The organism is Alphaproteobacteria bacterium SS10, from assembly GCA_019192455.1.
GTDB lineage: Bacteria > Pseudomonadota > Alphaproteobacteria > TMED2 > TMED2 > TMED2.
In genome coordinates, this window is sequence record JAHCML010000004.1 from 56,458 (window position 1) to 113,412 (window position 56,955).

At 57.6% G+C, this 56,955-nt stretch carries 61 protein-coding genes and 1 pseudogene (1 of these 62 only partly in view); 49 read left to right on the forward strand and 13 right to left on the reverse strand.

Annotated elements, in window-relative coordinates; genetic code table 11:
- Positions 1-152: 152 nt before the first annotated feature.
- The 4 genes from rplJ (at position 153) to rpoC (ending at position 10,566) form a co-directional block, all read left to right on the forward strand.
- Entirely contained in the window at positions 153-671 is a 519-nt protein-coding gene (gene rplJ, locus KI792_07830) for a 50S ribosomal protein L10 (protein MBV6632924.1), read from the forward strand.
- A 53-nt stretch (positions 672-724) separates the two neighbouring features.
- Positions 725-1,105: a 50S ribosomal protein L7/L12 gene (gene rplL, locus KI792_07835; protein ID MBV6632925.1), complete on the forward strand. Its 381-nt coding sequence runs from the start codon at positions 725-727 to the stop codon at positions 1,103-1,105.
- Positions 1,106-1,931: 826 nt separating this feature from the next.
- Positions 1,932-6,128, forward strand: coding sequence for a DNA-directed RNA polymerase subunit beta (rpoB, locus tag KI792_07840; GenBank protein ID MBV6632926.1), 4,197 nt, complete (start codon positions 1,932-1,934; stop codon positions 6,126-6,128).
- A gap of 94 nt (positions 6,129-6,222) precedes the next feature.
- The gene (gene rpoC, locus KI792_07845) at positions 6,223-10,566 is read left to right on the forward strand and encodes a DNA-directed RNA polymerase subunit beta' (GenBank protein ID MBV6632927.1); all 4,344 of its coding nucleotides are present in this window, start codon (positions 6,223-6,225) and stop codon (positions 10,564-10,566) included.
- 54 nt (positions 10,567-10,620) lie between these two features.
- On the opposite strand, the gene KI792_07850 is transcribed toward rpoC, so the two are convergent.
- Positions 10,621-12,246 carry an AMP-binding protein gene (locus KI792_07850; GenBank protein ID MBV6632928.1) on the reverse strand — a complete coding sequence of 542 codons (1,626 nt, stop codon included), beginning with the start codon at positions 12,244-12,246 and terminating at the stop codon, positions 10,621-10,623.
- A gap of 455 nt (positions 12,247-12,701) precedes the next feature.
- Between KI792_07850 and rpsL the strand changes: the two genes are divergently transcribed.
- The 39 genes and pseudogenes from rpsL to KI792_08045 all read left to right on the forward strand — a co-directional run bounded on the left by rpsL (position 12,702) and on the right by KI792_08045 (position 43,318).
- Positions 12,702-13,073 (forward strand): 30S ribosomal protein S12, encoded by a 372-nt coding sequence (rpsL, locus tag KI792_07855; protein ID MBV6632929.1) that lies wholly within the window; start codon positions 12,702-12,704, stop codon positions 13,071-13,073.
- 15 nt (positions 13,074-13,088) lie between these two features.
- Entirely contained in the window at positions 13,089-13,559 is a 471-nt protein-coding gene (rpsG, locus tag KI792_07860) for a 30S ribosomal protein S7 (protein MBV6632930.1), read from the forward strand.
- 139 nt (positions 13,560-13,698) lie between these two features.
- Positions 13,699-15,783, forward strand: coding sequence for an elongation factor G (gene fusA / locus KI792_07865; protein ID MBV6632931.1), 2,085 nt, complete (start codon positions 13,699-13,701; stop codon positions 15,781-15,783).
- Between the two features lie 220 nt (positions 15,784-16,003).
- A complete protein-coding gene (gene tuf / locus KI792_07870) occupies positions 16,004-17,194 on the forward strand; it encodes an elongation factor Tu (GenBank protein MBV6632932.1) in 1,191 nt (396 codons plus the stop codon).
- 278 nt (positions 17,195-17,472) lie between these two features.
- The gene (gene rpsJ, locus KI792_07875) at positions 17,473-17,781 is read left to right on the forward strand and encodes a 30S ribosomal protein S10 (GenBank protein ID MBV6632933.1); all 309 of its coding nucleotides are present in this window, start codon (positions 17,473-17,475) and stop codon (positions 17,779-17,781) included.
- Between the two features lie 59 nt (positions 17,782-17,840).
- A complete protein-coding gene (rplC, locus tag KI792_07880) occupies positions 17,841-18,698 on the forward strand; it encodes a 50S ribosomal protein L3 (GenBank protein ID MBV6632934.1) in 858 nt (285 codons plus the stop codon).
- Between the two features lie 5 nt (positions 18,699-18,703).
- Complete coding sequence (gene rplD, locus KI792_07885) at positions 18,704-19,324, forward strand: 50S ribosomal protein L4 (GenBank protein MBV6632935.1); 621 nt, start codon at positions 18,704-18,706, stop codon at positions 19,322-19,324.
- Entirely contained in the window at positions 19,321-19,650 is a 330-nt protein-coding gene (locus tag KI792_07890) for a 50S ribosomal protein L23 (GenBank protein ID MBV6632936.1), read from the forward strand. Before rplD ends, KI792_07890 begins: the two co-directional genes overlap by 4 nt.
- A 14-nt stretch (positions 19,651-19,664) precedes the next feature.
- Positions 19,665-20,495: a 50S ribosomal protein L2 gene (rplB, locus tag KI792_07895; protein MBV6632937.1), complete on the forward strand. Its 831-nt coding sequence runs from the start codon at positions 19,665-19,667 to the stop codon at positions 20,493-20,495.
- Positions 20,496-20,521: 26 nt separating this feature from the next.
- Complete coding sequence (gene rpsS / locus KI792_07900; protein ID MBV6632938.1) at positions 20,522-20,800, forward strand: 30S ribosomal protein S19; 279 nt, start codon at positions 20,522-20,524, stop codon at positions 20,798-20,800.
- 5 nt (positions 20,801-20,805) lie between these two features.
- Positions 20,806-21,189, forward strand: a complete 384-nt coding sequence (gene rplV, locus KI792_07905) for a 50S ribosomal protein L22 (protein ID MBV6632939.1) — start codon at positions 20,806-20,808, stop codon at positions 21,187-21,189.
- A 2-nt stretch (positions 21,190-21,191) separates the two neighbouring features.
- Entirely contained in the window at positions 21,192-21,893 is a 702-nt protein-coding gene (gene rpsC, locus KI792_07910) for a 30S ribosomal protein S3 (protein ID MBV6632940.1), read from the forward strand.
- 74 nt (positions 21,894-21,967) lie between these two features.
- Positions 21,968-22,387 (forward strand): 50S ribosomal protein L16, encoded by a 420-nt coding sequence (rplP, locus tag KI792_07915; protein ID MBV6632941.1) that lies wholly within the window; start codon positions 21,968-21,970, stop codon positions 22,385-22,387.
- A 3-nt stretch (positions 22,388-22,390) separates the two neighbouring features.
- A pseudogene (rpmC, locus tag KI792_07920) lies at positions 22,391-22,582 on the forward strand (50S ribosomal protein L29).
- A 391-nt stretch (positions 22,583-22,973) separates the two neighbouring features.
- Positions 22,974-23,222: a 30S ribosomal protein S17 gene (gene rpsQ / locus KI792_07925; protein MBV6632942.1), complete on the forward strand. Its 249-nt coding sequence runs from the start codon at positions 22,974-22,976 to the stop codon at positions 23,220-23,222.
- 84 nt (positions 23,223-23,306) lie between these two features.
- Positions 23,307-23,675 carry a 50S ribosomal protein L14 gene (rplN, locus tag KI792_07930; protein MBV6632943.1) on the forward strand — a complete coding sequence of 123 codons (369 nt, stop codon included), beginning with the start codon at positions 23,307-23,309 and terminating at the stop codon, positions 23,673-23,675.
- Positions 23,675-24,025, forward strand: coding sequence for a 50S ribosomal protein L24 (gene rplX, locus KI792_07935; GenBank protein MBV6632944.1), 351 nt, complete (start codon positions 23,675-23,677; stop codon positions 24,023-24,025). The genes rplN and rplX overlap by 1 nt, the downstream gene beginning before the upstream one ends.
- Before the next feature lie 14 nt (positions 24,026-24,039).
- A complete protein-coding gene (gene rplE, locus KI792_07940) occupies positions 24,040-24,579 on the forward strand; it encodes a 50S ribosomal protein L5 (protein MBV6632945.1) in 540 nt (179 codons plus the stop codon).
- Positions 24,580-24,593: 14 nt separating this feature from the next.
- Entirely contained in the window at positions 24,594-24,899 is a 306-nt protein-coding gene (gene rpsN / locus KI792_07945) for a 30S ribosomal protein S14 (GenBank protein ID MBV6632946.1), read from the forward strand.
- Positions 24,900-24,920: 21 nt separating this feature from the next.
- Positions 24,921-25,319 (forward strand): 30S ribosomal protein S8, encoded by a 399-nt coding sequence (gene rpsH, locus KI792_07950; GenBank protein MBV6632947.1) that lies wholly within the window; start codon positions 24,921-24,923, stop codon positions 25,317-25,319.
- Positions 25,320-25,356: 37 nt separating this feature from the next.
- The gene (rplF, locus tag KI792_07955) at positions 25,357-25,890 is read left to right on the forward strand and encodes a 50S ribosomal protein L6 (GenBank protein MBV6632948.1); all 534 of its coding nucleotides are present in this window, start codon (positions 25,357-25,359) and stop codon (positions 25,888-25,890) included.
- 12 nt (positions 25,891-25,902) lie between these two features.
- On the forward strand, positions 25,903-26,262 hold the full coding sequence (gene rplR, locus KI792_07960; protein ID MBV6632949.1) for a 50S ribosomal protein L18: 360 nt from the start codon (positions 25,903-25,905) through the stop codon (positions 26,260-26,262).
- Positions 26,263-26,279: 17 nt separating this feature from the next.
- Positions 26,280-26,924, forward strand: coding sequence for a 30S ribosomal protein S5 (gene rpsE, locus KI792_07965; GenBank protein ID MBV6632950.1), 645 nt, complete (start codon positions 26,280-26,282; stop codon positions 26,922-26,924).
- Positions 26,917-27,117 (forward strand): 50S ribosomal protein L30, encoded by a 201-nt coding sequence (gene rpmD / locus KI792_07970; protein MBV6632951.1) that lies wholly within the window; start codon positions 26,917-26,919, stop codon positions 27,115-27,117. Before rpsE ends, rpmD begins: the two co-directional genes overlap by 8 nt.
- Positions 27,118-27,183: 66 nt before the next feature.
- Positions 27,184-27,666 carry a 50S ribosomal protein L15 gene (rplO, locus tag KI792_07975; protein ID MBV6632952.1) on the forward strand — a complete coding sequence of 161 codons (483 nt, stop codon included), beginning with the start codon at positions 27,184-27,186 and terminating at the stop codon, positions 27,664-27,666.
- A gap of 208 nt (positions 27,667-27,874) precedes the next feature.
- Complete coding sequence (gene secY, locus KI792_07980; protein ID MBV6632953.1) at positions 27,875-29,221, forward strand: preprotein translocase subunit SecY; 1,347 nt, start codon at positions 27,875-27,877, stop codon at positions 29,219-29,221.
- Between the two features lie 5 nt (positions 29,222-29,226).
- Positions 29,227-29,841: an adenylate kinase gene (locus KI792_07985; GenBank protein MBV6632954.1), complete on the forward strand. Its 615-nt coding sequence runs from the start codon at positions 29,227-29,229 to the stop codon at positions 29,839-29,841.
- A gap of 375 nt (positions 29,842-30,216) precedes the next feature.
- Complete coding sequence (rpsM, locus tag KI792_07990; GenBank protein ID MBV6632955.1) at positions 30,217-30,585, forward strand: 30S ribosomal protein S13; 369 nt, start codon at positions 30,217-30,219, stop codon at positions 30,583-30,585.
- A 5-nt stretch (positions 30,586-30,590) separates the two neighbouring features.
- Positions 30,591-30,986 (forward strand): 30S ribosomal protein S11, encoded by a 396-nt coding sequence (rpsK, locus tag KI792_07995; GenBank protein ID MBV6632956.1) that lies wholly within the window; start codon positions 30,591-30,593, stop codon positions 30,984-30,986.
- A 238-nt stretch (positions 30,987-31,224) separates the two neighbouring features.
- The gene (locus KI792_08000; protein MBV6632957.1) at positions 31,225-32,241 is read left to right on the forward strand and encodes a DNA-directed RNA polymerase subunit alpha; all 1,017 of its coding nucleotides are present in this window, start codon (positions 31,225-31,227) and stop codon (positions 32,239-32,241) included.
- A 152-nt stretch (positions 32,242-32,393) separates the two neighbouring features.
- Positions 32,394-32,813 carry a 50S ribosomal protein L17 gene (gene rplQ, locus KI792_08005; protein MBV6632958.1) on the forward strand — a complete coding sequence of 140 codons (420 nt, stop codon included), beginning with the start codon at positions 32,394-32,396 and terminating at the stop codon, positions 32,811-32,813.
- A gap of 403 nt (positions 32,814-33,216) precedes the next feature.
- A complete protein-coding gene (locus KI792_08010; GenBank protein MBV6632959.1) occupies positions 33,217-34,662 on the forward strand; it encodes a Do family serine endopeptidase in 1,446 nt (481 codons plus the stop codon).
- Positions 34,659-35,993 carry a replication-associated recombination protein A gene (locus KI792_08015; protein ID MBV6632960.1) on the forward strand — a complete coding sequence of 445 codons (1,335 nt, stop codon included), beginning with the start codon at positions 34,659-34,661 and terminating at the stop codon, positions 35,991-35,993. The genes KI792_08010 and KI792_08015 overlap by 4 nt, the downstream gene beginning before the upstream one ends.
- 15 nt (positions 35,994-36,008) lie before the next feature.
- A complete protein-coding gene (gene crcB, locus KI792_08020; GenBank protein ID MBV6632961.1) occupies positions 36,009-36,401 on the forward strand; it encodes a fluoride efflux transporter CrcB in 393 nt (130 codons plus the stop codon).
- Positions 36,398-37,426 carry an RluA family pseudouridine synthase gene (locus tag KI792_08025; protein ID MBV6632962.1) on the forward strand — a complete coding sequence of 343 codons (1,029 nt, stop codon included), beginning with the start codon at positions 36,398-36,400 and terminating at the stop codon, positions 37,424-37,426. The genes crcB and KI792_08025 overlap by 4 nt, the downstream gene beginning before the upstream one ends.
- A gap of 234 nt (positions 37,427-37,660) precedes the next feature.
- Complete coding sequence (locus KI792_08030) at positions 37,661-39,580, forward strand: hypothetical protein (GenBank protein MBV6632963.1); 1,920 nt, start codon at positions 37,661-37,663, stop codon at positions 39,578-39,580.
- Between the two features lie 214 nt (positions 39,581-39,794).
- The gene (locus KI792_08035) at positions 39,795-40,508 is read left to right on the forward strand and encodes an HAD-IA family hydrolase (protein ID MBV6632964.1); all 714 of its coding nucleotides are present in this window, start codon (positions 39,795-39,797) and stop codon (positions 40,506-40,508) included.
- 7 nt (positions 40,509-40,515) lie between these two features.
- Positions 40,516-42,594 carry an AsmA family protein gene (locus tag KI792_08040; protein MBV6632965.1) on the forward strand — a complete coding sequence of 693 codons (2,079 nt, stop codon included), beginning with the start codon at positions 40,516-40,518 and terminating at the stop codon, positions 42,592-42,594.
- A gap of 25 nt (positions 42,595-42,619) precedes the next feature.
- On the forward strand, positions 42,620-43,318 hold the full coding sequence (locus tag KI792_08045; GenBank protein MBV6632966.1) for an ATPase: 699 nt from the start codon (positions 42,620-42,622) through the stop codon (positions 43,316-43,318).
- On the opposite strand, the gene KI792_08050 is transcribed toward KI792_08045, so the two are convergent.
- A complete protein-coding gene (locus KI792_08050) occupies positions 43,319-44,665 on the reverse strand; it encodes a TldD/PmbA family protein (protein ID MBV6632967.1) in 1,347 nt (448 codons plus the stop codon).
- 181 nt (positions 44,666-44,846) lie between these two features.
- On the opposite strand from KI792_08050, the gene KI792_08055 reads away from it, so the two are divergent.
- Positions 44,847-45,686 carry a hypothetical protein gene (locus KI792_08055; protein MBV6632968.1) on the forward strand — a complete coding sequence of 280 codons (840 nt, stop codon included), beginning with the start codon at positions 44,847-44,849 and terminating at the stop codon, positions 45,684-45,686.
- Positions 45,687-45,714: 28 nt separating this feature from the next.
- Positions 45,715-46,158: a VOC family protein gene (locus KI792_08060; protein MBV6632969.1), complete on the forward strand. Its 444-nt coding sequence runs from the start codon at positions 45,715-45,717 to the stop codon at positions 46,156-46,158.
- Here KI792_08060 and ubiA read toward each other — a convergent pair.
- Positions 46,155-47,108, reverse strand: coding sequence for a 4-hydroxybenzoate octaprenyltransferase (gene ubiA, locus KI792_08065; GenBank protein ID MBV6632970.1), 954 nt, complete (start codon positions 47,106-47,108; stop codon positions 46,155-46,157). The genes KI792_08060 and ubiA overlap by 4 nt on opposite strands.
- A 92-nt stretch (positions 47,109-47,200) precedes the next feature.
- Between ubiA and KI792_08070 the strand changes: the two genes are divergently transcribed.
- From KI792_08070 to KI792_08080, 3 genes are read left to right on the forward strand one after another with little or no spacing between them, the layout of a single operon-like run.
- Positions 47,201-47,935, forward strand: coding sequence for a 16S rRNA (uracil(1498)-N(3))-methyltransferase (locus KI792_08070; GenBank protein ID MBV6632971.1), 735 nt, complete (start codon positions 47,201-47,203; stop codon positions 47,933-47,935).
- Between the two features lie 21 nt (positions 47,936-47,956).
- The gene (locus KI792_08075) at positions 47,957-49,324 is read left to right on the forward strand and encodes a glutamate--cysteine ligase (GenBank protein ID MBV6632972.1); all 1,368 of its coding nucleotides are present in this window, start codon (positions 47,957-47,959) and stop codon (positions 49,322-49,324) included.
- Positions 49,324-49,575, forward strand: a complete 252-nt coding sequence (locus KI792_08080) for a hypothetical protein (protein MBV6632973.1) — start codon at positions 49,324-49,326, stop codon at positions 49,573-49,575. Before KI792_08075 ends, KI792_08080 begins: the two co-directional genes overlap by 1 nt.
- Positions 49,576-49,587: 12 nt before the next feature.
- Here KI792_08080 and KI792_08085 read toward each other — a convergent pair whose 3' ends face one another.
- From KI792_08085 to tldD, 10 genes are all read right to left on the reverse strand, one after another.
- Complete coding sequence (locus KI792_08085; protein MBV6632974.1) at positions 49,588-49,866, reverse strand: hypothetical protein; 279 nt, start codon at positions 49,864-49,866, stop codon at positions 49,588-49,590.
- A 47-nt stretch (positions 49,867-49,913) separates the two neighbouring features.
- Complete coding sequence (locus tag KI792_08090; protein MBV6632975.1) at positions 49,914-50,405, reverse strand: hypothetical protein; 492 nt, start codon at positions 50,403-50,405, stop codon at positions 49,914-49,916.
- Positions 50,406-50,482: 77 nt separating this feature from the next.
- Positions 50,483-50,938 carry a hypothetical protein gene (locus KI792_08095; GenBank protein MBV6632976.1) on the reverse strand — a complete coding sequence of 152 codons (456 nt, stop codon included), beginning with the start codon at positions 50,936-50,938 and terminating at the stop codon, positions 50,483-50,485.
- 153 nt (positions 50,939-51,091) lie between these two features.
- Positions 51,092-51,589, reverse strand: coding sequence for a hypothetical protein (locus KI792_08100; GenBank protein MBV6632977.1), 498 nt, complete (start codon positions 51,587-51,589; stop codon positions 51,092-51,094).
- Between the two features lie 110 nt (positions 51,590-51,699).
- The gene (locus tag KI792_08105; GenBank protein MBV6632978.1) at positions 51,700-52,200 is read right to left on the reverse strand and encodes a hypothetical protein; all 501 of its coding nucleotides are present in this window, start codon (positions 52,198-52,200) and stop codon (positions 51,700-51,702) included.
- A 160-nt stretch (positions 52,201-52,360) separates the two neighbouring features.
- Complete coding sequence (locus KI792_08110) at positions 52,361-52,861, reverse strand: hypothetical protein (protein ID MBV6632979.1); 501 nt, start codon at positions 52,859-52,861, stop codon at positions 52,361-52,363.
- Between the two features lie 137 nt (positions 52,862-52,998).
- A complete protein-coding gene (locus KI792_08115) occupies positions 52,999-53,388 on the reverse strand; it encodes a hypothetical protein (GenBank protein MBV6632980.1) in 390 nt (129 codons plus the stop codon).
- 196 nt (positions 53,389-53,584) lie between these two features.
- Positions 53,585-54,502 carry a hypothetical protein gene (locus KI792_08120; GenBank protein ID MBV6632981.1) on the reverse strand — a complete coding sequence of 306 codons (918 nt, stop codon included), beginning with the start codon at positions 54,500-54,502 and terminating at the stop codon, positions 53,585-53,587.
- 122 nt (positions 54,503-54,624) lie between these two features.
- Positions 54,625-55,074, reverse strand: a complete 450-nt coding sequence (locus tag KI792_08125; GenBank protein ID MBV6632982.1) for a hypothetical protein — start codon at positions 55,072-55,074, stop codon at positions 54,625-54,627.
- A 92-nt stretch (positions 55,075-55,166) separates the two neighbouring features.
- Positions 55,167-56,600, reverse strand: coding sequence for a metalloprotease TldD (tldD, locus tag KI792_08130; GenBank protein MBV6632983.1), 1,434 nt, complete (start codon positions 56,598-56,600; stop codon positions 55,167-55,169).
- 141 nt (positions 56,601-56,741) lie between these two features.
- Between tldD and KI792_08135 the strand changes: the two genes are divergently transcribed.
- On the forward strand, positions 56,742-56,955 hold the 5' end (the start) of the coding sequence (locus KI792_08135) for a DUF3422 family protein (GenBank protein ID MBV6632984.1). It continues 1,169 nt past the right edge of the window; only the first 214 of its 1,383 coding nucleotides appear in the window; the start codon lies at positions 56,742-56,744; its stop codon lies off the right edge, out of view.

A 56,955-nucleotide genomic window follows, 5' to 3' on the forward strand; every position in this document is an offset into this window, starting at 1 on the left:
GGGACAGATACGGCCCTCTTGGGTCTGACCGATTGGTTCGCCGATCGCGTTAGCCATTGGGGTTTGAACTGCCGGTTGGGCGGGTCCGGGCTTTGGCCTGGGTTTGACTGGCCGGTGCTTTCCACGGAGCAGGACAAGAGGAGACGAATTCCGTGCTTCGCAATGAAAAAGAGGCGCTTGTCGCTTCGCTGAACGAGACCTTCAAGTCGGCCTCCCTCGTGGTGGTCAGCCATTATTCTGGGCTGTCCGTCTCTGAGATGGAGAGCTTGCGCGCGAAGGTTCGTGAAGCGGATGCGGGGTTCAAGGTGACCAAGAACCGTCTCGCTAAAATTGCCATCGAAGGCACTGACTTCGGTGACATGGGCGAGCTGTTCAAAGGCCCGACCGCCATCACTTACTCGGCCGATCCAATTGCGGCCGCGAAGGTGACGACGGACTTCGCAAAAGACAACGAAAAGCTACAGATCGTTGGTGGGGCGTTTGGCTCCCAGATCCTTGACGCCAAAAGCGTTGAGGCCCTGGCCAAGCTGCCATCCCTCGACGAGCTGCGATCCAAACTGGTGGGTCTGCTGCAAGCTCCAGCTCAGCAGATTGTCACCGTCACGCAGGCGCCGGCCACCCAGTTGGCGCGTGTGTTCCAAGCCTATGCCGATCAGGGCGAAGCCGCGTAATCGCGTTGGCAGCCTGATCGAAAACAACTGCTAGATCTGAAGGAAATTGAACAATGACCGATCTAACTAAACTGGTTGAAGACCTTTCCAGCCTTTCCGTTCTGGAAGCTGCTGAGCTGTCCAAGCTTCTCGAAGAGAAGTGGGGCGTTTCTGCTGCTGCTGCTCCTGTTGCTGTTGCTGCCGTTGGTGGCGCTGGCGACGCCGGTGGCGCTGCTGAAGAGAAAACCGAATTCGACGTGATCCTGGCTTCTGCCGGCGACAAGAAAATCAACGTCATTAAAGAAGTCCGTGGCATCACCGGCCTGGGCCTCAAAGAAGCCAAAGACCTGGTCGAAGGCGCGCCAAAAGCCGTTAAGGAAGGCGTTGCTAAGGACGAGGCTGAAGAGCTGAAGAAGAAACTGGAAGAAGCCGGCGCTACCGTCGAGCTCAAGTAATCTCGTCACATCATAGTGATGGGGTGCGGCTGGCTGTCACGTGACAGCCAGCCGTTCTTCGTTTTGGGCCTAGCCCTATGAAGGCAGGCATGGGCTGGAACTGTTGATAAACCTGGGCTTTGCCGTCTTTTGCTCTTGACAATTTACGTTCACGCCCAACCTCCAAATTCATGCGCTGCACAAGAATCGTCAAAAAATACGTAAATCGGCGATTGTCAGTGTCGTATTTCATGCCTATAACAGCGATCTCTCAATATCCGGATGATTGCGTTGACGCGCCGAGGTGGCATGCCACACCCCAAGGAATTTTCGTCACGCCGCACTGTTAAGGCAGCGCGAGCGGGCATTCTGCTGTTTGCGACCACTGTCGCAACCGGCAGAAGCTGTCGAAAGCTTTTGACGGCAAAGCGAAGCAAGAAACGGCTCGCTTTAAAAATCGCCAGCAAGGCCGCCATGGGCGCCTGTGTGACGGCGACGTGCATGATGCGGCACCGGAAGGGATTGGCCGAGGCCAACTAAAATTGACTGACTAAACAGAGCGGGTCGGCCCTCGAGGCCGTGCCCGTTTTCGTGACTTTAAAAGAGACGACCGTGCGGCCTGACTTCAAGGGCCAAGCGGTGAAGGCAATAGCAAAGGCAGCAGGTTAAGGATCAGGAGACCGCCAACCCAACCATTCAAACCCTATCATCGTCGAATGATCAGCATCCTCCGTGAAGAGAATGCACCCCGCGTCAACGAGCGATCATCGACGAGTTATCGGTCTGAATTGATTGGTGAGACGGTACCTGGCCGAAACCAGCAGGGCGAAGCAGATAGGAAACGAGTATGTCGAAGCCGTTCACAGCCGTTAAGCGTGTGCGCAAGAACTTCGGGCGGATTACCGAAGTGACGGAGATGCCAAACCTGATTGAGGTGCAGCGCAGCTCCTATGACAAGTTTCTCCAGCCAAGTGAGGATGATCCCTCAGGTTTGGCCGAGGTGTTTAAATCGGTGTTCCCGATCCGTGATTTCTCGGATCGTGCGGAACTCGATTTCGTCTCTTATGAGCTGGAAGACCCGAAATATGACACTGAAGAGTGTCAGCAGCGTGGTCTGACCTACGCAGCACCTTTGAAGGTGACCCTGCGCCTCTCCGTCTTTGACGTTGATGAGGATAGCGGCCTGCGCTCGATCCGGGACATCAAAGAGCAAGACGTCTATATGGGCGACATGCCGCTGATGACCGATAACGGTACGTTCATCGTGAACGGCACCGAGCGGGTGATCGTTAGCCAGATGCACCGTAGCCCTGGCGTGTTCTTCGATCACGATAAGGGCAAGACCCACGCTTCCGGTAAATACCTCTTTGCTTCCCGCGTGATCCCTTACCGCGGTTCCTGGCTCGACTTTGAGTTCGATCCCAAGGACATGGTTTATGTGCGTATCGACCGTCGCCGGAAGCTGCCGGTGACCACCCTTCTTTACGCCCTCGACAGTGCGGAGACCGAAGAGTACCGCGCCGAGGTTGAGGCCAAGAAGGTCGATGGTGTCGACGCCGAAGTGGATCGCATGCTGATCAACGGCATGACCCGTGAGGAAATCCTCGCCAACTTCTACCAGCCAATGGTGGTGAGTAAGGGCAAGGATGGCTGGGTCGTCGATTTCAGCGCTGACGCTGTTAAGGCCCTTAAGCTCTCCGGCGACCTGCTGGACGGTAAGAGTGGAAAGGTCGTGCTTGAGGCTGGCAAGAAGCTGACCCCACGTACCCTGAAAAAGCTCGATGAGTCTGGCGTTAAGTCCATTCGCGTTGCTGAAGAGAACCTGGTCGGCATGTTCCTCGCCAATGACTTGGTGGACATGGCAACCGGTGAAGTCATCCAGGAAGCTGGTGACGAGATCGATGAGGACATGCTCGCTGTTCTAGCTGAGCGGAAGATCACCGATCTGAACCTCCTGCAGCTCGACCAGGTGTCTGTTGGCGCCTACATCCGCAACACCATGGCGATCGATAAGAACGCCACGCGTGAAGATGCGCTGATCGATATCTATCGCGTCATGCGCCCAGGTGAGCCGCCAACCTTGGAAAGCGCAGAGGCGCTGTTCCACGGCCTGTTCTTCGATCAAGAGCGCTACGACCTCTCGGCTGTTGGTCGGGTGAAGATGAATTCTCGCCTGGATCAAGAAACCGATGATCAGCTGCGTGTGCTGCGTAAGCAGGACATCCTTGAAATCCTTAAGATCCTAATGGAGCTGAAGGACGGCAAAGGCGAGATCGACGATATTGACCACCTCGGTAACCGCCGGGTCCGTTCGGTCGGTGAGTTGATGGAGAACCAGTATCGCGTTGGCCTGCTGCGTATGGAGCGTGCCATTCGTGAGCGGATGTCCTCTGTCGATATCGACACCGTCATGCCGCATGACCTGATCAATGCGAAGCCGGCTGCTGCTGCTGTGCGTGAGTTCTTTGGCTCATCCCAGCTCAGCCAATTTATGGACCAAACCAACCCGCTCTCTGAGATTACCCACAAGCGCCGTCTGTCAGCGCTTGGCCCGGGTGGTCTGACCCGTGAGCGTGCTGGCTTTGAGGTTCGTGACGTTCACACCACCCACTATGGTCGTATCTGCCCGATTGAGACCCCTGAAGGTCCAAACATTGGTCTAATCAACTCGCTCGCTACCTATGCTCGCGTGAACCGCTATGGCTTCATTGAGAGCCCATATCGGAAGGTCGAGAAGAGCAAGGTGACCGATGAGGTGGTTTACCTCTCCGCTATGGAAGAGGGCCGCTACACCATCGCTCAGGCGAACTCTGAGCTGGATGGCAAAGGTCAGTTCGTTGAAGAGCTGGTTGACTGTCGTCAGGCCGGTGACGGTGTCCCCGCGATGCCTGAACAGATCGACATGATCGACGTCTCGCCAAAGCAGCTTGTCTCGGTTGCGGCCGCACTCATCCCGTTCCTTGAGAACGATGATGCGAACCGCGCGCTGATGGGCTCGAACATGCAACGTCAGGCTGTGCCACTGCTGCAAGCAGATGCACCGCTGGTTGGTACCGGCATGGAAGCAACCGTGGCCCGCGATAGTGGCGCCTCCGTGGTTGCTCGCCGCACCGGTGTGGTTGACCAAGTCGATGGTAACCGGATCGTTGTCCGGGCCACCGAAGAGGATGACCCAACCGCACCAGTGGTCGACATCTACAAGCTGCGGAAGTTCCAACGCTCGAACCAGAACACCTGTATTACCCAGCGTCCGTTGATCAAAACCGGCGATTTGGTTCAGGCTGGTGAGATCATCGCTGATGGCCCATCGACCCAGTTCGGTGAGCTGGCGCTTGGCCGTAACGTGCTCTGCGCGTTCATGCCTTGGATGGGCTACAACTTTGAGGATTCCATCCTGATCTCTGAGCGGATCGTTCGTGATGACGTCTTCACCTCGATCCACATTGAAGAGTTCGAGGTCATGGCCCGCGATACCAAGCTGGGCCAAGAGGACATCACCCGCGACATCCCGAACACCGGTGAAGAAGCGCTGCGCAACCTTGATGAGGCTGGCATCGTCTATATCGGTGCCGAGATTGAGCCGGGCGATATCCTGGTCGGTAAGGTGACGCCAAAGGGTGAGAGCCCAATGACGCCGGAGGAGAAACTGCTCCGCGCCATCTTTGGTGAGAAAGCGTCCGACGTTAAGGATACCTCGCTAAAGGTGCCACCAGGTGTGACCGGTACGGTCGTTGAGGTTCGTGTCTTCTCACGCCGCGGCGTTGATAAGGACGAGCGGGCGCTGTCGATCGAGCAAGCTGAGATCGAGCGCCTCGCGAAGGACCGTGATGACGAGCGTCGCATCCTTGAGCGTAACTTCTATGGTCGCCTGCGCGAGCTGCTGATCGATCAGAAGTCCGCTTCTGGTCCGAAAGGCTTCAAAACCGGTGGCAAGATCACCCCAGAGGATCTGGATCAGTTCACCCCTGGCCAATGGCGCCAGATCACGGTGGCTGACGATAAGGCTATGGGTACGATTGAAGCGATCGGCGCCACCTTCGACAGTGCTATTGAAGCCCTGTTGAGCCGCTTCGAAGACAAGATCGAGAAGCTGCAACGTGGTGATGAGCTGCTGCCTGGTGTGATGAAGATGGTCAAAGTCTTCGTCGCGGTGAAGCGTAAGCTTCAGCCTGGTGACAAGATGGCTGGCCGCCACGGCAACAAGGGTGTGATTTCCAAGATCGTTCCGATTGAGGACATGCCTTACCTCGAAGACGGCACCCATGTGGACATCGTCCTGAACCCGCTGGGCGTGCCCTCGCGGATGAATGTGGGTCAGATTCTTGAAACCCATCTGGGCTGGGCAGCGGCATCGCTGGGCCAGCAGATCGGTAAAACCGTGAACCGGGTCCAGGCGCTGGCGCGCTCGGATCAAGACACGGCGCCGATGATGGAAGACCTCAAGACCAAGCTGAAAGACGTCTATGGCGACGCTCAGTACAAAGCTGAGGTTGAGCCCATGAACGAGCAGCAGCTGCTTGATCTTGGCAAGAACCTGACCGGCGGCGTGCCAATGGCAACGCCAGTCTTTGACGGTGCCCGTGAGGAAGAAATCAACGGCATGCTTGAGCTTGCTGGTCTGTCGACCTCGGGTCAGGTGACCCTGATCGACGGCCGGACGGGTGAGCCGTTCCACCGGATGGTGACCGTTGGCTACATCTACATGCTGAAGCTGCACCACTTGGTGGATGACAAAATCCACGCCCGTTCGATTGGCCCATACAGCCTCGTCACCCAGCAGCCGCTTGGTGGTAAGGCCCAGTTCGGTGGTCAGCGCTTCGGTGAGATGGAGTGTTGGGCGCTGCAGGCCTATGGCGCTGCTTACACGCTGCAGGAAATGCTGACCGTCAAATCGGATGACGTCTCTGGCCGTACCAAGGTCTATGAGTCGATCGTTCGCGGCGATGACAATTTCGAGGCTGGTATTCCAGAATCCTTCAACGTCCTCGTGAAGGAACTGAAATCCCTTGGCCTGAATGTGGATCTAACCCAAAGGGCGCTTTGATTAGCGCCCTTTAGGGAAATTGGACGACTGACCTTTTTATTCGACCGATCGGCAAACTCAGCCGCGGTTACGACAGATCATTAGGAGAGCTCCTATGAGTGATGTGGCACAGATTTTCGGACAGACGCCTACGGCGCCGAGCTTCGACCAGATCCGCATCTCAATCGCCAGCCCAGAGCAAATTCGCTCCTGGTCCTTCGGTGAGATCAAAAAGCCTGAGACGATTAACTACCGGACCTTTAAGCCAGAGCGGGATGGCCTGTTCTGTGCCCGTATCTTTGGTCCTATCAAGGATTACGAGTGCTTGTGCGGTAAGTATAAGCGCATGAAATATAAGGGCATTATCTGTGAGAAATGCGGTGTTGAGGTTACCTTGTCGAAGGTGCGTCGCGACCGCATGGGCCACATCGAGCTGGCCGCGCCAGTTGCCCATATCTGGTTCCTGAAGTCCCTGCCAAGCCGGATGGGCCTGATCGTCGACATGACGCTCAAGAACCTTGAGCGCGTGCTCTATTTTGAGAGCTATGTCGTTATTGAGCCTGGCCTGACCGATCTTGAGCCGCTGCAACTCCTCTCTGAAGAAGAGTATGTGCAGGCACAAGACGAGTACGGCGAAGAGAACTTCGAAGCCTCCATCGGTGCTGAAGCGGTCAAGAAGATCCTTGAGCGTATCGACCTTGAGGAAGAGCGCGAGATCGTCAAAGAAGACCTCCGCGAGACCGGTTCTGAAGCTAAGCGTAAGAAGCTGGTGAAGCGCCTGAAGCTTCTTGATGCCTTCATCGAGAGCGGTGCCCGCCCTGAGTGGATGATCCTGGAAGTTGTTCCTGTGATCCCGCCTGAGCTTCGTCCACTGGTGCCATTGGATGGTGGTCGTTTCGCGACCTCTGACCTGAACGATCTGTATCGTCGGGTGATTAACCGGAACAACCGTCTGAAGCGTCTGATTGAGCTTCGCGCACCTGACATTATCGTCCGGAACGAGAAGCGGATGCTTCAAGAGTCCGTCGATGCGCTGTTCGACAACGGCCGTCGTGGCCGGACCATTACCGGTGCGAACAAGCGTCCACTGAAATCCCTCTCAGACATGCTGAAGGGTAAGCAGGGTCGCTTCCGTCAGAACCTGCTCGGTAAGCGGGTCGACTATTCCGGTCGTTCCGTGATCGTTGTTGGTCCAGAACTCAAGCTGCACCAATGTGGTCTGCCGAAGAAGATGGCCCTCGAGCTGTTTAAGCCGTTCATCTACCACAAGCTGGAGATGTACGGCATGGCGTCCACGATTAAGGCCGCCAAGCGTATGGTCGAGAAGACCCGACCAGAGGTTTGGGACATCCTTGAAGAGGTGATCCGCGAGCACCCGGTTCTCTTGAACCGTGCGCCGACACTGCACCGCCTCGGCATTCAGGCGTTTGAGCCGACCCTCGTTGAGGGTAAGGCGATCCGTCTGCACCCGCTGGTTTGTACCGCGTTCAACGCTGACTTCGACGGTGACCAAATGGCGGTGCACGTACCGCTGTCACTGGAAGCCCAGTTGGAAGCGCGCGTCTTGATGATGTCCACCAACAACATCCTGTCGCCTGCCAACGGTAAGCCGATCATTGTGCCGTCCCAGGATATCGTCCTTGGTCTGTACTATGTGACCTGGGAGCGTGATGACATCCTCGGCGATAAGATCGAGGGGATTGACGATATCGCGAGCCTGGCCGCCGCTTACAAAAACGGCGACGTCATGCTGGTCGACACCTCCGGTGATCAGCCACGTGTGATCCAGGATAAGGTCGAAGATCCAGAAACTGAGCTGGCGAAGAAGCACATCGATGCTTACGCGGTGCCTTACTTCCGCGGCATTGGTGAGATTGAGCATGCGCTGCATGCCGGTGACATCACCGTCAACGCCCGGATCAAAACCCGTTACCGCACCAAAGATGCGGATGGTAACGAGGTGCTGATGAAGGTTGTGACGACCCCAGGCCGGATGATCCTTGCTGATCTTCTGCCACGTCACCACCAGGTTCCGTTCTCTCTCGTCAACCGACTGCTGACCAAGAAAGAGATCACCAACGTGATCGACACGGTCTATCGCCATGCGGGTCAGAAAGAGACGGTCATCTTCTGTGACCGCATGATGGCCCTCGGCTTTAACTATGCGTGTAAGGCCGGTATCTCCTTCGGTAAGGATGACATGGTCATCCCAGGTACCAAGGTGCCATTGCTGGATACCGCGCAAGATCAGGTCAAAGAGTTCGAGCAGCAGTATCAGGACGGTCTGATCACCCGCGGTGAGAAGTATAACAAGGTCGTCGACGTCTGGTCCGCAGCTACTGAGAAGGTTGCCGATGAGATGATGAAGGTTATGTCTGCCGGTCGTCCGGAAGAGGGCATCAACTCGGTCTTCATGATGGCGCATTCCGGTGCTCGTGGGTCACCAGCACAGATCCGCCAGCTGGCGGGTATGCGTGGTCTGATGGCTAAGCCTTCCGGTGAGATCATCGAGACGCCAATTACCTCGAACTTTAAAGAAGGTCTGACCGTGCTCGAGTACTTTAACTCGACCCACGGTGCCCGTAAGGGGCTGGCCGATACCGCGCTGAAGACGGCGAACTCGGGTTACCTGACCCGTCGTCTGGTCGATGTGGCCCAGGACGCCATTATCGTTGAGCATGATTGCGGCACGGCTGAAGGTCTGACCACCAAGGCAATCGTTGATGGCGGCGACGTCATCGTCGATCTGGCTGAGCGTATTCTGGGTCGTGTCACGGCCGAGAAAGTGGTCGATCCACTGAGCGATGAAGTCATCGTTGAAGCTGGTGAGCTGATCGATGAGAAGATGGCCGATGCAATTGAGACCGCTGGTGTCGATAGCGTCAAAATCCGCTCGGTTCTGACCTGTGAAACCAAAACTGGCGTTTGCGCCATGTGCTACGGCCGTGACTTGGCCCGCGGCACCATGGTCAACACCGGTGAGGCTGTCGGCGTTATCGCTGCACAGTCGATCGGTGAGCCTGGTACCCAGCTAACCATGCGGACCTTCCACATTGGTGGTGCGGCCCAGCGTGGTGCTGAGCAGAACTCGGTTGAGAGCACCGTCGATGGCTCGCTCAAAATTGAGAACCGCAACGTCGTTATGGACAGCCGCGATCTGCCGATCGTGATGGGCCGTAACACCGAGCTGGTGCTGCTCGACAGTGCTGGTCGTGAGCGTGCACGTCACCGTGTGCCTTACGGTACCAAGCTGTTGCTCGATGAGGGCGGCGCGATTGAAAAGGGCCAAAAACTGGCTGAGTGGGACCCCTACACCATCCCGGTTATCACCGAGAAGGCGGGTACCATTAAGTATCTGGACCTGGTCGATGGCGTGTCGATCCGTGAAGTGACTGATGAGGCGACCGGTATTGCCTCTAAGGTTGTCACCGATTGGCGCCAGCAGCCGAAAGGCTCTGACCTCAAGCCACGTCTGGCATTACTCGACGAGAAGGGTGAAGTCGTCAAACTGGCCAATGGCCTGGATGCGATGAACTACCTGTCGGTTGACGCCATTCTGTCGGTTGCCGATGGCATCGAGGTGAAAGCTGGTGACGTCATCGCGCGTATCCCGCTGGAAAGCTCCAAGACCCGGGATATTACCGGTGGTCTGCCACGGGTGGCTGAGCTGTTCGAGGCCCGTAAGCCGAAGGACTTCTCAATCGTCACTGGTATCGATGGCCGCGTTGAGTTCGGTAAGGACTACAAGAACAAGCGCCGGATCATCGTCACGCCTGAAGGTGAAGATGCAGAGCCACAGGAATATCTCATTCCGAAGGGTAAGCACCTGGCCGTGCGTGAGGGCGATTTCGTCTCTAAAGGCGACGCGCTTCTCGATGGTACGCCAGTGCCGCATGACATCCTGGCGGTGATGGGGGTTGAGGCTTTGGCCGACTACCTGATCAACGAGATCCAGGACGTCTACCGTCTGCAAGGTGTGAAGATTAACGATAAGCACATCGAGGTGATTGTTCGCCAGATGCTGCAGAAGATCGAAATCACCGAGCCTGGCGAAACCACCTTCCTGACCGGCGAGCAAGTGGACCGCTTCGAGTTTGAAGCGGAAAACGAGAAAGCCGCGAAAGAGGGCGCGCTTCTGGCCAAGGGTATCCCTGTCCTGCAGGGCATCACCAAAGCCAGCCTGCAAACCCGTTCCTTCATCTCCGCCGCGTCGTTCCAAGAGACGACCCGGGTGCTGACCGATGCCGCTGTGAACGGCAAGGTCGACACGCTGGAAGGCCTGAAAGAGAACGTGATTGTGGGTCGTCTGATTCCGGCCGGTACCGGTTCCGTGGTCAACCACATCAAGCGCATCGCCGCTGGTCGGGACAAAGAAATCCTGGCCAACCAGCCAGAGCCGGAGACCCCCGCTCTGCCAGAAGCCGGCGAAGGCGCAGAAGAGACAACCAACGTCGCTTAATTAGCTGCGACAGGTTAAGACAAAGAAGGCCGCTCCATCCGGGGCGGCCTTCTTTTATTGCCCGTTCAGTTGTTTGCGTAGTTCACGCCGCATGATCTTGCCGGTTGTGGTCATGGGCAGGGCCGTCATGAACTCAATCACCCGCGGGTATTCATAGGCTGCGAGGTTCTGCTTCACATGGCCAGCAATCTGATCCCGCAGCTCATCGCTTGGCTCAAAGCCTGGGTTCAGGACAATAAAGGCCGCCACAATCTCACCCCGGGTGTCGTCTGGCTGCCCGATTACGCCAGCCATCTGCACCGCCTCATGCTTGATCAGGCAGTCCTCAATCTCTGCCGGGCCGATCCGGTAGCCGCTGGAGGTAATGACATCATCATTGCGACCAATGAATTTGAAGCGGCCACTAGCGGTCAGCATTCCCCGATCGCCGGTTTTGAGCCAACGGCCCTCTGGCCCTTCAACAAATTTCTCAGCCGTGGCGTCTGGTTTGTTCAGATAGCCGATAAACATCACGGGGTCCGGGCTTAGGACCGCGATTTCCCCCTCCTGGCCGACGGGATTGCGGGTGCCCGTTTCTGGATCAATCACCGCAACCTCATGTCCCGGTACGGCAAAACCCATGACCCCAGGCTCCGCCGGGGCCAGGGCGGCGCAGGAGGAGACAATCATGTTGCATTCGGTCTGGCCGTAAAACTCATTGATCGTGCAGCCCAATGACTCGCGACCCCACTCAATCAGCTCAGAGCCTAAGTTTTCTCCGCCGCTGGCGACCGATCGCATGGTCACTCGCCGATCCTTGGCTTGGCGCATCAGCTTTAGCGCGGTGGGCGGCAGAAAGGCGTTCTTGATGCCAAAGCGTTCAATCAGGTCAAACGCAGCCTCGCCGGTGAATTTCTCAAATCGATGGGCGACGGTTGGAATGCCGTGATGAAGGGCGGGCATCAGCACATCAAGCAAACCGCCAATCCAGGCCCAATCGGCGGGGGTCCAGAACAGATCACCGGGGTGGGGTAGGAAGTCATGGCTCATCTCAACCCCTGGTAGATGACCCAATAGAACCCGATGAGCGTGGAGCGCGCCTTTGGGGCTGCCCGTGGTGCCTGAGGTGTAGATCAGAATGGCCGGATCATCGGCATTGGTTTGCTTGGTCTCAAAACTTGGAGCCTGATCGTGCAGCGCGGCTTGATAGTCGACCGAGCCATCTGCCGACCCATCGATGGTAATCACCTGCCGGAGCTTCGGCAGGTGATCCCTTAGCGCTGCTATCCTCGACGCGCCCTCAGCATCGGTGATGATTGCGGCGGCTTCAGAATCTTGGAGGCGGTGGAGCAGGGCTTCCGGCCCAAACAGTTTGAAAAGGGGCAGGGTGACCGAGCCGGTTTTCAGAATGGCGATATGGGCGATTGCGGTTTCCGCCCGCTGCGGCAATAGGACGGCGATCCGACCACCCGTTAACCCTTCTGCAGCCAGATAGTTTGCCAGGCGGTTTGATTGCTCGAATAAATGACCGTAGGTGATGTTTTGCGTCTTGCCGCCATTGCCGACATCTATAATCGCAAGACGACCCGGTTCGGCCTTGGCCCATCGATCGCAGATATCAGCCGCGATATTGAAGGTTGCTGGCACTGCCCATTGGAAGTGGCGGCGGGTTTCTTCAACTGTCGGGTATTTTTTGAGCATTGAGCGGCTGGTTGGGCTTTCATTTTGTTTCAATAAGCCGGGTTCAGCACGCCCGCGCAAGATTCTTGCCCCACACCGCTTGACCTGGGATAGGCGCATGCATAGTATCCGCGCCACGCTGACTGGGGGTTGGCCGTGGGCATGAGGTTTCGTGTTCAGACGCAGCCCCAGATTACGGACAATCCCAAGCAGTGCGGGCGGGCGACGCCGCGCGGTTTGACCGGTCTTTTGAGACCAGATCATCACCGCCAAATCACCCGTTGTAGATAGTCATCGACGAGATCCGACGCGGATCACTGGCCCATCCCAACATTTTTGGGACGCTAGGATGCGCGGTTGCGGGTCTTTGTTTTGTTGCAAGTTTCGTTGGGACGTGGCTTAAACCGCCGACCGAACGGGCAAAGTGCCTCGACGGTTATACGTTTTGACAGTTTTTCAGGAGCGAGCGTACGGCGATGCCGACGATCAACCAGCTGATCCGCAAAGGGCGGACCGACAAGCCACGGATTAACAAGGTGCCGGCCATGGAGGCCTGCCCCCAGAAACGTGGCGTCTGCACCCGCGTCTACACGACGACCCCGAAGAAGCCGAACTCGGCCCTGCGTAAGGTGGCACGTATCCGCCTGACCAATGGCTATGAAGTGACCGGCTACATTCCGGGTGAAGGCCACAACCTGCAAGAGCACTCCGTTGTGATGATCCGCGGCGGTCGTGTGAAGGATTTGCCTGGTGTGCGCTACCACATTATTCGCGGCACGCTTGACACCCAGGGTGTTAAAGACCGTCGCCAGCGTCGTTCCAAATACGGCGCTAAGCGTCCTAAGTAAGAAGGAAGTTAGAGGATGTCTCGTCGTCGCCGCGCGGAAAAACGCGAAGTCCTACCCGACGCCAAATTTGGTGATCAGGTCCTTAGCAAGTTCATGAACGTGCTGATGCTTGACGGTAAGAAGTCTGCATCTGAGCGCATTGTCTATGGTGCCCTCGATCTGATCGAGAGCCGCATGAAGACCGATCCGGTCGCTGCCTTCCATGAGGCGCTGGACAATGTGAAGCCATTCCTGGAAGTCCGCTCCCGCCGGGTTGGTGGTGCGACCTATCAGGTGCCAGTTGAGGTCCGCGCTGAGCGCGCCCAGGCTCTCGCTATTCGTTGGATCATTGGTGCTGCCCGCAACCGGTCAGAGAAAACCATGATCGATCGTCTGGCCGGTGAGTTCATGGATGCCGCCCAACAACGTGGCGCGGCCATCAAGAAACGTGAAGACACCCACCGGATGGCAGAAGCCAACAAGGCGTTCTCGCACTACCGCTGGTAATCAAGTTTGGCTAGGCCGGTTGCTTTGCATCCGGCCTGGTCCATATGAGAGGCCGTCACTGCTTGGCCCTCTCTCCCAAACAGAGCTGAATGTAGCCCTTCCAATCCGGTAGGGCTTTTCGTCGAGATGGAACGAAATCATGGCTGAAAACACCGCCGCCACACCGCTTAATATGTATCGCAATATCGGCATCATGGCGCACATCGATGCTGGTAAGACGACCACCACCGAACGGATCCTGTTCTACACGGGTAAGTCCTACAAGATTGGTGAAGTCCACGATGGTAACGCCACCATGGACTGGATGGAGCAGGAGCAAGAGCGCGGGATTACCATTACCTCCGCTGCGACCACTGCGTTCTGGAAAGATCACCGGATCAACATCATCGACACCCCCGGCCACGTTGACTTCACCATTGAGGTTGAGCGTTCCCTGCGGGTCCTCGATGGCGCGGTTGCTGTCTTCGACAGTGTCGCCGGCGTTGAGCCACAGTCCGAGACTGTTTGGCGCCAGGCTGACAAATACGGCGTTCCACGGATGTGTTTCGTGAACAAAATGGACCGTACCGGTGCCGACTTCTATCGCTGCGTCGATATGATGGTTGATCGCCTCGGTGCGACCCCGCTGGTTACCCAACTGCCAATCGGCTCCGAAGCTGACTTTGCTGGCGTCATCGACCTGGTTCGCAACGTTGCGATCATCTGGGACGGTGAAAACTTGGGTGCATCCTTCCACGACGAAGAGATCCCAGCCGACCTCAAAGAGAAAGCCGAAGAGTATCGCACCACCATGATCGAGCTTGCCGTTGAGCAAGACGAAGCTGCGATGGAAGCTTACCTCGAAGGTGAAGAGCCTTCTGAAGAGAAGCTGAAAGAGTGCATCCGTAAGGGCACCATCGCTGGTGAGTTCGTGCCAGTGCTTTGCGGTACCGCATTTAAGAACAAAGGCGTTCAGCCGCTGCTCGATAGCGTCATCGACTTCATGCCATCACCGCTCGACGTTGGTGACGTGAAAGGCGTTAAGGTCGACAGCGATGAGGCGGATAGCCGTCCATCTTCCGCTGACGCGCCATTCTCAGCGCTGGCGTTCAAGATCATGAACGACCCGTTCGTTGGTTCCCTGACCTTCGCGCGGATCTATTCCGGTAAGCTTGAGGCTGGTTCCTACGTGCTGAACACGGTTAAGGAGCAGAAAGAGCGCATCGGTCGGATGCTGCTTATGCACTCCAACAACCGGGAAGAGATCAAAGAGGCTGAAGCTGGCGATATCGTCGCCATCGTTGGTCTGAAAAACACCACCACGGGTGACACGCTTTGCGATAGCTCAGCGCCAATCATCCTGGAGCGTATGGAATTCCCAGATCCGGTTATCGAGATTGCGGTTGAGCCTAAGTCCAAGGCCGACCAGGAGAAGATGTCCACCGCCCTGCAGCGTCTGGCGGCTGAAGATCCATCCTTCCGCGTCTCTGTAGATCACGAGAGTGGCCAGACCATCATTAAGGGGATGGGCGAACTCCACCTTGAGATCATCGTCGACCGGATGAAGCGTGAATTTAAGGTCGATGCGAATATTGGTGCACCACAGGTGGCCTATCGCGAGACCCTGGGTAAGGTCACTGAAGTAGACTACACCCACAAGAAACAGTCCGGTGGTTCCGGTCAGTTTGCCCGCATCAAGCTCAACTTTATTCCTGGTGAGCGTGGCGCAGGTTACGAATTCTCCAGCAGCATTGTTGGTGGCTCGGTACCGAAGGAATACATCCCAGGCGTTGAGAAGGGCCTGGCATCCGCGAAGGAAAGTGGCGTGATCGCTGGCTTCCCCGTGGTCGATTTCTCAGTTGAGCTGATCGACGGTGCCTATCACGAGGTTGATAGCTCGGTCATGGCGTTCGAGATCGCGGCCAAGGCTGCCTTCCGTGAGGCCATTGCCAAGTCAAACCCGCAGCTGCTTGAGCCTGTGATGAAGGTCGAAGTTGTGACCCCTGAAGAGTACATGGGTGACATCATCGGTGACCTGAACAGCCGACGTGGCCAGGTGGCCAACATGGACCAGCGCGGCATTGCGCGCGTCGTTGAAGCCATGGTGCCTCTTGCAAATATGTTCGGATACGTTAATAACCTGCGCTCCATGAGCCAGGGCCGGGCGAACTACTCCATGCAGTTCGACCATTATGAGCCAGTGCCGCAAGCGATTGCGGATGAGGTGAAAGCCAAAATGGCCTGATTGCTTCCTGGCAATCGAAACAAGACATGGGGCCCATGCGAGTTGCAAAGGTTGCAATTCTCTTTCGGTCCCGTTATCTGAGGGCGCCCTCGGTTAAGTGGGTGCCCTCAACACTGCGGTTAAGTTGAATTTCCCAGTTGGGTAATCCGCGAAGCCGAAGTGCTGACATCAATTAGTTGACTATGAAGAGCGAGAGCTCGCGCCTGACGGAGAGTGTAAAATGGCGAAGGAAAAGTTTGAGCGTAATAAGCCGCATGCCAACATTGGCACCATCGGCCACGTTGACCACGGTAAAACCTCGCTGACCGCAGCGATCACCAAAGTGTTGGCTGAAGCTGGCGGCGCTGAGTTCCAGGATTATTCCTCGATCGATAAGGCTCCTGAAGAGCGCGCTCGTGGTATCACGATCTCTACTGCACACGTTGAGTATGAGACCGACAACCGCCACTATGCTCACGTTGACTGCCCAGGTCACGCTGACTACGTGAAGAACATGATCACCGGTGCTGCCCAGATGGATGGCGCTATCCTGGTTGTGTCTGCTGCTGACGGCCCAATGCCACAGACCCGTGAGCACATCCTGCTCGCTCGTCAGGTTGGTGTCCCAGCTATCGTTGTCTTCATGAACAAAGTTGACCAAGTCGACGACGAAGAGCTTCTCGAGCTCGTCGAAATGGAAATCCGTGAGCTGCTCAGCTCCTACGATTTCCCAGGCGACGATATTCCAATCGTTAAAGGTTCCGCTCTTGCTGCTCTCGAAGACAGCAACGACGAGATCGGCAAAAACGCGATCATGGAACTGATGGCTGAAGTTGATAAGTACATCCCACAGCCTGACCGTCCGAAGGATCGTCCGTTCCTGATGCCTATCGAGGACGTGTTCTCGATCTCAGGTCGCGGTACCGTTGTGACCGGCCGTGTTGAGCAGGGTGTTGTTAACGTTGGTGACGAAGTTGAGATCATCGGCATCCGCGACACCTCGAAAACCACCGTCACCGGTGTTGAAATGTTCCGTAAGCTGCTTGACAGCGGTGAAGCTGGCGACAATATTGGCGCGCTGCTTCGGGGTACCAAGCGTGAAGACGTCGAGCGTGGCCAGGTTCTGGCTCAGCCCGGTTCCATCACGCCGCACACCAGCTTCTCTTGTGAGGCCTACATCCTCACTAAAGAAGAAGGTGGTCGTCACACCCCGTTCTTCACTGATTACCGTCCGCAGTTCTACTTCCGGACCACTGACGTGACCGGTTCATGCAAACTGCCTGAAGGCACCGAGATGGTGATGCCAGGCGATAACGTGACCATGGAAGTCGAACTCATCGCACCAATCGCGATGGACGAAGGCCTACGTTTTGCTATCCGTGAAGGTGGCCGCACTGTCGGCGCCGGCGTGGTGGCGAAAATTAATAAGTAAGCTAATCAGCTTATTTAATGCGAAATGTGGGCGGTACTTTCGTGCCGCCCCATTACAACGCTCCGGTGCCTCGCTTTAACGTGTGGCCCGCCCCGGCGACAGGCCGGGACCCGTTACCCCGAGGGGTAGCGACTTAGCTGTCTTAAAGAAGATGGCGACTTTGTTGTTTGAACGCCGGCCGGTGGTGACTGCCGCCGGACGAGTTTTGAAGAGCCTGATCCAACTGTCTTTGCAAGGGTGCAAGGATAAGGGATCGGGGTAATTGAGGTTTTGTGACCATGCAGGCGCAGAGCATACGTATCCGACTGAAAGCGTTCGACCACCGTGTCCTCGATCAGTCGACCGGAGAGATCGTTAACACCGCAAAGCGCACCGGCGCTCAAGTGCGTGGTCCGATCCCGTTGCCGACCAAGATTGAGCGCTTCACCGTGCTGCGTAGCCCGCACATCGATAAGAAGTCGCGCGAGCAGTTCGAGATCCGCACCCATAAGCGGTTGCTCGATATCGTCGATCCGACCCCGCAGACCGTGGACGCGCTGATGAAGCTCGACCTGGCCGCTGGTGTCGATGTTGAGATTAAGCTGTAAGCACAGCGAGTAAGGATTGCCTGCCAATTGAACGGCGGGCGTGTTGAGAGGTTTGAACAATGAGTGCAGTAGCGTCCCGCACCGGTGTGATTGCCCGCAAGATGGGCATGACGCGTGTGTTCGCGGAAGACGGCACCCAGGTGCCAGTCACCGTGCTGAAGCTCGAGAACTGCCAGGTTGTGGCTGTCCGCTCTGAAGAGAAGGACGGTTACACCGCAGTCCAGCTTGGCGCCGGTGCCGCGAAAGTTAAACGCACCGCTAAAGCCCAGCGCGGCCACTTCGCAAAAGCGAAAGTCGAGCCAAAGCGTAAACTGGCTGAATTCCGGGTTGCCCCAGAGAACGTGCTCGAGCCAGGTGTTGAGATCACCGCCGATCACTATGTTGCTGGCCAATTCGTCGATGTTATCGGTCAGTCGATCGGTAAAGGTTTCGCCGGTGCCATGAAGCGTCACAACTTCGGTGGTCTGCGCGCGACCCACGGTGTTTCGATCTCTCACCGTTCACACGGTTCCACCGGTCAGTGCCAAGACCCAGGTAAGGTCTTCAAAGGCAAGAAGATGGCCGGTCACATGGGTGACGAGCGTGTCACTCAACAAAATCTTAAAGTTCATGCAGTCGACGTCGAAGAAGGCGTGATCCTGGTTCGCGGTGCCGTCCCTGGCGCCAAGCAGGGCTGGGTGCTGGTTCGTGACGCGGTCAAGAAGGCTCGTCCTGACGATGTGCCACTGCCTGCCGCGTTCCGTTCGGCTGATGAGCCAAAAGCTGAGGAAGAGGCCGCTGCTCCTGCTGAGGAAGCTGTGACCGAGGAAACCGCAGCTGAAGAGACCGCTGCAGAAGCAACCGCTGAAGCTCCAGCTGAAGAAGCGCCAGCCGCTGATGCAGCTGACGACGCTGGCAGCGATAAGAAAGAGGGTTGAGACCGATGAAGGTCGAAGTCAAAAGCCTGGCCAATAAGAAGGTCGGTGAGATCGAGCTGAGCGATGAGGTCTTTGGCCTCGAGCCCCGCGCTGATCTGATCGCCCGCGCCGTGAACTACCAGCTGGCTAACCGCCGCGCCGGTACGCACAAGGTTAAAGGTCGTTCGGAAGTTTCCGGCACCTCCAAGAAGCCTTGGCGCCAAAAAGGTACGGGTAATGCCCGTGCCGGTAGCCTGCGCGCTCCACAGTTCCGCGGTGGCGGTGTCGTGTTTGGCCCAACGCCACGCGATCACGGTTTCTCGCTGAACAAAAAAGTTCGCAAACTGGCCCTGAAAACCGCCCTGTCTACCAAGGCGAAAGAAGGCAAGCTTATCGTCATCGACGATGCTAAGGCTGACGGTCCTAAGACCAAGGCTCTGGTGTCTTCTTTGAGCGGCCTCGGCGTGACCTCAGCTGTCATCGTCGCCGGTCAAGAGCTGGACATGAACTTCGCACTGGCTTCCCGCAACATTCCAAATCTGGATGTGCTGCCAAGCCAAGGCGCCAATGTTTACGACATCATTCGTCGCGATACGCTGATCCTGACCAAGGATGCGGTTGCGCAACTCGAGGAGCGCCTGAAATGAGCCGCCACGGGGTAAACGCAAGCCAGGTTAAGGTGTCAAAGGAACGGATGTACGATCTCATCCGCTCCCCGCTGATCACCGAGAAAGCCTCGGTTATCGCTGAGAACAACCAAGTTGCCTTCCGCGTGCCGCTGGATGCCAGCAAGCCGGAGATCAAGGTCGCTATTGAGACCCTGTTCGACGTCAAGGTGACCGGCGTTAACACCATTGTCCAAAAGGGCAAGGTGAAGCGCTTCCGCGGCACCATGGGCAAACGCTCGGATGTCAAAAAAGCAATCGTGACGCTGGCTGAAGGTCAGTCAATCGACGTCACGACCGGTATTTGATGGTGGATTGAACCATGGCATTGAAACAGCATAACGCAACGACCCCAGGTCGCCGCCAGCTGGTCCTCGTGGACCGCAGCGATCTGTGGCGCGGTAAGCCAGAGAAGGGCCTGACCGAAGGTCTGACCAAATCTGGTGGTCGTAACAACCACGGCCGGACCACGGTGTTCCACCGCGGCGGTGGTCACAAGCGCCGTTATCGCATGGTCGATTTCAAGCGTCGGAAGTTTGACGTTCCAGCGACCGTTGAGCGTCTGGAATACGATCCAAACCGCAGCGCGTTTATCGCTCTCATCAAGTATGAAGATGGCGAGAAGTCATACATCCTGGCGCCACAGCGTCTGGCAGTTGGTGACACCGTAATCTCCGGCAGCCGTGTCGATGTCCGTCCGGGCAACGCCATGCCGCTGAAGAACATGCCGGTCGGTACCATCATCCACAACATCGAGCTGAAGCCCGGTGCTGGTGGCAAGATGGTTCGCTCCGCTGGCACCTTTGCCCAGCTGGTTGGCCGGGACACTGGTTACGCACAGATCAAGCTGACCTCTGGTGAGCTTCGTGTTGTGCGCGCTGAATGCATGGCCACGGTCGGTGCCGTTTCAAACTCCGATCATGGCAACCGCAACCTCGGTAAGGCTGGCCGCAAGCGTTGGTTGGGTGTTCGCCCAACGACCCGCGGTGTTGCCATGAACCCGGTTGATCACCCCCATGGTGGTGGTGAAGGCCGGACCTCTGGTGGCCGCCACCCTGTGACCCCATGGGGTAAGCCGACCAAAGGTAAGCGGACCCGTAAGAACAAAGCGACGGATAAGTACATCATCCGCCGCCGCAAATCCTCGCGATAAGCCAAGCGGATAGGAACTAAAAGCTCATGGCACGCTCAGTTTGGAAAGGGCCGTTTGTAGACGGCTACCTGTTGAAGAAGGCAGAGAAGGCTCGCGCCTCAGGCCGGAACGAGATCATTAAGACTTGGTCTCGCCGTTCGACCATTCTGCCGCAATTCGTTGGCCTGACCTTCGGTGTCTACAACGGCCAGAAGTTCATTCCGGTTTTGGTGTCGGATCAGATGATCGGCCACAAATTCGGTGAATTCGCGCCTAGCCGTACCTACTACGGCCACGGTGTCGATAAAAAAGGTAAGAGGGGCTAACCACCATGGGTAAGCCAGCAAACAAACCGCGTCAGGCGGAAAACGAAGCACGCGCTGTGGGCCGCATGTTCCGCGGCAGCCCGCAAAAGCTGAACCTGGTCGCCGCCATGATCCGTGGCAAGCCAGTCAACAAGGCGCTGCTCGACCTGGAATTCTCCACCCGTCGCATCTCTCAGGATGTGAAGAAGGTGCTGGAGAGTGCCATCGCCAACGCTGAGAACAACCACCAGTTAGACGTCGACCGTCTGATTGTGGCTGAGGCTTATGTCGGCAAAGCCATGGTGATGAAGCGTTTCCGCGCTCGCGCCCGTGGCCGGGTTGGCAAAATCCTAAAGCCATTTAGCAACGTCACGATCGTCGTCCGTGAGCAAGCCGAGGAGGCTGCGTAAAGATGGGCCAGAAAGTTAACCCAATCGGTCTCCGCCTCGGTATTAACCGGACCTGGGACAGCCGTTGGTTCTCCGACAATGACTACGGCAACCTGCTGCATAAGGATCTGAAACTTCGTAAGTTTCTGACCACCAAGCTGAAGCAGGCTGGCGTTAGCCGCATCATCATTGAGCGCGCTGCGAACAAAACCCGCGTTTCCATTCACACTGCCCGTCCAGGTGTTGTGATCGGTAAAAAGGGTGCTGATATCGATAAGCTGCGCCAGACCCTGTCTGACATGATTGGCGGCGAAGTCTCGCTGAACATCATTGAGATCCGGAAGCCGGAGCTAGACGCCACCCTGATCGCCGAGAATATCGCTGGTCAGCTCGAGCGTCGGGTTTCCTTCCGCCGCGCGATGAAGCGGGTTGTCCAGAACGCCATGCGCCTTGGCGCTGGTGGTATCCGGGTCAACTGCGCTGGTCGTCTTGGCGGTGCGGAAATCGCCCGGACCGAATGGTACCGCGAAGGCCGTGTGCCACTGCACACGCTCCGCGCTGACATTGATTACGGTGTCGCTGAGGCACTCACCACCTACGGGATCATCGGGATCAAGGTGTGGGTCTTCAAAGGCGAGATCATGGAACATGACCCCATGGCACAAGACAAGCGTCTGGCTGAACAACAGCCCGCTGGTCGGCCCCAAGGCGGTCAAGCTGGTTAACAATTAGATTTACTTCAGACCGCGGCCGTCACCATCGACGTTGATGGAACTGAGCGGTTGAGGAGTGAGGAACGATGCAAAGTCCAAAGCGAACAAAGTATCGCAAGCAGCATAAGGGCCGGATTCACGGTGTTGCCCAAGCGGGTACCAAACTGAATTTCGGTGCCTATGGCCTGAAGGCTCTTGAGCCGGAGCGTCTAACCGCGCGCCAGATCGAAGCTGCTCGTCGTGCGATTACCCGCCACATGAAGCGTCAAGGTCGCCTCTGGATCCGTGTATTCCCGGATATCCCTGTCTCGTCCAAGCCTGCAGAGGTCCGGATGGGTAGTGGTAAGGGTTCACCTGAATTCTGGGCTGTTCGCGTTAAGCCAGGCCGTGTGATCTTCGAACTGGACGGTATTCCTGAGGAAATCGCCCGTGGTGCGTTCGAGCTCGCTACCGCCAAACTGCCGATCAAGACGCGTTTTGTGACGCGTTCCGTGGAAGGAGCCTAAGTCGTGACCGCCGCGATCGATTACTTCAACAAGACCAACGATGAGTTGGCCGAAGAGCTGCTGAACCTGAAGAAAGAGCAATTCAATTTGCGCTTTCAGAAGTCCAGCGGACAACTCGACAACACTGCACGTGTTCGCCAAGTGCGCCGCGACATCGCCCGGGTGAAAACCATCCTTGGCGCCCGCGACGATGCTGGTAACGCGCTGCCACATGCCCTGCTGCCTCGCCCTGTTGATGACAAGGTGAAAGCCGAGCGTGCGGCGAAGAAAGCTAAGGCGGGCGAGAAGGCCGCTGAAGCTGCGAAGGCCGCTCCTAAGCCGAAGAAGGCTGCTGCTAAGAAGCCAGCTGCCAAGAAGGTTGAAGAGAAGGTCGAAGCAAAAGAGACCGAAGCTAAGAAGGCGCCAGCTAAGAAGGCACCGGCTAAGAAAGCAGCTCCAAAGACCGCTGCTGAGAAGCCAGCCGCCAAGAAGGCTGACACCGAAGAGAAGAAACCGGCCGCGAAGAAGGCTGCGCCTAAAAAGGCTGCACCTAAAAAGACCGCTGCCAAAAAAGCCGCTGCTGCGGATAGCCAGGAGTAATTGAGCGATGCCGCGTCGTGTTCTGCAAGGCAATGTGGTCTCCAACAAAGGTGACAAGACCGTCACCGTGTTGGTCGAGCGCAAGGTGAAGCACCCGATCTACAAAAAGTTCATCAAGCAGTCCAAGCGGTACGCCGCCCATGACGAGAAGAACGAGTATCAGGTCGGTCAGAAGGTGTTCATCGAAGAGTGCCGCCCGATCTCTAAGCGGAAGACCTGGAAGGTCGTCAGCTTGGTGGATGCGCAAGCCTCTTAAGTTTTAGTCGGTAGCGATATCGCTGCCATTTGGAAGTTGAAGTTGGTTACCCGGTAACGGGTCTCCTTTGATGGGATTTGAAAGATGATCCAACAAGAGACCAAATTGGATGTCGCAGACAACAGCGGCGCCCGGGCGGTTCAGTGCATTAAGGTGCTGGGCGGTTCGAAACGGAAATATGCCTCGGTCGGCGACGTTATCGTCGTGTCGGTCAAGGACGCTATTCCACGTGGTCGGGTTAAAAAGGGTGATGTGCACCGCGCTGTCGTGGTTCGCACCGCCAAAGAAATTCGACGCGCCGACGGTACTTCGATCCGTTTCGATCGGAATGCTGCCGTGTTGATCAATAAGTCGAACGAGCCGATTGGCACCCGTATCTTCGGGCCAGTCACGCGTGAACTGCGTGGCCGTGCGTTCATGAAAATTATCTCCCTGGCACCAGAGGTGTTGTGATGGGTAAGGCATTGAATAAGAGCCCAGGCGGCAGCGGTAAGCTGAAGCTGAAAAAGGGTGATGAAGTCGTCGTCCGTACTGGCCGCGACAAAGGTAAGAAGGGTGAGATCCTGAAAGTGATCCCCGCGGAAAACCGTGTGGTCGTTCAGGGTGTCAACATGGTGACCAAGCATCGCCGCCCGACCCCCACCGCTGCCGGTGGTATCGAGCGGATCGAAGCCCCGATCCATGCTTCCAATGTTGGTCTGGCTGACCCCAAGACCGGCGACGCAACCCGGGTGTCCTATAAGTTTTTGGAAGACGGCAAAAAAGTGCGCGTCGCCAAGGGCTCCGGCGAGCAGATTGATTGATGGTGGACGGAACAATGGCCCGTTTGAAACAAGAATATATCGATACGATTAAGCCAAAGCTCAAAGAGCAGTTTGGCTACACCAATGACTTCGCTGTGCCGGAGCTGGATAAGATCGTCATCAATATGGGTGTGGGTGAAGCGGTTGCTGACAGCCGCAAGCTGCAGAACGCCGTAGAAGAGCTGACCCTGATCGCTGGTCAAAAGCCAGTCGTGACCAAGGCGCGCAAATCTGAAGCTAGCTTCAAGATCCGCCAGGGTATGCCGATCGGTTGTAAAGTGACCCTGCGCCGTGAGCGTATGTACGAATTCATGGATCGTCTGGTGAACATCGCCATGCCACGTATCCGTGACTTCCGTGGCGTTAGCCCAAACAGCTTCGATGGTCGTGGCAACTACGCCATGGGCATTAAAGAACAGATCGTCTTCCCAGAGATCGAGTACGACAAGATCGACAAGGTCCGGGGCATGGACATCATCATTTGCACCACCGCGAATACGGATGATGAAGCGCGCGCGCTGCTCTCCGAATTCCACGTGCCGTTTGCCAAGTAAGGGGCGAAAACGAGATGGCCAAGAAAAGTTCAATCGCGAAGAACGAGCGTCGTCGCAAGCTGGTCGCTAAGACCGCTGCACGCCGTGAGCGTTTGAAAGAAATCGCCAGCAATAAAGAGCTTCCAGCAGAAGAGCGGTTCGCTGCTCGCCTGAAGCTTGCTGAGATGCCGCGCAACGGTAACCCAACCCGGGTCCGTAATCGGTGCGAGCTGACCGGCCGCCCACGCGCTTTCTATCGTAAATTTAAACTGTCGCGGATTGCGCTGCGTGAGCTTGGCTCACAAGGCAAAATCGCCGGCATGACCAAATCCAGTTGGTAAGAACCAGGGGCCTTTGAAACCATGTCAATGAGTGATCCACTGGGCGATCTGTTGACCCGCATCCGTAACGGTCAACAAGCACGCAAGAACACCATCACGGCGCCACTGTCGAAGCAACGTACCAACGTGCTCGACGTGCTGCAGCGTGAAGGCTACATCCGCGGTTACACGCAGGCCGAAGAGCGTAAAGGTCTCTCTACGCTCACCATCGAGTTGAAATACTTCGAAGGTCAGCCAGCGATCAAAGAGATTGCCCGCGTATCGAAGCCAGGCCGTCGCGTCTATTCGAAGATTAAGGATCTGCAACGGGTCTATAACGGCCTGGGCATTTCGATCCTATCGACCCCACGTGGTGTGATGTCGGACCAAGAAGCTCGCGCAGCCCATGTGGGCGGCGAAGTTATCTGCCGCGTCTACTAAGTCGGGTTTGGAATTCAGCAGAGCGAAAGCAAAGCAGATGTCACGTATTGGAAAACACCCTGTCGCCGTCCCAACTGGCGTTGACCTGAAGCTGGCCGGCAAAGTGCTGACCGCTAAAGGTAAGCTGGGCGAATTGGCGATGACCGTCGTTGATGACGTTGTGACCACGCTGGAAGATGGCAAAGTGACCATCACGCCAGCTAATGAATCACGTCAGGCACGGCAAATGTGGGCAACCACCCGCACCCTGATCAACAACATGGTCACCGGCGTGTCCGAAGGCTTCCAGATCAATCTGGAAATCGCGGGCGTTGGTTATCGTGCTGCCGTTCAGGGCAAGGATCTGGTCCTGCAACTCGGCTTCAGCCATGAAGTGCGCTATCCGATGCCCGATGGCATCAAGATCGCCACGCCACAGCCGACCCGTATTGAGATCACCGGTGCTGACAAACAGCGCATCGGTCAGGTCGCCGCGGAAATCCGCAGCTATCGTCCGCCAGAGCCTTACAAAGGCAAAGGCATCCGTTATGAACACGAGACCATCCTGCGTAAGGAAGGCAAGAAGAAGTAAGGAAGTAGTGCGATGAGCACCCGTAATCTTCGCCTGCGCCGCCAATTCCGCGTGCGCAACAAACTAGCCAAACGGCGCAATGGTCGCGTCCGTCTGAGCGTTTACCGCTCGGGCAAGCACATCTATGCCCAGGTGATCGATGACATGAAAGGCCACACCCTGGCCTCTGCCTCGACCCTGCAAAAAGACGTGCTGGGCAAAGCTAAAACCGGCGCTGACACCGAAGCCGCAAAGCTGGTCGGTAAGACCGTTGCTGAGCGCGCGATCAAGGCAGGCGTTAAAGAAGTCGTGTTTGATCGCGGCGGTTACCTATTCCACGGTCGGATCAAGGCGCTGGCGGATGCCGCGCGTGAAGCCGGTCTCGAGTTTTAAGAAGAGAGCACATAACCATGTCGCAACGTCAGGAACGTTCGGATCGCGGTGATCGCCGCGATAATCGCGAAGACAGCGATCTGATCGAAAAGCTGGTCGGCATTAACCGTGTCGCCAAAGTGGTGAAGGGTGGCCGTCGCTTCGGCTTCGCAGCCCTCGTCATCGTTGGCGATGGTAAAGGCCGCGCAGGTGCTGGTGCTGGTAAAGCCCGCGAGGTGCCTGAGGCAATTCGTAAAGCTACCGATCAAGCCAAGCGCAACATGGTCCGCGTGCCTCTGCGTGAGGGTCGCACCCTGCACCATGATGGCAAAGGCCACTTTGGCGCCGGGCGCGTGATCGTCCGCTCCGCACCTCCAGGTACCGGTATTATTGCTGGTGGCCCGATGCGTGCGATCTTTGAAGCTCTTGGTGTTCAGGACGTCGTGGCAAAGTCCACCGGCACCTCGAACCCACACAATATGGTGAAGGCGACCTTCGATGCGCTTTCCAAGATTGCTAGCCCACGCCAAGTGGCTGCCCGCCGCGGCAAGAAGGTTAGCGATATCCTGGGTGCAATGAAGGAAGATCAGCAACCGGCTGCTGCCGACAATGCTGATGCCGCCGCAAATGATGCAGCGCCAGCTGAGGCCGCTGCTGAGAAGACGGAGAAGACCGATGGCTAAGGCAAAAGCTGCTGCCACGCTCAAAGTGCGCCGGATTAAAAGCGGCATTGGCCGCCCACAGGATCAGAAAGCCACCCTTCAAGGGCTTGGCCTGACCCGCATGAACCGTGTGCGTGAATTGGAAGATACCCCCTCTGTGCGGGGCATGATCGATAAGGTGAAACATCTGGTCGAGGTGCTGCCAGCCGAATAATCGGATGGTGGCATTGCGACCCGTGGGCTGATTGGCCCCAGGCCAAATAGCTTTAGGAATTGAACGATGAAACTCAACGAGATCAGCGATAACCAAGGCGCCCGTAAATCCCGTACCCGGGTTGGTCGCGGTATTGGTTCCGGTAAAGGTAAGACCGGTGGTCGTGGCGTGAAGGGTCAGAAGTCCCGTAGCGGTGTTGCGATCAAGGGCTTTGAAGGCGGTCAAATGCCGCTTTACCGTCGCCTGCCGAAGCGCGGCTTTAACAACAAGAACTTCCGCACTGAGTATGCGGTGGTGAATGTTGGCCGTCTGCAAAAGGCAATCGATGCCGGTAAGGTTGACGCGAAGAAGCCAATCACGGCTGAAGTTCTTCAGGAAGCTGGCCTGGTCGGCAAGCTGAAGGCTGGTGTTCGCCTGCTTGCTAAAGGTGAGCTCAAAGCTAAGGTCCAGATCGAAGTGGCCCGCGCCTCTAAAGCTGCTGTGGAAGCGGTTGAAAAGGCTGGCGGCAAAGTCACCGAGACCGTGTCTGCGCCTGCCGCAGCTGAGTAAGATTGCAGAAGTTTTTAGGGGGCGTCTGGCAAAAGCTGCTGGGCGCCCCCATCTGCACCTAATTGCCTGCTCTATTGCACTGTGGGAGCCCAGCCTTTAAACCGGTGTGGCTTCTAATATTTGGTACATCTTTACCGTCTGATTTTGGCCATTCGGCCCAATTGATCAGGCCCTATCGATTGGCACTTGCGAAGGATATCCAACGCAGATGGCTTCAGCCGCGGAACAACTGGCAGCGAACCTAAACTTTGGGGCGTTTGCCAAAGCAACCGAGCTTAAAAAACGGATCCTTTTCACGCTGGCTGCGCTGGTCGTGTACCGCTTCGGCACCTATCTGCCGCTGCCTGGTATCGATACCCAGATCATGCAAGACATCTTCAATCAGAACCAGGGCGGTATCCTGGGGATGTTGGATGTGTTTGCCGGCGGCGCCTTTGGCCGCATGAGCATCTTCGCGCTCAACATCATGCCGTACATCTCGGCCTCCATCATCATGCAGTTGATGACCACCGTCTCCCCGAAACTCGAGGCGTTGAAGAAGGAAGGCGAGACCGGCCGTAAGACGATTAACCAATACACCCGCTACCTGACGGTCATCCTGGCCTCGGTTCAGGCTTATGGCCTGTCCGTTGGCATGGAAAACCTGACCACTGGTACTGGTGAGACGGCGGTCATTGATCCAGGCCTGTTCTTCCGGGCAACCGCTGTGATCACCCTGTTGGGTGGCACGATGTTCCTGATGTGGCTGGGTGAGCAGATCACCGCCCGGGGCATTGGTAACGGTATTTCCCTGATCATCTTTGCCGGCATTGTCGCTGAGCTTCCACGCTCCATGGCCTTCCTGTTTGAGCAGGTTCGTATTGGCGCCATGTCTGTCGCAATCCTGTTCGGCATCGCCATCATGGTGGTTGGTGTGATCGCGTTCTGCGTCTTCATGGAGCGGGCGCAACGCCGCGTATTGGTTCAGTATCCAAAACGCCAGATGGGCAACCGGATGTATGGTGGCGATAGCACCCACCTGCCGTTGAAGCTCAACACCTCTGGTGTGATCCCACCGATCTTCGCGTCTGCTTTGCTGCTGCTGCCCCTGTCTGCTGTCAGCCTGTCCGGTGGTACCGGTCCAGCTTGGCTGCAAACCGTGAGTGCCCAGCTGCAGCACGGCCAGCCAACCTTCATGGTGCTCTACGCGGCCCTGATCACCTTCTTCGCGTTCTTCTACACCAGCATCGTGTTCAACCCCGATGATGTGGCGGACAACCTGCGCAAGTATGGTGGTTTCGTTCCTGGGACGCGCCCAGGTCAGAATACGTCTGAGTATCTGCAGCGGGTTCTAAATCGGATCACCTGCATTGGTGCCGCCTATCTGGTGCTGGTCTGTATGATCCCGGAATTCTTGATCTCACAGAATGCCTCGGTGCCGTTCTATTTTGGCGGTACCAGTTTGCTGATTGTTGTGACCGTGACCATGGATACGGTTAGCCAAATTCATTCCCATATGCTGGCCCACCAATATGAGGGGCTGGTCAAAAAGACAAAATTGCGGGGGAGACGCTAAAAACCATGCAACTGATCATGTTTGGCCCGCCCGGTGCGGGTAAAGGAACCCAGTCAGCCCGTTTAGAAGAGCGCTATGGCTATAAGCAGCTCTCAACCGGCGACATGCTGCGTGAACTGTCCAAGAGTGGCACTGAGCTTGGCAATCAACTCAAAGAAGTTCTTGAATCTGGTCAGCTCGTCTCTGACGACATCATGGTTTCCATGATTGAGCAACGGATCCAGCAGCCCGATTGCAAGAACGGCTTCATCCTTGATGGCTTCCCACGTACCGAGGCCCAGGCCAAGGCGCTGGATGAGATGCTGTCGAAGAATGGCAGCCAGATCGACGCCGTGGTCGTGATGGAAGTCGATGAAGATGAGCTGTTCAAGCGCATCGAAAACCGCGCCAAGGAAGCCGGTGAGGGCAATGCCCGCGCTGATGACAACGCGGAAACCCTGCGCAAGCGGCTTGAGGTCTACCACAACGATACCGCACCGGTTTTGCCCTTCTATGTGGCGAAAGGCGTGGTGAAGCGTATCGATGGCATGGCCGAAATGGATAGTGTGACAGCGGCAATTGAAGCCAGCCTGGGCCTTGGCGGCCCAGCGGATGAGCGGAAAGCTGCCCCTGGCATGTAACCTGGTTTCACCAGGAAATTGGCCGGGGTTCGCCCCGGTTTTGATGATTGGCCCCGTATCCCAGTAAATGCAGGGCTGATGCTTTCATTGTGGATGCTTGACAGCGGGGGGCTTCTCCCTATACTCCGCCCGCATTCCGGCTACCGCGATGTTTTTGCAACTAATTAAACTGGCGCTCATGACGCTGGTGACGGGTTGTAAAGGCTGGCAGCTGGACACCAGTTTGCTGACACAAGACACAGGTCTCGATACCGGGCCGATTTATCGGTTCTCGTCGAGGCCTTTTGAGCGTTTTACCCGAACCACGTTTGGCCGGGTTTTATGAAACTGATGGTGACCGTCTGGTTCGGTTGCCAAGACAGATGGAGATGACACGTGGCGCGTATTGCTGGCGTCAACATTCCGACGAATAAGCGGGTGGAAATTGCCCTCCGCTACATTCACGGCATTGGTCCTCATTCGGCCAAGCAGATCTGTGACAAGATCGGAATTGAGAGCGCAACCCGGGTAAACCAACTGACCGAAGATCAGGTCGTTCGTATCCGTGAAACCATTGACGCTGACTATTCGGTTGAGGGTGACCTTCGCCGTGAAGTCGCGATGAACATCAAGCGTTTGATGGATATGGGCTGCAACCGTGGCCTTCGCCATCGTCGTGGCCTGCCAGTGCGCGGTCAACGGACCCACACCAACGCTCGGACCCGTAAGGGCCCAGCCAAGCCAATCGCTGGTAAGAAGAAGTAATCATCATGGCTAAACAACAAGCTGCAGGCCGCGTGCGTCGCCGCGAGCGGAAGAACATCACCGCTGGCATTTGCCATGTGAACGCGACCTTCAACAACACCCTGATCACCATCTCCGATGCCCAGGGCAATGCGATCTCCTGGTCCTCCGCTGGTAGCCAAGGCTTCAAAGGCTCGCGGAAGTCGACCCCTTACGCAGCACAGGTTGCTGCTGAGGATGCTGGTCGTAAAGCCCAAGAGCACGGGATGAAGACCCTGGAAGTTAACGTGAAGGGCCCAGGCTCAGGCCGCGAAAGCGCGCTTCGTGCTCTGCAGTCCATCGGCTTCCAGATCACCAGCATTCGCGACGTTACGCCAATTCCACACAATGGCGTCCGTCCACCGAAGAAACGCCGCGTCTAATTAAGACAGGCAACTGAATTTGGCGCTGGTCCGAAAGACCGGCGCCATTTGCTGCGCTAACCACAGCATTGATCGGTTTTGGGATGGCTTTGGATCCGGTTACGGATCCACCCACGGCAGATCGGGACAGGAAGGCGCTGACCGTTCATTCGAACTGCCCGGATGATCGGACGACCTCAACCCGGCAGAGGGGTGCTTTAAGCCGCGCCCCGCATTTTATGAGGTGGCTTTAACCATGATTATTCAAAAGAACTGGCAAGAACTGATTAAGCCTAACCAGCCAATGGTTCAGCTGGGCGACGATGCGGAACGCGCTGCGTCCATCACCATTGAGCCGCTGGAGCGTGGCTTTGGCTTGACCATCGGTAACGCGCTGCGCCGCGTTCTGCTGTCGTCGCTGCAAGGTGCCGCTGTGACCTCGATCCAGATCGAAGGCGTGCTGCACGAGTTCTCTTCCATCCCAGGTGTGCGTGAAGACGTCACCGATATCGTTCTCAACATCAAAACCCTTGCCCTGCGTATGCACGCAGAGGGCACCAAGCGGATGCGCCTGGTTGCTGAAGGCCCAGGTGAGGTGACCGCCGGTGCGATCGAAACCGGTGCTGACATTGAGATCATGAACCCAGATCTCGTGCTCTGCACCCTCGATGCTGACGCTAAGCTGGTTATGGAGATGACCGTTGAGACCGGCAAAGGCTACCGTCCAGCTGCTCAAAACCGTCCAGAGGACGCGCCAATCGGCCTGATCCCAGTGGACAGCGTTTTCTCTCCAGTCCGTAAAGTCGCCTATAAAGTCGACAACACCCGGGTTGGTCAGATCACTGACTATGACAAGCTGTCGATCTCGATTGAGACCAATGGCGCTGTCTCCCCAGAAGATGCGCTGGCGCTTTCCGCCCGCATCCTTCAGGACCAGCTGCAGGTCTTCATCAACTTCGAAGAGCCAAAAGATCAGCAACCAGAGGAAGAAGCTGGCGAACTGCCATTCTCCAAGCATCTGCTGCGTAAGGTTGATGAGCTTGAGCTGTCTGTCCGTTCGGCTAACTGCCTGAAGAACGACAACATCGTCTATATCGGTGACCTGGTTCAGAAGACCGAAGCTGAAATGCTCCGCACCCCGAACTTTGGCCGCAAGTCCTTGAACGAGATTAAGGAAGTGCTGAGCCAGATGGGTCTGCATCTCGGCATGGAAGTTGAGAGCTGGCCACCAGACAACATCGAAGAGCTCGCTAAGAAACTGGAAGAGCCCTTCTAAGACTTACCCGCTATCCCCGGCTGACCGGTCGGGGATAGCCCTTTATCCGGGCCATGGTGGCCCATCCCGAGCGTACTGCTAGTTGGGCGTTCGGATTTGCAATCGGGCTCTAATGTTAAGAGCACCGGCTTAGTTAAAAGAGGAGTGAAGCCATGCGACACCGTCGTTCCGGCCGTAAGCTAAATCGTGAAGCAAGCCACCGTAAGGCGCTGTTTGCGAACTTGTCCAAGTCACTGATCCAGCATGAGCAGATCGTGACCACCCTGCCAAAGGCAAAAGACCTGCGTCGCGTTGTCGACAAGCTGATCACCCTCGGTAAAAAGGGTGGCCTCGCTAACCGTCGCCGCGCCTTTGCCACGCTTCGTGATGACGAGCTGGTTGCTAAGCTGTTTGACACCCTGGCTGAGCGTTACAAAGAACGCCCAGGTGGTTACACCCGCGTTCTGAAGGCTGGCTTCCGCTATGGCGATGCTGCCCCAATGGCCGTGATTGAGCTGGTCGACCGCGACCCAGATGCCAAAGGCTCTGGTCAGGTTGATGCTGATGAGACCGATGCCGCAGATGCTGCGTAACATCCTGATCCCTGGCGCTTTAGCTCGACTGCACGCGCTGCTGCTAATCCTCGTAGTGATGGCGATTGCCGGCTGCGAAGAATTGCGGCGGACGGAATCGGGTATTGAGCCCTCCGCACGTGAGCAGATTGATCAGTGCCTGGCATCTTGTCAGCGTGATCACTCCATCTGCCTGGAGAGCACGGCGCCAGACACCTCGCATTCTAGCTCTTTTGCCGCTGCCCAGCAGTGCGATCGTGGCCTGAGCTCTTGCTTTGATCTGTGCCGCGGTATTGGCGATCAGCCTGCCACGTTCTAAGACGATTTCTATGTTAAGCGTAAAGCGCGGTACCAGACGGTGCCGCGCTTTTGCTTTGCGTGGGCGCCGCCGGTGACCTACATCCAATAAACCGACTGATCTGGAATGCTCTTGAGCCAAGCCATGCGCCTTCTCACCGCCCTATTGTTTGCCCTGACCCTGCTGCTCCAGGCCCCTGCATTCGCGCAGGATGATAGCCGGAACACCATGGCGGATGATGAGGCCGTGCCGGAAACCCGAGAGCAAATTCAGCTCTCCTTCGCCCCGCTGGTTCGCGAGGCGACCCCGGCCGTCGTCAACATCTTCACCAGCAAGCGTGTTGTTCGCCCGGCGAACCCGTTGTTCAACGACCCGTTCTTCCGGCGTTTCTTTGGTGACCGGCTTGGCCCACAACGCCAGCAGGACCAGAACTCCCTAGGCTCAGGCGTGATCGTCCGGGCTGAGGGGCTGATTGTTACCAATGAGCATGTGGTGCGTGGGGCCGATGAAATTCGTGTTGTCCTGTCTGACCGGCGGGAGTTTGCCGCCCAGGCGATCCTGGAGGATGAGCGGACCGATCTGGCCGTCTTGCGGATTATTGATGAACTGTCTGAGCCGCTGCCGGCCCTTGAGTTTTCGGACAGTGATGAAGCCGAGGTGGGGGATATCGTCCTCGCCATCGGTAACCCCTTTGGTGTTGGTCAGACGGTAACCAGCGGCATTATCTCAGCGCTGGCCCGCACCGATGTTGGGGTCAATGACTACTCCTTCTTCATTCAGACCGATGCCGCCATTAACCCGGGTAATTCCGGTGGTGCCTTGCTTGGGCTCGATGGTCGGTTGCTGGGGGTGAACACCGCCATCTTTTCCCGCGATGGTGGTTCGCTCGGCATTGGTTTTGCCATTCCGGCCAATATGGTTCGGACCGTCGTCCTAGCGGCAGAGGAGGGGGGCGAGCTGCGCCGCCCATGGATTGGCGCCAATGGTCAGCCGGTGACCCCAGACCTCATGCGGGCCATTGGCATTGACCGCCCCGCCGGCGTGTTGCTTACCCGTATTCATCCTGACGGCCCGGCCGATCGGGCGGGGCTTGAGATTGGTGATGTCATTCTGGGCATTAACAACCGCATGGTCGATGACCCCGGTGCCCTTCGGTTCCGGGTGGCCACCCTGCCAGCCGATGAACAGACATCCCTCGACTATTGGCGCGATGGTGAGCGGGAAGAGGCTGAGATTATTCCGGTCCTACCGCCATTTGATCCTGAACCGGACACGACGCTCCTCGGCGGGCGTCACCCGCTATCCGGTGTTTCCGTATCCAACCTGTCACCAGGCTTGGCTGAGCAGCTGGGTTTCAATGGCGACCCGGAAGGGGTGATCATTTTTGATATCGCCCCACGCAGCGCAGCGCGCCGGTTCGGCTTCCGGGTTGGTGATGTGGTGCTGTCGATCAACGGCACTAAGATCGAAGAGGTGGACGCCCTTGCGGCCATTCTTCGTCAGCCGTCACGCACCTGGGATGTCTCTCTGCGACGGGGTGAGCGCGTCATCAATGCGGTCTTGAGAATTTGAGCGGGTCAAAAGCACAGCAAGCGCCGGGGCTGTTCGCCGCCGATGCGCCGCGACCGCTGGCCGATCGCCTCCGTCCCGGTGACCTGACCGATATTGTTGGCCAGGACCATTTGGTTGGCGCGGATGGCACCTTGACCAGGCTGTTTGCCGATGGCCAGTTGCCGTCTCTAATCCTTTGGGGGCCGCCTGGTTGCGGTAAGACATCGACCGCACGGTTGGTGGCAGGGCATACCGACCTCGCCTTTGAGCCGTTATCGGCTGTCTTCTCTGGTGTTGCTGACCTTCGTAAGGTCTTTGACCGTGCCGCCGAGCGTCGGGCGGCCGGGCAGGGAACTTTGCTCTTCGTTGATGAGATCCACCGCTTCAACCGGGCCCAGCAGGATGCCTTCCTCCCCTATGTTGAGGAGGGGGTGGTGACCCTGGTCGGTGCTACGACCGAGAACCCGTCCTTCGAGCTGAACGCGGCCTTGCTGTCCCGCTGTCATGTGCTGGTGCTGAAGCGGTTGGAGAGCAGCGCACTGAACCAGCTGCTCGACCGTGCCGAGGCTGAGCTAGGCAAATCACTGCCATTGGAAGCAGAGGCCCGGGAGACACTTTTGGCCATGGCCGATGGTGATGGGCGCTACCTAATCAATCTAGTCGAGCAGATCGCCGGGATTGAAGAACCGCTGGATAGTCAGGCGCTGATGGCCCGGCTGCAGAAGCGGGCGCCGGTCTACGATAAGGGGCAGGACAGCCACTACAATCTAATCAGCGCCTTGCATAAATCCGTTCGGGGATCAGATGCGGATGCTTCCCTTTATTGGATGGCGCGGATGTTGGCCGGCGGTGAAGACCCGCATTACATCGCCCGGCGCCTAGTCCGTATGGCGGTTGAGGATATTGGCCTCGCCGATCCGCAAGCCGTTGGTGTGACACTCGAGGCCTGGCAGGTTTATGAACGCCTCGGCTCACCAGAGGGTGAATTGGCATTAGCCCAGGCGGTTATCTATCTCGCCACCGCACCGAAGAGTAATGCAGCTTACAAGGCCTACAAGTCGGCGGTCCGTTCGGCCAAGGAAACCGGCTCACTAACCCCACCAGCCCATATTCTGAATGCCCCAACCAAGCTGATGAAGGAAATCGGCTATGGCGCCGGGTATGAGTATGACCACAACGCGGCCTCTGGCTTCTCAGGGCAGGACTATTTCCCCGATGAGATGCCGCGGCAGCAGTTCTACGAGCCGGTGGAACGTGGATTTGAGCGAGAGATCAACAAGCGGTTGGCCTATTGGAACCGGTTGCGCGGCGAACGCTCTAGCGCTACCGATGGCACCGGTTCTGAGGAATAGGTAAGGCAGTTCGATATGGCGGTCTCAATCCCCACCATCTTGGCGGTGGCCGGTGGCGGTGCCTTGGGCGCTGTGAGCCGCTATGGCGTTGGGGTTGCGATGGGGCGGTGGCTTGGGCATGGGTTTCCCGTGGCCACGCTGACTGTGAACATCGTTGGCTCTTTTGCCATGGGTGTTCTGATTGCCCTGCTGGCCCATTATGGCGGCGGTCAAACCCTGCGTGCCTTCCTCGCCGTTGGTTTTTTGGGTGCCTTTACCACCTTCTCTGCCTTCTCCCTTGATACCATTCTATTGGTTGAGCGGGGGCAAACAGGGTTGGCGGCAATCTATGTGGCGGGCTCGGTGATTGGGTCTGTCGCAGGTCTTTTTCTAGGGCTGCATCTGATTAGGCAGCTGGTGGCGTCATGAGTGATGAACAGAACAAACAAGAAGATGGCGGCACTGGCGTCCAGCATCGGCATGTTACGGCGGATGAGGATGGCATGCGCCTCGACCGCTGGTTCAAGGCGCATTTCCCACAGCTAAGCCATGGCCAGCTTGAGAAGCTGCTGCGTAAAGGTCAGATCCGGGTGGGCGGCAGCCGGGCCAAGGCCTCAACCCGGATTGAGAAGGGGCAGAAGCTGCGTATTCCGCCAATGCCCGCTGGTGCCAGCTCTCCGAAGCCAAAGCGCTATAAGGCACCCGCGCCAACCGCGTCGGATCGCCAGGCTTTGGAGCGCATGACGCTGTTTGAGGATGACGCCGTTCTGGTCGTGAATAAGCCGGAAGGATTGGCCGTGCAGGGGGGCAGTAACCAGACCAAGCATCTGGATGCCATGCTGCGCGCAAAGGAAAAGAACGGCGAGGTGCCACGCCTAGTTCACCGCCTGGACAAGGATACAAGCGGTGTCATGGTGCTGGGCAAGACCGCAGCCGCCACCCGCAAGTTGGCGAGTGCCTTCCGTGCCAGGGATAGCTTTAAGCTCTATTGGGCGCTCACGGCCGGTGTGCCAACCCCATTGGAAGGGGATATCGATGCCGCCCTCGCCAAATCCGGTGCGCCAGGGCGCGAGAAGATGGGCGCCGATGATGAGGATGGCAAACGGGCAGTCACGCGCTACGCCACCATTGATCACGCTGGCAAACAGTCAGCTTGGTTGGCACTCCGCCCGATCACTGGGCGAACCCACCAGCTGCGGGTTCACCTGGCGCTGATCGACCGGCCAATTCTTGGTGACCGTAAGTATGGTGGACCTGAGAGCCGACTAAACGATATCGCCAATAAGCTGCATCTGCATGCCCAGCGCCTGATCCTGCCTCACCCAACGCGCGGCATGATTGATGTTGAGGCACCACCACCACCGCACTTCGTTGCCAGCCTTAAGACCCTGGGCTTTGCCTTGGTCGATGGCGCCTCCGGCTATGACCGGTTGTTAGAGGCGGAAGGTCTCTAGCCGCAAACCCGAATCACGGCCCGATTCGCCCCTAAATTTCCTGTGGATGACTTGGTGTTGCCTGTCCGCCTCGGCGATTTTTGCCGGTTCGGGCTGAAAACTGAGTCGGAAATCACACACTCGATTCTCTCGGCCCCAGTTTTTCGTCGCTTCGCTCTTAATCCGCCTGTCTGCCCTTGTTCCGGGTTGGGGGCGACCATACCCTTCGATCATCGAATGAGAGGGATATGACCAATGTGGCAGAAGGCTCCATCGGCGCGTGTCAAGGCGTTGGTAACGGTCGCGGCAGGATTGAGTGTCATCGTCGGATGCGCGCAGTTCGACCAACCAACGCCTAGATACTGGGAAATCAGGCAGATTGCCCCGCCAATCACAGCAGTTGAGGTGGCTCCTCATCTGGGTCAGCCAACATTCACCCAGGGTGGTCCGCCGGTATTTGCCGGTCAGCCCCCGAATCCCCGGTTGCCATTAGCGCCGCTACCAACCCAGATTGGTGGCGAGCCGATGAATACCGGTGCGTTCCACCATCGCAATATCAATCGGCAGTATCGTCTTGGGGCGACAACGCAGCCGGTTTTGACGCCTTCGGGATCGCTCGGCGTGGCGCCGCAGCTTCCGAGTGCGCCGCCGCCACCTGTGTTCCAGCCTGGCCCGTTCCAGCAGATCACGGTGGATCATGAGCGTACGGCCTATGGTGGTCTCTACCCGTTAATGGAAGAGCAGCGCGCGCCAGCCTTTGGTGTGCTGGGTGCCCAACAGTTGCAGCAGGCCCGCATCGCTAACGAGCGTGTGAGCGATCAGGTCAATGCGCTGCAGCCGAACACCCTGTTGCCGCCAAATGATCCCGGCAACCCGCTTCACCAGATCCCGCGGCGTACCGGCAGCGTTCAGCTTGGCCCGCCAGCAGTTTATGGCGCGCCACCTTATACGCCCGTTCAGCATTTCCCGCCGACCATCACGGTGACGGGTCAGCCGCTGGTGCATGGTGCGCCTGGTCTCGGTACCGGTATGCCCATGCGTCCCTCGGGCTTTGCAGGGCACTACGCCCCGGCGCGTCCAACCCATCAGCATCCAGTGCCAGCATTTGGCTTCTTAGACCCAGCGCGTGATCCACTGCGCCCTGAGCCGATCCTGCTTGATGGTGTGCGCCCGGTTGATCCAATTGATCCGCGTATGGCGCCGCAGCAGCATTACCATGCGGGACATCCCCATGGTCTGCACTCACATGGCGCTCACCCACACATCATGCAGCATGGTGTGCCAGTTGTTGGCACCATTGCCGGTGTGCCGAGCCCACAGCCAACCGTTGGTGCCCACGACCCGCTCGATGCTGGCGCCACCTTCCGTTATCCAGCGCAACCAGCCTTCGGCACGATGCAGGGCTTGTTGACGGCGCCGCAAACCGGCCCAGGTGCGCTTGGCTCAAGCTTCATTGATCCGACCACCGGTCACCCACGTGATTTCCGGCACACGATCCTGACGCCAGAGACGATGGACCCGCGCAATGTGAACCGGAAGGCGCTGGATCGCCTGTCGGCTATGTCCCTGCGCGGCTACACGGTTGAGAAGACGGTTGGTAACGGCACCATGCGCCCACCAGCGTCTAACACCACCACCGGCATGACCAGCGCCCGCGCTGCGCCATACTGGCAGATGATTGCCGATGATGTGGCCGATCAGATGTTCCTAGCGAACCCACCTGGTCGCGACTTCTACTATATCGAGCCAGGTACTGCGTTCCGTAACCAGGTTCAGGACAACATCTTCCGGGATATGCTGACCAAGGCGCTGAAGCAGCGCGGTGCCCAGATCGCACCGGAGCCAGAATATGCGACCGCCTTTGTTCGGATGAAGGTCGATCTGTTTGACCTCAACCCACTTGCCCGTGCCGGAAAGCTGAACCCACCTGACTACACGCCAGTGTTCCGTAACAGCGGTCACATGATGCTGGTGCTAGATCGGGGTATTGTTGAGACCCGCGGCCGTGACTTGCTGCCGACCAACAATCCGAACCTCGGCTATCCGAGCCTCTCAAACGTTGATCCGTTCGTCCGTCCCTATACCGGGATTATGGCTAGCGGCCTGGTTGAGAAGCGTAACAAGGCGGCCTACCGGATCCACGGTGCGTACTACATCGACCGAACCGGTATCTGATCGAGGCTTAGAACGAAATCTCGGCTTGGAGCGTGCGACCCCCTCATCCCCCTCTCCACCCCCCGCAAGTTCCGAGACGATGAAGAAAGGAGTGCCCCCCAGGCACTCCTTTCGCCTTTTGAGGCTTTAGTCTGGGGCTTTTTTTGGGACGGCCAATAGGCTATTCAGACGCCAACCGAATTCGCCCCTCAAGCCAGAAGGCAGCCCCCGCCTCGTGCTTCACGCATCCCGCCCCATTCTGATCCTATTTGATTGCGACGGTACCTTGGTCGATAGCCAGTTCTCGATCATTGCCGCGATGAATTCTGCGTTTAAGGCAGAGATGATGAGCCCGCCTGATGCGGAAGCGATCCGCCGCGTGGTTGGTCTTCCCCTGGTTGAGGCAATTCAACGGCTGTTGAGTGATGATCAACTAGAGGCACCACCGCCAAATTTGGCGAGCAAGCTAGCCGAACACTACAAGGAAGCGTTCTCCGCTCAGCGTGAGGATGAGAGCCTGCATGAGCCGCTCTTCCCGGGTATTGAGGGGGTGATCAAAACCCTACATGAGGCGGGTGCCATTCTCGGCGTGGCAACGGGCAAGTCCCATCGCGGGTTGGTTGCGACACTTGAGCGGCACCACATGCTGCCACTGTTCTCCACACTTCAAACCGCCGATATCGGTCCGGGCAAACCAAACCCAGCCATGCTGTACCGGGCACTGGAAGAGACCGGTGTTGAGGCGGCCGATTGCGTAATGATCGGCGATACGGTGTTCGATATCGAGATGGCACGCAGCGGCAATGTGCGGTCCATCGGTGTCAGCTGGGGCTATCACCCTAGTGAGGATTTATTGGAATACGGTGCCAATGTCTTGGTGCGGCGGGCAGAGGAGTTGCTGCCCGCTATCCGTGATTTGTTAAGCGATGCGCTTCACGAGAAGGCTTAGAACAAAAATGAAGAAGCTTTTTATCGGTTTACTGGTTGTAGTCGTGTTGATCGTCGGTGGTGTTGCCGCCTTCGTCGCAACTTTTGATGTTGAGCGCTACCGCCCGGAGATTGAAACCCAGGCCACCAATGCCATCGGTCGCAAGGTTGAGTTGGCCGGGCCAATGTCGATTACCTTCTGGCCTAGCCTGGCGATCACCATCCGTGATGTGACCATCGCCAACCCTAGCTGGACCGAGGCTAAGCATCTGCTGCGCGCAGGCTCCATCGATCTATCAATCGCGATCATGCCGCTGTTGCAACGCCAGATTGAGATTGAGCGGGTGTTCCTGGACGATATCGATTTAGCTCTCGAAGAGACCGCCAATGGTGAACAGAACTGGCGCCTGCCAATGTTTGACCAAGCAGGTTCGGCCCAACAGCAGAGTGCAGATACCGGTAACGGTGCTGCCGGTCCTGGTCTTGATCTTGCGGTATCGCAAATCTCTCTAAACCAGATCCGTTTAAGCCATCGTAAGGCTCGTCCAAACGACACGCCATTGACCCACGAACTTGTGCTGAACCGGGTGACTGTCCGTGCCCCACGTGGTGAGCGACTTGGCCTGGATGCGGAAGGTGTGTTCGCCGGGGAAGAATTCAACATTGGTCTGCGTGCAGGCACGCTGGCCGAGATCCAATCGAAAACCCCATTCACCATGGATTTCACCGCCGCTGTTGTAGGCTCTGATCTCCAGGTGCAGGGCGAGGTGGATCTAAGCCAGGGCTTTGCGGGTGACTTCAGCGTTGCGATGCAGGGGCCCCGGTTTGCTGATCTATCCCGGATCATCGTCGGCAACCCATCATTGCCATTGGGCGAACCCTACCGGGTGTTGACCCGTGCCCGCGTTGGCGCGATGCAGTACCAGCTGTCAGACATCTTGGTCGAGTTTGGCGCGAGCCGCATGGCCGGTTCGCTTAACCTCGCCATTGAGGATGGTCGACCAACCGCCACGGGCGCCCTGGTTAGCGAGACGCTAACCCCCGACGACTTTGCCATGGCACCCCGCGATCCAAGTGTGACCGAAGAGGGCCGTGCCAGCGGTGGTCGTGCACCATCAGAGGCACCAGCCCCCATTCCATGGTCCGCCTTGCAGACCGTTGATGTTGATCTGTCCGTCGACCTGAAAGCGATCCAGGCCGCAAATGGCCCGATCGGCAGCGGTAAGGGGCGCATCAAGCTAAACGGTGGTCGCCTTGATGCTGCGCCAATTGAGGTGAATGTCGGCGGCGGCCGTATCCTTGCCTCCCTGGCAGCGGAAACCACTGGCGCTTTCGGCCTGCAGGCCAATGGGGCTGGGATTGATTACGGGGCGACCCTGGCAGCGTTGGGTGTGACCCAGGCGGTTGAGGGCAGCACTGACTTCGCAGTTAATCTGGCGGGCCGTGGTGCAACGGTTCCGGCCATCCTGTCCGGCCTGAATGGTCAGATCACCATGGATGGTGGCAATGGCCGCATCCTGACTGAGTATCTGGACTCAAAATGGATCGATAAAATCCGTGAGGCGTCACCGCTGCCGTTGGATTTTGAGAGTACGCTCATGCATTGCGCCATCACCTCAATCGGGATTGAGAATGGCCTGGCTGAAATCACCGAGACCATGGTCGATACTGCCGCGCTGACCCTGGCTGCCGCTGGTCGCTATTCCCTCGCGGAGGATCAGCTGGACATGGTGATGCGGGTACGCCCAAACACGCGGGCCACCGCTGGCCTCTCCGCACCGTTGAAGGTGTCCGGCCCACTTAGCAATGCCAGCATCAATATCGATGCCCAGGGTCTCGCCCGTGGCTTGGGTGATTTGGTTGGCGTCAATTTGGGCAGCTTCCCAGTGCCCGTGAATACAAACCCAGATGGCGGTGCAGAGGCATGCCGCTTGGCTTCGCGCCAAGCAACCAACAATCCACAGAGCCCGGTTGGTGGTGCCCTGCAGAACTTGCTGCAAGGCCAGGGTGGTGAAGGCAGCGGCAATGCTGTTGAGGACACCCTCCAACAGCTGCCTGAAGGCACGGGTGACGCGGTTCGCGGCTTGTTTGACCGTCTGACCCGCTGATCTACGCAAAGCCAGGCATTGATTGATGAAGCGGTTCTATAAGCAAGCTGGCCTCGGCGAGGATGCTGGTGGTTTGCTCGTCCAGCTAGATGGCCGGACGGTCATGACGCCGACTAAGCAACCCCTAACTGTGCCGAGCAAGAGCTTGGCCGATGCCATGGTTGCCGAATGGGATGGTCAGGGTGACGAGGTTGATATGGCTTCGATGCCCATGACCGGCCTTGGCTTTGCCGTCATCGACCATGTGGCGCCAAACCGTGATGGGATTATCGCCCAAATCCGTGGCTACGCCGAAACCGAACTGCTGTGCCACTTCGATGATCGCGATCAGGCGCTGATTGCCCGGCAGAATGAGTGCTGGAAACCAGTATTGGACTGGGCTGCCGAGGGCTTAAAGCTACCGCTAAAACCCACCGCGGGCATTATGCCGGTTACCCAAGACCCGGATGTGGTCAGTGGCTATGGCAAGCATCTTGAAGGCTTCGATGATTGGCATTTGACGGCGGTCTCGCAGGCCGTCGGCCTAACCGGCTCAATCCTGCTGGGCCTTGCCATGGTAACGCGTGAGATCGATGCCGATGCTGCCCATCAAGCCTCCTTGGTTGATGAGCTATACCAAGCTGAGCGTTGGGGCAGTGATGAGGAGGCGGAGACCCGCCGAGCCAATCTACGCGCCGACCTTGAAATGACGCGCCGGTTTACTGATCTGCTCGACGAAATCTAGTTAGCTACCGGCAATGGTCAGGCCTTCGATGCGCACGGTCGGTGCATCGACGCCGTATTTCCGCTCCAGATCATCGGCTGGCGTCATGCTCTTAAACATATCGAGCAGATTGCCGGCGATGGTGATCTCACTCACCGGGTAGGTGAGGACACCATTCTCAATCCAGAACCCAGCCGCACCGCGAGAGTAATCGCCGGTGATGTTGTTGACGCCCATGCCCATCAGTTCGGTGACATAGAGGCCGGTACCGGTTTCCTTGATCATGTCTTCAGGGCTAATCGGGCCAGCGGCCAGCATAAGATTTGATGGGCTAGGTGAGGGCGGTGATGAGGCGCCACGGCTGGCATGGCCGGTGGTTTCGAGCTCTAGCTGCCGCGCAGATCGCAAATCCAAGAACCAGGTGGTGAGCACCCCTGCCTCAACAATGTTCCGCCGCATCGGCGCAATGCCTTCCGCGTCAAACGGGCGGGAGCGGAGGCCACGTTTCACAAACGGATCATCAACGATCAGGATCCGCTCACCAAAGATACGCTCCCCCTTCTTATCTTTGAGGAAGCTGGCGCCCCGGGCAATCGCTGGCCCGTTAATCGCACCGATCAGGTGGCTCAACATCGTCCGTGAGACACGCGGGTCGAAGATGACGGGATAGGTGCCAGTCGGGATCTTGCGGGGGTTCAGCCGTTTGATCGTCCGTTCACCGGCCGATTTGCCGATACTGGCCGGGGGCGGCATATCGCTGCGGAACACTTTGGAGGAGTAGTCGTAATCCCGCTCCATCTTCGTGCCTTCGCCAGCCAACACCGATACGGCGAGTGAGTGGCGGGTGACGGCATAGCTGCCCCGGAACCCATTGCTGGCGGCAAGTGATACCCGGCTACGGGAATAGCCAGCATCGGCGCCTTCAGAATTGGTGATGCCCTCCACGGCGCGGGCGGCATCCTCCGCCTCATTCGCGGCCTCAATTAAGCTTTCTGTGCTCGGCTCTTCGGTGTCCACGCTCTCAATATTCGGGAGCTCTTTGGCCAGTTGGTTCGGCTCTGCGATGCCGGCATAGGGGTCTTCTGGTACCGCCTTCGCCATGGCAACAGCCTGATCGACCAGACGGTTGGCGGCGTCGCCTTGGCGCTCGCCGGTTGAGACGATGGCCATCTGCTTACCGATAAAGACCCGCAGGCCAATCTCGCTAGATTCGGCGCGCTCAATTGTTTCAGGTTTGCCCAGTCTTTGGCCGACTGACAGGGACGTTGAATCAAACATCACGGCATCAGCGGCGTCGGCACCGGCACGTTTGGCGCGGTTGATCAAATCTTCCAGGAAACTGGAATCGCGGTCGCGATCGTAAGACATGGGGCTGGTCAGTCCTGTTGGGTTGGCCGCGTGCAGACAATGGCGCAACGCGACCCTTGAGGCGGGCTACTTATTGGTATGTAACAGCCAGGCAGAGTTTCTCAAGCGCCATCCGGGCAATGCTATGGCCAAATCCGGCCGCCACGATCAGTTTTCAGCAGGAAGTTCGAGAACTTACCCGTTGAGCCCGCTCGCCGAGCGCCGGGCGCTTGGCTATCCCTATGCCTGCAACTACCAGCCATTCGTGGTGACAGGCGGCGGGTTTTTAGCTCCGCGCACAGAGCCCTGGCCCGAAGATATTAGCTGGCGCAGGGCGCTAGAGGGGCGGCATGCAAGCCTGGCCATCGGTTCTAACCGCTCAACCAACCAATTGGCCCGTAAGTATATTGGCTGGCCGGAGCCACTGGCGATCCCAGCCTGGCCGGTGCGGGCGATTGGCCTCGACGTACATTTCGCTGCCGCCATTGGCCATTACGGGGCGATCCCGGCAACCCCGGTTCGCGCATCCGGCACCAGCTGTGATCTGATGCTGGTATGGCTAAACCCCTCTGAGCGGGTGCGCATGGATGAGACGGAGGCGCTAGGCCATGCCTATGACCGCTACACATTGCCGGTGGATTGCACCGACCTGCCAGTAGCCGTGAGTGAGGTGGATGTTTACGTCCACCGGGCTGGTACCTACCCGCTCACCGGTCGGCAATCAGTTGCAATGAAGGAGTTGCCGGTTAGCGGCGCCCTAGACGCCCATGCTGGACGCCTTACCCAACGGATGATGCAAGAGCGGCTAAGGCGCCGTTATGCGCCTTCCATAAGCCTCCAGCAGTTTGTGGGCGGGAATATTCACAATGCACCGCTGCGCCGGTCTCGCGCCGCCTTGATGGGCCAGAGGGCCGTCCCAGCCTGGTCGCCTAAGCTTACCGATGGCGCCGCGCACCATGATGATGTGGCCGGTGTCTTAGGCGGCTGCGCGGGCACAGCTGGCGGGCAATTTCCCAGGGTGCGCCTGGTTTCCATGGCTTGAACAGTTTTGCCGCCTGTATCTTTGGGGAATGTCCTCGCAAGACACCAAACCGAATAAGTTTGTTTGGAACGAGCTCGCCACCAGCCGCCCGGATCTTTGCCGCGCCTTCTATGGTGAGGTGTTTGGCTGGACGACTGAAGATGTCGACCTCGGTGACTTTGGCACCTACTCGGTTTGGATGCTCGACGGAGAGGGGATCGGCGGCATGCTCCATATGGATGATGCCGATGGTGAGCAGCCGATTTCGTTCTGGACGTCCTATATCGCTGTTGAAGATGTGGATGACACCTCAAAGGCAGTGCTAGACGCCGGTGGATCCATCAAACTGCCACCCACCTATGTGCCAGAGCTTGGCCGGATCGCGATCATTGCCGATCCCGCCGGTGCTGTAATCGCCGTCATCAATCCAGAGCAGGCCGAAGAGCTGGATGACGAGACGGAGGATGGTGCAGAGGCAGAGCCTGAGGCCTAGTACCCAACCTGCGGTGCCACAGCCATCGCAAAGGCGAAGCCAATCAGCACGAGAAAACCAGCCTCCCTATTCGACTTAAAGATGGCCAGGGCGCTGGCGGGGTCGGTGTCATCCCAATGATTGATCTGCCAGGCGAAATGCAGACCAATGGGCACCATGGCCACCATGGCAATCAACGGCACGCCGCTTAGGAAGATCAGACCCATCAGCCAACTCATCCACGCACCGGCGTAGAAACTGGCAATGACCGGCTTGCTGGCATCGCCCAATCGTCGGGCAGAGGATTTAACGCCCACCTTCTCATCATCTGCGATGTCTTGATGGGCGTAGATGGTGTCATAGCCCAAGGTCCAAAACACAGCCCCCAGATAGATGGTGAAGAGTTGCCAGGCGAGGGTGCCTTCAATCGCCATCCAACCCACGAAAATTCCCCAATTGAAGGTGAGGCCAAGGAACAGCTGCGGCCACCAGGTGACCCGCTTCATCAGCGGATAGGTGACCACCAGGGCGAGTGACAGAATGCCGATGGTGATGGTCTCGACATTGAATTGAACCAGCACGGCGAGGCCAATCAGGCATTGGACGATCGTGAAGGCAATTGCCTGGTTCAGCGTGACCTCACCAGCTGGCAGTGGGCGAATGCTTGTCCGTTCAACCTGGGCATCAAGGTCGCGATCCAGGATATCGTTGATGGTGCATCCGGCCCCGCGCATCACAACCGCACCGATGGCAAAGAGCAGCGCATACCAAAGCGGGGTCACACTGATCTGCGGCGCGGCCAGCACCAGTGACCACCAGCAGGGCAGCAGTAAGAGCCAGGTGCCAATGGGCCGATCCAACCTTGCCAACCGGATATAGGGGCCAAAGCTTGCCGGGCTTACCCGCTCGATCCAGCTGCGGCGGGAGATGTCGGTATGGCCGTCGGTTATGTTGGCGTCGGTTTGCACGATAACGGGCCTAAAGGGTCATGGTGGTTGATCCGCAGCGGTGAACCCGCTCTATTTTGCGTCTGTGTTTGTCGCAAACCCGCCCGCCTGGTGCAATGTCTGACCCATCAATCAAACCCGCCACAAGGCTGTTCGTCGAGCCAGAGCTGGCCGCCGGTGCCACGATAGAGCTAGCCGCCGATCAGGCTCATTTCCTCGGCCGGGTTTTGCGTCTGCAGGCTGGTGCCAATCTTTGCCTGTTCAATGGCCGTGACGGCGAGTGGCTGGCGGTTATTGATGATATCGGCAAGCGCTCAGCCAGCTTACGGGCCACCGAGCAGCGTCGAGCCCAGCCAACGGGGCCTGCTGGACCTATCCTAATCATCCCACCGATTAAGAAGGCGCGGGCCGACTGGCTGGTTGAGAAGGCAACCGAGATGGGGGTTTCAGCCATCCATCCGGTCCTCACTGAGCGCACCTCGGTTCGTGACGTAAACCTAGATCGCTGGCGCAAGATCACCATTGAGGCAGCAGAGCAGTGTGAGCGACTCGATTTGCCCAGCTTGCAGCCCCTATCGCGTCTGTTTCAGGCGCTAGAGCGGTTGCGCGATCACAATGATGTGCTTTGGGCCGCTGAACGGCTGGAAGCACCGCCAATCACCGCCGGGTTAGTGGCTGATTTCTCAAGCCTTGCGCTTCTCATTGGGCCTGAAGGGGGCTTTGCGCCTGCGGAACTTGACGCTTTAGCGGAATTGCCATTTGTTCATGCGATCAGCCTTGGCCCCCGTATTCTTAGGGCGGAGACCGCAGCACTTGCTGGGCTGACCCTATTACAGGCATCGGCCCCCTGAGTTGGGCCCGAGGATGCGATTATGTCCGGTCCTACCAAACCCGATCATCTGCCGATCACCGATCATGCCCAGCTGGTGCAGGAGCTATCCGCCGGTTGCAAACCGCCGCGCGATTACCGCATCGGCACGGAGCATGAGAAGTTCGTGTTCTGTAATCAGCGCCTGACGCCGGTTCCCTATAAGGGGGAGAAGAGCATTGAGGCGCTGCTGCGCGGCCTTGGTGACGCCAGTGGCTGGACGCCGGTGATGGAGGGGGAGAACATTATCGGCCTCACCGATCACGGTGCCTCTGTCTCGCTTGAACCGGGTGGGCAGCTGGAGCTTTCCGGTGCGCCGGTTGAGACCATCCATCAGACCTGTACTGAGGTTCGTGACCACCTGGCGCTCGCTGAGAAGGTGGGTGGCGAGCTTGATCTGGGCATGTTGGGCATGGGCTTCGCGCCCAACTGGCGCCGGGATGAGATCCAGTGGATGCCCAAGGGGCGCTATAAGATCATGCGTGAGTACATGCCCAAGCGCGGCAGTTTAGGCCTCGATATGATGTCCCGGACCTGTACGGTTCAGGTCAATCTAGACTTCCAGTCTGAGGCGGATATGGCGCGTAAAATGCGCGTCTCACTGGCCCTGCAGCCACTCGCCACGGCGCTGTTCGCCAACTCCCCCTTCACTAAGGGCAAACCCAACGGTTATCTGAGCTATCGCGGCCACATCTGGTCAGATGTCGATAATGATCGCAGTGGTGATCTGCCCTTCGTCTTTGACGAGGGCTTCGGCTTTGAACGCTATGTCGATTATGCCCTCGATGTGCCGATGTACTTCGTCTATCGCGATGGCAAGTATCTGGATGCCTCGGGCCTATCCTTCCGCGACTTCCTGAAGGGCCAGCTTGAAATCTTGCCGGGCGAAGTGCCGACCATGTCAGATTGGCGCGATCACCTAACCACCATCTTCCCCGATGTCCGCCTAAAGCGGTTCATTGAGATGCGCGGTGCTGATGGTGGCCCATGGGGTAACCTTTGCGCCCTGCCAGCCCTCTGGGTTGGTCTTCTCTACAATGATGATGTGTTGGAAGAGGTTGATCGGTATGTCGCCGATTGGACCCAGGAAGAGCGCTCACGCCTGCGTACTGACGTGCCAAAGCTGGGGCTAAAAACACCGTTCCGTGATGGCACGCTCCAAGATGTGGCGCGCCATGTCCTGCCATTGGCCCAGGAAGGCCTCCGCCGTCGCAGCCAGCTGGATTGGATCGGCGGGGATGAGAGTGGGTTCCTCGATCCGCTGCTTCAGATTGCCGATAGCGGCATTAGCCCAGCCCAGGAGAAGCTGAACCGCTTCCATGAGGAGTGGGACGGCGACATCACGCCGATTTACCGTGAGTATGCGTACTGATGCCCGAGCCTGAAGAGCAGCCCACAAATAAGGTTGATTGGGCCCCGATTAAGCAAAAGACCGGCGCCATCGCCATGACGGCCCTGTGCTTTATCACCTTTATGCTGGTGGCTGGCGTTTCAACCGAGGGGCCGCGCGTTGGTGCGATCAATGTGCTGTTATGGGCGCTTAGCTGGTCGCTGCCTGCCTCTGCTGTTATCGGCCTGGTGACAGCGCTGGTGTTACGACATCGGCAATTGCAGGGGCGCTAAGCCACTTTGCATTTAGTCGTCGTTGGCGGCTTCATGCTTGGCGAAGTCATTCGCCAGATCACGGTGTAGGCGTTTGCACAACAGCGCCTCACGCTCCTCATTCGGCGCATCGACAATCGCTTTAATTCGCTTCTCAAGCCATGCCTTAGCCTTGGCTTCTTCCGGCTCATCGGGATCGGGATCCACATGGGCCAGGGTCTTGGCGATCTCATCAACCTGGGCACGGTTTAGCTCGCTACCGGCCCCCATCATCAGGCCTTTAAGCCAATGGGCGAATTGATAGGTCTTCATGGGTTTGGTCGATGCTCGTCTTACGCGGGAACGCTAATCACTCGACGCTACACACGCCCCATGCCGATGGCTAGGCGAATTGTTTCACCATCGCGATCATTGCCATGCATGGTGACCCGGGCCTTCTCACCAACGGCGGCCTGGACATCTGGCACGTAGTTCTTCTCAAACAAGGCGCGGGCATCAGCATCCAGGGCGGACCGCATATCGCTTAGCTCAGTGGCAAAGCTCTCATTATCCTCGAGCCGGGCACGGCGGGTTTTGAGGTCAATGACATCTGTTTTGATCGCGCTCGGCATCTGGCTCAACGTGTGGAAATACGGCTTAGCCTTACGCAGTAGTTCGGCGTAATCCCGGTCCATGGCACGGCCATCGCGGGCCAGGACGGTGTCGATGGCTTGAACCAGTTCCTTGGCATGGGCATTGCCACGAAGGTTCGGCTTTTCCTCGCCTTGAAGCTTGTCGATGCCGGTGGCGATGCCAATGACCTCAAGCGTTAGGGTCTCGGCTGAACCGTCTCTTTGGAACTTGGAAAACATATGTCGCGCTTTGCTGCTTAGGGGATGCAGATTATTGCGCCAGACCTTGCCCGCTTTTTAGGAAAGTGCGCAGCCCGTTAACGCCCGCCGCCAGCACTCGCGCGATCACTCAGCGGGGCGTTGGGGGCGGCATCCCCGGTTGGGCCAGCAAACCAGGCGGCCATCTTCTCAGCTGCGGGGCCCATTTGCGCCTGGAATGCATCGTATCGCCGGTCCCATGCTGGGTTGCGGTCACTAGCTGGGGCCATGCAATCGGCTGGGGTAACGATTTGAATGCTGGTCATGCACTCAATCTCTGTTAGGCCAATAAGGTGGCGGCGTGATTGGCTTAGGAACTGGGTGATCTCCGGCTCCATCGCCTTGCGATTGTCTTTCAGGATTCGGTCGATCTTGTGCGCCTGGCGCACGGCTTCTGCTGAGGTGGCAATGCTTTGATTTGCTTTGCCGAGCTTGGTCGCACCGTTGATTAGGCCGATTGTCTCTAAGGTGACGCTCTCAGCCGTGGGCTTTTTCCATAGCCGCTGAAACCACATGGGACGGACGCTCTCCCTAAGCGATGTTATCTGTTGCTGCCTCATTTCGCGGTGCAGCAAATCGGTATCGGGACATTAGTCGGGTAGGTAGAAAGTGTGAATCCACCTTCAGCGAGCGGCGGGGTTTTTGCGTCGCGTTATGTTTATCGCAACCTATAGTTTGCCCATCTTCATGGCGATGCCAACGCTCAGGTCCCGACGGGCGGCACGCTCTACTTCAGCGGTGGGCTTATTGTTGTGTTCCGACAGGACATCATAAGCGAACTCGCGATCAAAGATGCGAGTGGCTTGCTCATCCAAGCCGCTTTTCAATGCATGTAGCTTTGCCTTCCAGGCTGGATTTGGCTCATGAATTGGAACACTGATGGGAGCCTGTACAGCCATGCGGCGGCCAGTATCAAAGCTGGCTTTGGTGCCGGTCAGTGCCTGTAGGCCGTCGCGTGTTTTTGTTAGCATGTCACGGACATCTCGACTTAGAACACGGCGGTCGCGAGCCAGGACTGTGTCGATGCGTTTGGCGTATTTCTCGGCCGCGGTATTGCCGCTGGCATTGTCGGGGCCTCCATCCAGGTCCTTGGCACCCTTAATTAGGCCGATAGTCTCTAGTGTTACGGTTTCCGCGTCTGGACCTCTGAGCCACTTGCCTATCATCGCCAACTCCTTCGCTTCGAAACCGGCACGCTGTGGTTTTCTGCGTGTACCGTACTCAAAACGCTAAAGTTGGGTATCGAAAGCGCAAAGAAATTTGGTTTTGCGGGGGCTTATAGTTGGCCCATCTTCATGGCGATGCCGACGCTAAGGTCTCGCTTGGCGGCCCGCTCAACCTCAGCGGTTGGTTTACCGCCGTGTTCAGCGACAACATCGCTGGCAAAGGTCTGGTTAAAGATGCTGTCGGCTTGCTCATTCAGGCTGCTTTTCAGGTCTTGCAGCTGGGCCTTCCATTCCGGGTTGGGCTTATGAATGGGCATGATGACCCCGGGGTAAACCGGCACAAACTTGCCAGTGTCGAAGCTTGCCTCAGTTTTGGTCAGCTCGCGTAAGCCATCTCTTGTTTGGATGAGCAGGTCACGGACTTGCTTATCGAGAACCCGGCCTTCGCGGCGCAGGACTTTGTCGATCTTCTTGGCAAAGACTTCGGCAGAGACATTGCCGGTCATGTTGTCCTTACTTGGGTCGAGTTCCTTGGCACCTTTGATCATGCCAATCGTCTCAAGCGTTATGGTCTCTGCGTCCGGACCTCTGAGCCACCTACCTAACATCATGACCTCCCATCCCTTAACCAAGGGCTTCAAATTTCTCTGCGTTTTGTGTAGCGCGCACACTAGTTGCGGCTGCCGAAAGCGCAAAATTTATTGAATTATGAAGGCATGATTTGTGGGTATTATTCTTGTTTGGTGAACAGTGTGGGTGGTGGGGGCTGCCCTAGATTGCCTTCATATGCATGGCAATCTTTAAGCCCTGATCATGGCGTGCATGTTCGCGCCGATCTTTGACTGGTGTGTGTTGGTGGCGGTCTTGCACACTGCTTGCGTAGTGGGCCTGAAATACGGCCTGGGCCGTTGGCTCCAACTCACGCTTCAGCGCATTGAAACTGCCGGTCCAGTCAGGGCAGGGCATTGAGGGTTCACCCTCCGGACACATGATCCAGCTATCCTCGCCAATGATACGGCCGCTGCGCTTACGGGATAGGATGTCCAGGCCGTGACGCGCACGGGTTAGCAAGGCTTTGGCATCACCGCTGATGCCGCCCTTCTCATGCTTTAAGGCGCTATCGATGCGCTTAACCATTGCGGTCGCGGCATCTTGGCCATGGACTAGGAGTTTACCTGCCTTAGGCAGTTTATCGGCACCGGTCAGAAAGCCGATCACCTCTAGGGCGACAGTCTCAGCACGGGGTGCGAGTAATTGTTGGGCACCAAACATGGCTCGCCTCCAACCGCCCAATTACTGGGCATTGAAACAACCAGGTTCTGCTTACGCCTGTGCTTGGAAAAAGTGCGGTGCAATATCAGCGGGCCAGCCATGCCAATTCGATGGCTATAGCTTTCCGGTGACAGTGGTCAGCCGCCAGCGCGATGTCTTGGGCGGCGGTCTTCAGTGCCCAGTCTAGGTGCCTGCGGCTTATTTGCCGGGGCCTCAAGGTCCATTTTGATCGCGACAAAGGTGGCGGTCGGCCCAGCCATATCACGCTTAAACCGCTCATAGGCCCGGTTCCACTTCGGATCGGGGCCATACTCATCAATCGGGCCGAAGCGGGTGATTTCCTTATGGCCGGTGGGCTTACTGCTTGGCATCTTGCCCAAAGCTTCCAGCGGTCCTTTAGCGGCTTTGAGATACTCAGCGGTCGGGCCGTCGATCTCAACCTTCGGATGGGTCAGTGCGCGATCAATCTTCTTCGCCAGCCGTTCTGCCGATTGGTGCGCCAGCATGTTGGTGGCGCCGCGCTTCACATCCTTTAGACCGGTAACAAGACCGACAATTTCAAAGGCGAGGGCATCGGGTTTGGGCTTGGTGAACTTGCTGAACAGGGCTCTGACTTCCGTGATGTTGGCGGGTTGGTGCGGGTGCGATCCCGCACGCCGGATACCCGCAAACTAAGCAGCAGGCCCGAAAGCATCAAATCGGTGGGGAAGTTAGGTCGCTGGCTTAAAGCCGCATGCCGCCGACAACCGGCTTATCCGCATCGGCGCGAAGTTGGCCAACCACATCGGCGGGCTCGGCCTTCACTCTCGCAACCAGTGCCTCAGCATGGGTCGCTAGGCTCTGCTGAACATGCTCTAGTTTACGGGTCCAGGCGGGGTCTGGCTTGTGGACGGCAACAAGGCCCTCACCATAGCCAGCACTCTCACCGGTTGGTTGTGAGCTTTTGCTCTCGGCGAGATAGAGGAAGCTGTTGCGGGCCAGGCCGAGGAAGTGTCGCGCACTTGGGTCCATGGTATCGCCACTATCTTTCAAGACCTTGCCAATCTTCTCTGCCATCCGGGATGCAGCGAGATCGCCATCGGAGCCATCAAAATTCTTAACCAGCTTCTTTTCACCCAGGATGTAGCCCGCTGTTTCTAGGGCCAGGGTGTTGCCATCGGGGCGCCGTAGGAAGGCGCTGAATAGCCGGGCCATGCCAGTTGGTGCTGGAGTATCAATGTTCCAGTCAGTAGCCGTCGACTGCTCAGTCACCCGCTTTTGAACCAGGCCAGCCTCTTCTTGAAGGGCGCCTTTGAGTTCATCAAGTTTGGCAGCCCATTCGGGGTTCGGCGTTTTGTAGGTGCCGGCATAGCCCGTCATCGCCGCATGGCCGAAGCTCCCGGAATGGACGATGGCACCGGGCATCGTCTCAAGCTGGCTGAAGGCGCGGTGGGCATTGGTTAGGAAGGCGCGCACATGATTATCAAGCAGGCCGCCATTGCCGCTAAGCACTTGCTCGATCTTCCGGGCTTGTTTGCCAGCACTCTCTGACAGGAGGCCGCCATTCTCCGCGGATTTTAGTTTGCTAGTGCCCAGGATGAGGCCAGCGGTTTCCAACGTCACTTCGTTGGCGCCGGGCTGGCGCAGGAACTTCCCAAGCATCTCGCAATCTCCAATGGTTGGCGTATGGGCGCGTATATGCGCGACCCCGAAATTTGGGCCGAACCTACGCAGTGCTGTTGAAAGCGGAAACCGCTAATCAGGCGCAATTGCAGAGATGGTTATCAGATCTGGCCCATCTTGAGCGCGATCTTCATTGCAGGGTCGGTTTCCGCGACCTTCCCGAGAGCTGCGCGATCATCCCGATCATGTTCACGGCGAAGCTCAATCGCGTAGCGGTGGCTGAAGATGCGGGTTGCTTGCAGGTCGAGGCGTTCTTGCGCTGCTTCAAACGCGCGGTCACGACCGGCGGCGGTGGTCAATTCACCAATCTGGCCAAGCTGTTCACTGGCATCGCTAAGGAAGCGGCTCAACTCGCTGTCCATGCTGTGGCGGTTCGCATGAACAACCTTACCCAAGGTCTCCGACAGCGCTTTCGCCGCTGGTGCCACCGCATCGATGTCCCCGCCACCAAGCTTTGCGGTTCCTTTGACGAGACCAATGGTCTCAAGAGTGACAGCGTCAACAGCTGGAAGTTGATTATCAGCGGAACGTTGGAGATATGGCGAGAGCATGGTTGCCTCCGTGCGCATTATTATGATTGCCGGACGCTAATTTTCTTTATTGAAAGTGCAAACGATATCCGTCCCACTTGCCAATAGTTGCGTTAGGTGGCGGTTCCGCCGACGGTCAGGCCATCAATGCGCAGGGATGGTTGGCCAACCCCAACCGGCACCCATTGGCCGGACTTGCCGCAGTTACCGATACCGTCATCAAGTGCCAAATCATTGCCGATCATGGTGATCTGACGCATGGCCTCAGGACCATTGCCGATCAGGGTGGCGCCCTTTACGGCAGGGCCCAGCTTCCCATTCTCAATCAGATAGGCCTCGGTCGCGGAAAACACGAACTTGCCCGAGGTGATGTCCACTGAGCCACCGCCGAAATTGGCCGCGTAAATCCCGTGATCCACCGAGGCGATCATCTCTTCTTGGGTTTTATCGCCATTCAGCATGAAGGTATTGGTCATGCGTGGCATTGGGTTATGGGCATAGGATTGGCGGCGGCCGTTGCCAGTGGCGGGGACGCCCATCAGGCGGGCATTCATCCGGTCCTGCATGTAGCCAACAAGCTTGCCGTCCTCGATCAGTACATTGTGAGCTGATGGCGTACCCTCATCATCAATGGTGATGGAACCACGACGGTTGGCCATGGTGCCATCATCGACGACGGTAACGCCTTTGGAGGCGACCTGTTCACCCATCAGGCCGGCGAAGGTTGAGGTGGATTTCCGGTTAAAATCACCTTCCAGCCCATGGCCCACCGCCTCATGAAGCAGCACGCCCGGCCAACCAGCGCCAAGCACCACCGGGATCTCACCGGCAGGGCCAGCAACAGAGCTTAGGTTAACCAGCGCCATGCGCAGGGCCTCATCGACCGTAGTCTGCCAATAGGCTGGGTCCATCAGCTTGGCATAGGTGATACGGCCACCGCCGCCGAAATTACCGCTCTCTTGCCGGTCGCCTTCACCAACAATGATGCTGACATTCAGGCGGACTAAGGGGCGGATATCAGCGCTGCGTTGGCCGTCACCGCGCATAATCTCAACCGCAGACCAAGAACCAGCCAGGGTCGCAGAGACCTGGCGAACCCGGCTGTCCTTCGCACGGGCATAGGCGTCAATCTTGGCCAGCAGGTCGATTTTGTCAGCAAACTCAACCAGGGCCAGGGGGTTCTCGTCGGTATAAAGCGTGACTGATGGGGCAGCGGGCGCCACGGCTAGATGGGCGTTGCGGCCAGAATGAACCGATTGCACCGTATCCATGGCGCGCTTGATCGCGCCCTCCGATAGCTCGGTGGAGTGTGCATAGCCGAATCGATCCTCGGCAACCGAACGCAGGCCAAAGCCTTGATCGGTATCGTAGGTCGCGGATTTTACGCGCCCATCATCCCAGACGATGGCTTCTGACTGGCTGTACTGGAGGTAGAGCTCACCATCATCGGCGCCACGCAACGCATCGGCGACAAGCGCCTCAGCCCGTGCCTGATCAAGGCCGGTTTGGCTGTAGAAAAGATCGCTGGTGGTTTCGAGATGCGACATGGGGCCGTCCTGGTAAGCGGATGAAGGGTCGGTAGCGGTGGTTGCCGCCATCACATTACTTGATGTGGTAGCAAATCCCAGCCAAGCCATCCCACACTTTCTTTTTTGCGTTTTTGCCGGGGCGGCGCTAAGCCATCAATCATGGATGACAGCGCAAACCCACAGCCACAACCGGCGAATGATCGCCCACCCGCAACCCTGGCCCCCGAGGTTCCGACCCGGGCCGTGATGCGACCGGCAGAAACCGTTGAGGCAGAGGCCGTCTCGGAAGGGGCGAACCGATATCCGTTTCGTGATGTTCAGGGCCGTGCCGCCATGTTGGCCGCTGGTGATGTGCCCTTCGCACCGGGGCTAA

Coding starts and splice junctions, on each gene's coding strand:
- rplL (MBV6632925.1), top strand. CDS start 725: ATGACCGATCTAACTAAACTGGTTGAAGACCTTTCCAGCCTTTCCGTT.
- rpoB (MBV6632926.1), top strand. CDS start 1,932: ATGTCGAAGCCGTTCACAGCCGTTAAGCGTGTGCGCAAGAACTTCGGG.
- rpoC (MBV6632927.1), top strand. CDS start 6,223: ATGAGTGATGTGGCACAGATTTTCGGACAGACGCCTACGGCGCCGAGC.
- KI792_07850 (MBV6632928.1), bottom strand. CDS start 12,246: ATGCTCAAAAAATACCCGACAGTTGAAGAAACCCGCCGCCACTTCCAA.
- rpsL (MBV6632929.1), top strand. CDS start 12,702: ATGCCGACGATCAACCAGCTGATCCGCAAAGGGCGGACCGACAAGCCA.
- rpsG (MBV6632930.1), top strand. CDS start 13,089: ATGTCTCGTCGTCGCCGCGCGGAAAAACGCGAAGTCCTACCCGACGCC.
- fusA (MBV6632931.1), top strand. CDS start 13,699: ATGGCTGAAAACACCGCCGCCACACCGCTTAATATGTATCGCAATATC.
- tuf (MBV6632932.1), top strand. CDS start 16,004: ATGGCGAAGGAAAAGTTTGAGCGTAATAAGCCGCATGCCAACATTGGC.
- rpsJ (MBV6632933.1), top strand. CDS start 17,473: ATGCAGGCGCAGAGCATACGTATCCGACTGAAAGCGTTCGACCACCGT.
- rplC (MBV6632934.1), top strand. CDS start 17,841: ATGAGTGCAGTAGCGTCCCGCACCGGTGTGATTGCCCGCAAGATGGGC.
- rplD (MBV6632935.1), top strand. CDS start 18,704: ATGAAGGTCGAAGTCAAAAGCCTGGCCAATAAGAAGGTCGGTGAGATC.
- KI792_07890 (MBV6632936.1), top strand. CDS start 19,321: ATGAGCCGCCACGGGGTAAACGCAAGCCAGGTTAAGGTGTCAAAGGAA.
- rplB (MBV6632937.1), top strand. CDS start 19,665: ATGGCATTGAAACAGCATAACGCAACGACCCCAGGTCGCCGCCAGCTG.
- rpsS (MBV6632938.1), top strand. CDS start 20,522: ATGGCACGCTCAGTTTGGAAAGGGCCGTTTGTAGACGGCTACCTGTTG.
- rplV (MBV6632939.1), top strand. CDS start 20,806: ATGGGTAAGCCAGCAAACAAACCGCGTCAGGCGGAAAACGAAGCACGC.
- rpsC (MBV6632940.1), top strand. CDS start 21,192: ATGGGCCAGAAAGTTAACCCAATCGGTCTCCGCCTCGGTATTAACCGG.
- rplP (MBV6632941.1), top strand. CDS start 21,968: ATGCAAAGTCCAAAGCGAACAAAGTATCGCAAGCAGCATAAGGGCCGG.
- rpsQ (MBV6632942.1), top strand. CDS start 22,974: ATGCCGCGTCGTGTTCTGCAAGGCAATGTGGTCTCCAACAAAGGTGAC.
- rplN (MBV6632943.1), top strand. CDS start 23,307: ATGATCCAACAAGAGACCAAATTGGATGTCGCAGACAACAGCGGCGCC.
- rplX (MBV6632944.1), top strand. CDS start 23,675: ATGGGTAAGGCATTGAATAAGAGCCCAGGCGGCAGCGGTAAGCTGAAG.
- rplE (MBV6632945.1), top strand. CDS start 24,040: ATGGCCCGTTTGAAACAAGAATATATCGATACGATTAAGCCAAAGCTC.
- rpsN (MBV6632946.1), top strand. CDS start 24,594: ATGGCCAAGAAAAGTTCAATCGCGAAGAACGAGCGTCGTCGCAAGCTG.
- rpsH (MBV6632947.1), top strand. CDS start 24,921: ATGTCAATGAGTGATCCACTGGGCGATCTGTTGACCCGCATCCGTAAC.
- rplF (MBV6632948.1), top strand. CDS start 25,357: ATGTCACGTATTGGAAAACACCCTGTCGCCGTCCCAACTGGCGTTGAC.
- rplR (MBV6632949.1), top strand. CDS start 25,903: ATGAGCACCCGTAATCTTCGCCTGCGCCGCCAATTCCGCGTGCGCAAC.
- rpsE (MBV6632950.1), top strand. CDS start 26,280: ATGTCGCAACGTCAGGAACGTTCGGATCGCGGTGATCGCCGCGATAAT.
- rpmD (MBV6632951.1), top strand. CDS start 26,917: ATGGCTAAGGCAAAAGCTGCTGCCACGCTCAAAGTGCGCCGGATTAAA.
- rplO (MBV6632952.1), top strand. CDS start 27,184: ATGAAACTCAACGAGATCAGCGATAACCAAGGCGCCCGTAAATCCCGT.
- secY (MBV6632953.1), top strand. CDS start 27,875: ATGGCTTCAGCCGCGGAACAACTGGCAGCGAACCTAAACTTTGGGGCG.
- KI792_07985 (MBV6632954.1), top strand. CDS start 29,227: ATGCAACTGATCATGTTTGGCCCGCCCGGTGCGGGTAAAGGAACCCAG.
- rpsK (MBV6632956.1), top strand. CDS start 30,591: ATGGCTAAACAACAAGCTGCAGGCCGCGTGCGTCGCCGCGAGCGGAAG.
- rplQ (MBV6632958.1), top strand. CDS start 32,394: ATGCGACACCGTCGTTCCGGCCGTAAGCTAAATCGTGAAGCAAGCCAC.
- KI792_08010 (MBV6632959.1), top strand. CDS start 33,217: ATGCTCTTGAGCCAAGCCATGCGCCTTCTCACCGCCCTATTGTTTGCC.
- crcB (MBV6632961.1), top strand. CDS start 36,009: ATGGCGGTCTCAATCCCCACCATCTTGGCGGTGGCCGGTGGCGGTGCC.
- KI792_08025 (MBV6632962.1), top strand. CDS start 36,398: ATGAGTGATGAACAGAACAAACAAGAAGATGGCGGCACTGGCGTCCAG.
- KI792_08030 (MBV6632963.1), top strand. CDS start 37,661: ATGTGGCAGAAGGCTCCATCGGCGCGTGTCAAGGCGTTGGTAACGGTC.
- KI792_08040 (MBV6632965.1), top strand. CDS start 40,516: ATGAAGAAGCTTTTTATCGGTTTACTGGTTGTAGTCGTGTTGATCGTC.
- KI792_08045 (MBV6632966.1), top strand. CDS start 42,620: ATGAAGCGGTTCTATAAGCAAGCTGGCCTCGGCGAGGATGCTGGTGGT.
- KI792_08050 (MBV6632967.1), bottom strand. CDS start 44,665: ATGTCTTACGATCGCGACCGCGATTCCAGTTTCCTGGAAGATTTGATC.
- KI792_08060 (MBV6632969.1), top strand. CDS start 45,715: ATGTCCTCGCAAGACACCAAACCGAATAAGTTTGTTTGGAACGAGCTC.
- KI792_08070 (MBV6632971.1), top strand. CDS start 47,201: ATGTCTGACCCATCAATCAAACCCGCCACAAGGCTGTTCGTCGAGCCA.
- KI792_08075 (MBV6632972.1), top strand. CDS start 47,957: ATGTCCGGTCCTACCAAACCCGATCATCTGCCGATCACCGATCATGCC.
- KI792_08080 (MBV6632973.1), top strand. CDS start 49,324: ATGCCCGAGCCTGAAGAGCAGCCCACAAATAAGGTTGATTGGGCCCCG.
- KI792_08085 (MBV6632974.1), bottom strand. CDS start 49,866: ATGAAGACCTATCAATTCGCCCATTGGCTTAAAGGCCTGATGATGGGG.
- KI792_08090 (MBV6632975.1), bottom strand. CDS start 50,405: ATGTTTTCCAAGTTCCAAAGAGACGGTTCAGCCGAGACCCTAACGCTT.
- KI792_08095 (MBV6632976.1), bottom strand. CDS start 50,938: ATGTGGTTTCAGCGGCTATGGAAAAAGCCCACGGCTGAGAGCGTCACC.
- KI792_08100 (MBV6632977.1), bottom strand. CDS start 51,589: ATGATAGGCAAGTGGCTCAGAGGTCCAGACGCGGAAACCGTAACACTA.
- KI792_08105 (MBV6632978.1), bottom strand. CDS start 52,200: ATGATGTTAGGTAGGTGGCTCAGAGGTCCGGACGCAGAGACCATAACG.
- KI792_08110 (MBV6632979.1), bottom strand. CDS start 52,861: ATGTTTGGTGCCCAACAATTACTCGCACCCCGTGCTGAGACTGTCGCC.
- KI792_08120 (MBV6632981.1), bottom strand. CDS start 54,502: ATGCTTGGGAAGTTCCTGCGCCAGCCCGGCGCCAACGAAGTGACGTTG.
- KI792_08125 (MBV6632982.1), bottom strand. CDS start 55,074: ATGCTCTCGCCATATCTCCAACGTTCCGCTGATAATCAACTTCCAGCT.
- tldD (MBV6632983.1), bottom strand. CDS start 56,600: ATGTCGCATCTCGAAACCACCAGCGATCTTTTCTACAGCCAAACCGGC.